This window comes from Streptomyces sp. F63, assembly GCF_018070345.1.
Lineage (GTDB): Bacteria > Actinomycetota > Actinomycetes > Streptomycetales > Streptomycetaceae > Streptomyces.
This window is the reverse complement of the sequence record NZ_JAGPXX010000006.1, coordinates 114,497-171,230: the sequence shown is the minus strand read 5'-3', so window position 1 is coordinate 171,230 and position 56,734 is coordinate 114,497. Positions and strand designations below refer to the sequence as shown.

The 56,734-nt window shown below is 71.9% G+C and carries 49 protein-coding genes and 1 pseudogene (2 of these 50 cut by a window edge); 12 read left to right on the top strand and 38 right to left on the bottom strand.

Annotation, left to right across the window (positions count from 1 at the left end; all coding sequences use genetic code 11):
- A protein-coding gene (locus tag KBZ10_RS09300) for a pyridoxal phosphate-dependent aminotransferase (protein WP_210987034.1) crosses the window boundary here: on the top strand, positions 1-1,039 show its 3' portion. It extends 197 nt beyond the left edge of the window; only the last 1,039 of its 1,236 coding nucleotides appear in the window; its start codon lies beyond the left edge, outside the window; the stop codon is at positions 1,037-1,039.
- Positions 1,040-1,383: 344 nt separating this feature from the next.
- On the opposite strand, the gene KBZ10_RS09295 is transcribed toward KBZ10_RS09300, so the two are convergent.
- Positions 1,384-2,103: a DUF4232 domain-containing protein gene (locus tag KBZ10_RS09295; protein ID WP_210987033.1), complete on the bottom strand. Its 720-nt coding sequence runs from the start codon at positions 2,101-2,103 to the stop codon at positions 1,384-1,386.
- A 193-nt stretch (positions 2,104-2,296) separates the two neighbouring features.
- On the opposite strand from KBZ10_RS09295, the gene KBZ10_RS09290 reads away from it, so the two are divergent.
- Positions 2,297-2,734: a hypothetical protein gene (locus KBZ10_RS09290; protein ID WP_210987032.1), complete on the top strand. Its 438-nt coding sequence runs from the start codon at positions 2,297-2,299 to the stop codon at positions 2,732-2,734.
- A 572-nt stretch (positions 2,735-3,306) separates the two neighbouring features.
- On the opposite strand, the gene KBZ10_RS09285 is transcribed toward KBZ10_RS09290, so the two are convergent.
- The 5 genes from KBZ10_RS09285 to KBZ10_RS09265 all read right to left on the bottom strand — a co-directional run bounded on the left by KBZ10_RS09285 (position 3,307) and on the right by KBZ10_RS09265 (position 8,971).
- The gene (locus KBZ10_RS09285; RefSeq protein ID WP_210987031.1) at positions 3,307-4,743 is read right to left on the bottom strand and encodes a gamma-aminobutyraldehyde dehydrogenase; all 1,437 of its coding nucleotides are present in this window, start codon (positions 4,741-4,743) and stop codon (positions 3,307-3,309) included.
- 52 nt (positions 4,744-4,795) lie between these two features.
- Positions 4,796-5,611, bottom strand: coding sequence for an ABC transporter permease (locus KBZ10_RS09280; protein ID WP_210987030.1), 816 nt, complete (start codon positions 5,609-5,611; stop codon positions 4,796-4,798).
- A 94-nt stretch (positions 5,612-5,705) separates the two neighbouring features.
- The gene (locus tag KBZ10_RS09275; protein WP_210987029.1) at positions 5,706-6,590 is read right to left on the bottom strand and encodes an ABC transporter permease; all 885 of its coding nucleotides are present in this window, start codon (positions 6,588-6,590) and stop codon (positions 5,706-5,708) included.
- A gap of 13 nt (positions 6,591-6,603) precedes the next feature.
- Positions 6,604-7,794, bottom strand: coding sequence for an ABC transporter substrate-binding protein (locus KBZ10_RS09270; RefSeq protein WP_210987133.1), 1,191 nt, complete (start codon positions 7,792-7,794; stop codon positions 6,604-6,606).
- 118 nt (positions 7,795-7,912) lie between these two features.
- Entirely contained in the window at positions 7,913-8,971 is a 1,059-nt protein-coding gene (locus KBZ10_RS09265; RefSeq protein WP_210987028.1) for an ABC transporter ATP-binding protein, read from the bottom strand.
- Positions 8,972-9,086: 115 nt separating this feature from the next.
- Between KBZ10_RS09265 and KBZ10_RS09260 the strand changes: the two genes are divergently transcribed.
- From KBZ10_RS09260 to KBZ10_RS09245, 4 genes are all read left to right on the top strand, one after another.
- Complete coding sequence (locus KBZ10_RS09260) at positions 9,087-9,905, top strand: FadR/GntR family transcriptional regulator (RefSeq protein WP_210987027.1); 819 nt, start codon at positions 9,087-9,089, stop codon at positions 9,903-9,905.
- Positions 9,859-10,659 (top strand): cache domain-containing protein, encoded by an 801-nt coding sequence (locus tag KBZ10_RS09255; protein WP_210987026.1) that lies wholly within the window; start codon positions 9,859-9,861, stop codon positions 10,657-10,659. The genes KBZ10_RS09260 and KBZ10_RS09255 overlap by 47 nt, the downstream gene beginning before the upstream one ends.
- A gap of 383 nt (positions 10,660-11,042) precedes the next feature.
- Positions 11,043-11,621: a TetR/AcrR family transcriptional regulator gene (locus tag KBZ10_RS09250; RefSeq protein WP_210987025.1), complete on the top strand. Its 579-nt coding sequence runs from the start codon at positions 11,043-11,045 to the stop codon at positions 11,619-11,621.
- On the top strand, positions 11,618-13,042 hold the full coding sequence (locus tag KBZ10_RS09245) for an MFS transporter (protein WP_210987024.1): 1,425 nt from the start codon (positions 11,618-11,620) through the stop codon (positions 13,040-13,042). Before KBZ10_RS09250 ends, KBZ10_RS09245 begins: the two co-directional genes overlap by 4 nt.
- A gap of 291 nt (positions 13,043-13,333) precedes the next feature.
- Here KBZ10_RS09245 and KBZ10_RS09240 read toward each other — a convergent pair whose 3' ends face one another.
- From KBZ10_RS09240 to KBZ10_RS09220, 5 genes are all read right to left on the bottom strand, one after another.
- Complete coding sequence (locus KBZ10_RS09240; protein WP_307847305.1) at positions 13,334-14,620, bottom strand: sugar ABC transporter permease; 1,287 nt, start codon at positions 14,618-14,620, stop codon at positions 13,334-13,336.
- Positions 14,617-15,390 (bottom strand): ATP-binding cassette domain-containing protein, encoded by a 774-nt coding sequence (locus KBZ10_RS09235; protein WP_210987023.1) that lies wholly within the window; start codon positions 15,388-15,390, stop codon positions 14,617-14,619. The genes KBZ10_RS09240 and KBZ10_RS09235 overlap by 4 nt, the downstream gene beginning before the upstream one ends.
- Before the next feature lie 45 nt (positions 15,391-15,435).
- Positions 15,436-16,347: a substrate-binding domain-containing protein gene (locus KBZ10_RS09230; RefSeq protein WP_307847315.1), complete on the bottom strand. Its 912-nt coding sequence runs from the start codon at positions 16,345-16,347 to the stop codon at positions 15,436-15,438.
- Positions 16,348-16,614: 267 nt separating this feature from the next.
- On the bottom strand, positions 16,615-19,095 hold the full coding sequence (locus KBZ10_RS09225) for a SpoIIE family protein phosphatase (RefSeq protein WP_210987022.1): 2,481 nt from the start codon (positions 19,093-19,095) through the stop codon (positions 16,615-16,617).
- Between the two features lie 283 nt (positions 19,096-19,378).
- Complete coding sequence (locus KBZ10_RS09220; protein WP_210987021.1) at positions 19,379-22,225, bottom strand: TIR domain-containing protein; 2,847 nt, start codon at positions 22,223-22,225, stop codon at positions 19,379-19,381.
- A 278-nt stretch (positions 22,226-22,503) separates the two neighbouring features.
- Here KBZ10_RS09220 and KBZ10_RS09215 point away from each other — a divergent pair, with 278 nt between their 5' ends.
- Positions 22,504-24,477, top strand: a complete 1,974-nt coding sequence (locus KBZ10_RS09215) for a hypothetical protein (RefSeq protein ID WP_210987020.1) — start codon at positions 22,504-22,506, stop codon at positions 24,475-24,477.
- Positions 24,464-25,831: a hypothetical protein gene (locus tag KBZ10_RS09210; protein ID WP_210987019.1), complete on the top strand. Its 1,368-nt coding sequence runs from the start codon at positions 24,464-24,466 to the stop codon at positions 25,829-25,831. The genes KBZ10_RS09215 and KBZ10_RS09210 overlap by 14 nt, the downstream gene beginning before the upstream one ends.
- A 51-nt stretch (positions 25,832-25,882) precedes the next feature.
- Here KBZ10_RS09210 and trpS read toward each other — a convergent pair whose 3' ends face one another.
- The 3 genes and pseudogenes from trpS to KBZ10_RS09195 all read right to left on the bottom strand — a co-directional run bounded on the left by trpS (position 25,883) and on the right by KBZ10_RS09195 (position 29,890).
- Positions 25,883-26,848: a tryptophan--tRNA ligase gene (gene trpS, locus KBZ10_RS09205; RefSeq protein WP_210987018.1), complete on the bottom strand. Its 966-nt coding sequence runs from the start codon at positions 26,846-26,848 to the stop codon at positions 25,883-25,885.
- Positions 26,849-27,459: 611 nt separating this feature from the next.
- Positions 27,460-27,690, bottom strand: a pseudogene (locus KBZ10_RS09200) (hypothetical protein); the annotation flags it as partial.
- 598 nt (positions 27,691-28,288) lie between these two features.
- Positions 28,289-29,890 carry an FAD-binding oxidoreductase gene (locus tag KBZ10_RS09195; protein ID WP_210987017.1) on the bottom strand — a complete coding sequence of 534 codons (1,602 nt, stop codon included), beginning with the start codon at positions 29,888-29,890 and terminating at the stop codon, positions 28,289-28,291.
- Positions 29,891-29,957: 67 nt separating this feature from the next.
- Between KBZ10_RS09195 and KBZ10_RS09190 the strand changes: the two genes are divergently transcribed.
- On the top strand, positions 29,958-30,596 hold the full coding sequence (locus tag KBZ10_RS09190; RefSeq protein ID WP_210987016.1) for a TetR/AcrR family transcriptional regulator: 639 nt from the start codon (positions 29,958-29,960) through the stop codon (positions 30,594-30,596).
- A gap of 53 nt (positions 30,597-30,649) precedes the next feature.
- Here KBZ10_RS09190 and KBZ10_RS09185 read toward each other — a convergent pair whose 3' ends face one another.
- A complete protein-coding gene (locus tag KBZ10_RS09185; protein ID WP_210987015.1) occupies positions 30,650-31,009 on the bottom strand; it encodes a metalloregulator ArsR/SmtB family transcription factor in 360 nt (119 codons plus the stop codon).
- Positions 31,010-31,125: 116 nt separating this feature from the next.
- Here KBZ10_RS09185 and KBZ10_RS09180 point away from each other — a divergent pair, with 116 nt between their 5' ends.
- Entirely contained in the window at positions 31,126-32,457 is a 1,332-nt protein-coding gene (locus tag KBZ10_RS09180) for an MFS transporter (protein ID WP_210987130.1), read from the top strand.
- 35 nt (positions 32,458-32,492) lie between these two features.
- On the opposite strand, the gene KBZ10_RS09175 is transcribed toward KBZ10_RS09180, so the two are convergent.
- The 5 genes from KBZ10_RS09175 to KBZ10_RS09155 form a co-directional block, all read right to left on the bottom strand.
- Entirely contained in the window at positions 32,493-33,752 is a 1,260-nt protein-coding gene (locus tag KBZ10_RS09175) for an MFS transporter (RefSeq protein WP_210987014.1), read from the bottom strand.
- Positions 33,749-34,879, bottom strand: coding sequence for a PLP-dependent cysteine synthase family protein (locus KBZ10_RS09170; protein WP_210987013.1), 1,131 nt, complete (start codon positions 34,877-34,879; stop codon positions 33,749-33,751). The genes KBZ10_RS09175 and KBZ10_RS09170 overlap by 4 nt, the downstream gene beginning before the upstream one ends.
- A 167-nt stretch (positions 34,880-35,046) precedes the next feature.
- Positions 35,047-35,508, bottom strand: a complete 462-nt coding sequence (locus KBZ10_RS09165; protein ID WP_210987012.1) for a hypothetical protein — start codon at positions 35,506-35,508, stop codon at positions 35,047-35,049.
- Between the two features lie 299 nt (positions 35,509-35,807).
- The gene (locus KBZ10_RS09160) at positions 35,808-36,125 is read right to left on the bottom strand and encodes a hypothetical protein (protein ID WP_307847304.1); all 318 of its coding nucleotides are present in this window, start codon (positions 36,123-36,125) and stop codon (positions 35,808-35,810) included.
- A gap of 810 nt (positions 36,126-36,935) precedes the next feature.
- Positions 36,936-37,448, bottom strand: a complete 513-nt coding sequence (locus KBZ10_RS09155) for a PadR family transcriptional regulator (RefSeq protein WP_210987011.1) — start codon at positions 37,446-37,448, stop codon at positions 36,936-36,938.
- A 55-nt stretch (positions 37,449-37,503) separates the two neighbouring features.
- On the opposite strand from KBZ10_RS09155, the gene KBZ10_RS09150 reads away from it, so the two are divergent.
- Complete coding sequence (locus KBZ10_RS09150) at positions 37,504-38,196, top strand: cysteine hydrolase family protein (RefSeq protein WP_210987010.1); 693 nt, start codon at positions 37,504-37,506, stop codon at positions 38,194-38,196.
- Positions 38,197-38,757: 561 nt separating this feature from the next.
- Here KBZ10_RS09150 and KBZ10_RS09145 read toward each other — a convergent pair.
- The 12 genes from KBZ10_RS09145 to KBZ10_RS09090 form a co-directional block, all read right to left on the bottom strand.
- Positions 38,758-39,354, bottom strand: coding sequence for a biotin transporter BioY (locus KBZ10_RS09145; protein ID WP_210987009.1), 597 nt, complete (start codon positions 39,352-39,354; stop codon positions 38,758-38,760).
- Between the two features lie 60 nt (positions 39,355-39,414).
- On the bottom strand, positions 39,415-40,392 hold the full coding sequence (locus tag KBZ10_RS09140; RefSeq protein WP_210987008.1) for a biotin-dependent carboxyltransferase family protein: 978 nt from the start codon (positions 40,390-40,392) through the stop codon (positions 39,415-39,417).
- Complete coding sequence (locus KBZ10_RS09135; protein ID WP_210987007.1) at positions 40,382-41,269, bottom strand: allophanate hydrolase subunit 1; 888 nt, start codon at positions 41,267-41,269, stop codon at positions 40,382-40,384. Before KBZ10_RS09135 ends, KBZ10_RS09140 begins: the two co-directional genes overlap by 11 nt.
- Positions 41,266-42,642, bottom strand: coding sequence for an acetyl/propionyl/methylcrotonyl-CoA carboxylase subunit alpha (locus KBZ10_RS09130; protein ID WP_210987006.1), 1,377 nt, complete (start codon positions 42,640-42,642; stop codon positions 41,266-41,268). The genes KBZ10_RS09135 and KBZ10_RS09130 overlap by 4 nt, the downstream gene beginning before the upstream one ends.
- A gap of 6 nt (positions 42,643-42,648) precedes the next feature.
- Positions 42,649-42,894, bottom strand: coding sequence for an acetyl-CoA carboxylase (locus tag KBZ10_RS09125; protein ID WP_307847303.1), 246 nt, complete (start codon positions 42,892-42,894; stop codon positions 42,649-42,651).
- A gap of 29 nt (positions 42,895-42,923) precedes the next feature.
- Positions 42,924-43,643, bottom strand: coding sequence for a 5-oxoprolinase subunit PxpA (gene pxpA, locus KBZ10_RS09120; RefSeq protein ID WP_210987005.1), 720 nt, complete (start codon positions 43,641-43,643; stop codon positions 42,924-42,926).
- Positions 43,644-43,675: 32 nt separating this feature from the next.
- On the bottom strand, positions 43,676-43,999 hold the full coding sequence (locus tag KBZ10_RS09115) for a hypothetical protein (RefSeq protein WP_210987004.1): 324 nt from the start codon (positions 43,997-43,999) through the stop codon (positions 43,676-43,678).
- A gap of 9 nt (positions 44,000-44,008) precedes the next feature.
- Positions 44,009-44,755: an SDR family NAD(P)-dependent oxidoreductase gene (locus KBZ10_RS09110; protein WP_210987003.1), complete on the bottom strand. Its 747-nt coding sequence runs from the start codon at positions 44,753-44,755 to the stop codon at positions 44,009-44,011.
- Positions 44,752-45,540 (bottom strand): SDR family NAD(P)-dependent oxidoreductase, encoded by a 789-nt coding sequence (locus tag KBZ10_RS09105; protein ID WP_210987002.1) that lies wholly within the window; start codon positions 45,538-45,540, stop codon positions 44,752-44,754. Before KBZ10_RS09105 ends, KBZ10_RS09110 begins: the two co-directional genes overlap by 4 nt.
- Positions 45,541-45,633: 93 nt before the next feature.
- The gene (locus KBZ10_RS09100) at positions 45,634-47,013 is read right to left on the bottom strand and encodes an MFS transporter (RefSeq protein ID WP_210987001.1); all 1,380 of its coding nucleotides are present in this window, start codon (positions 47,011-47,013) and stop codon (positions 45,634-45,636) included.
- Positions 47,010-47,900, bottom strand: coding sequence for a polysaccharide deacetylase (locus tag KBZ10_RS09095; protein WP_210987000.1), 891 nt, complete (start codon positions 47,898-47,900; stop codon positions 47,010-47,012). The genes KBZ10_RS09100 and KBZ10_RS09095 overlap by 4 nt, the downstream gene beginning before the upstream one ends.
- 63 nt (positions 47,901-47,963) lie before the next feature.
- Complete coding sequence (locus KBZ10_RS09090) at positions 47,964-48,950, bottom strand: asparaginase (RefSeq protein WP_210986999.1); 987 nt, start codon at positions 48,948-48,950, stop codon at positions 47,964-47,966.
- A gap of 140 nt (positions 48,951-49,090) precedes the next feature.
- Here KBZ10_RS09090 and KBZ10_RS09085 point away from each other — a divergent pair, with 140 nt between their 5' ends.
- Positions 49,091-50,155 (top strand): LacI family DNA-binding transcriptional regulator, encoded by a 1,065-nt coding sequence (locus tag KBZ10_RS09085; RefSeq protein ID WP_247702063.1) that lies wholly within the window; start codon positions 49,091-49,093, stop codon positions 50,153-50,155.
- A gap of 587 nt (positions 50,156-50,742) precedes the next feature.
- Here KBZ10_RS09085 and KBZ10_RS09080 read toward each other — a convergent pair.
- The 6 genes from KBZ10_RS09080 to KBZ10_RS09055 all read right to left on the bottom strand — a co-directional run.
- Entirely contained in the window at positions 50,743-51,981 is a 1,239-nt protein-coding gene (locus tag KBZ10_RS09080) for a S1 family peptidase (RefSeq protein WP_282107793.1), read from the bottom strand.
- Between the two features lie 508 nt (positions 51,982-52,489).
- The gene (locus KBZ10_RS30500; protein ID WP_210986998.1) at positions 52,490-53,020 is read right to left on the bottom strand and encodes an ATP-binding protein; all 531 of its coding nucleotides are present in this window, start codon (positions 53,018-53,020) and stop codon (positions 52,490-52,492) included.
- Positions 52,990-54,033, bottom strand: coding sequence for an ABC transporter ATP-binding protein (locus KBZ10_RS09070; protein WP_210986997.1), 1,044 nt, complete (start codon positions 54,031-54,033; stop codon positions 52,990-52,992). The genes KBZ10_RS30500 and KBZ10_RS09070 overlap by 31 nt, the downstream gene beginning before the upstream one ends.
- Positions 54,020-55,120, bottom strand: coding sequence for an ABC transporter ATP-binding protein (locus KBZ10_RS09065; protein ID WP_210986996.1), 1,101 nt, complete (start codon positions 55,118-55,120; stop codon positions 54,020-54,022). Before KBZ10_RS09065 ends, KBZ10_RS09070 begins: the two co-directional genes overlap by 14 nt.
- A gap of 2 nt (positions 55,121-55,122) precedes the next feature.
- Positions 55,123-56,109 carry an ABC transporter permease gene (locus KBZ10_RS09060; RefSeq protein WP_210986995.1) on the bottom strand — a complete coding sequence of 329 codons (987 nt, stop codon included), beginning with the start codon at positions 56,107-56,109 and terminating at the stop codon, positions 55,123-55,125.
- Positions 56,106-56,734 carry the 3' portion of an ABC transporter permease gene (locus KBZ10_RS09055; protein WP_210986994.1) on the bottom strand. 373 nt of this gene lie beyond the right edge of the window, so 629 of the gene's 1,002 nt are visible here — the last part of the coding sequence; its start codon lies beyond the right edge, outside the window; its stop codon occupies positions 56,106-56,108. Before KBZ10_RS09055 ends, KBZ10_RS09060 begins: the two co-directional genes overlap by 4 nt.

Sequence of the window (56,734 nt, the reverse complement as noted above, 5' to 3'; positions counted from 1 at the left end):
GGCGTGCCGGGACACCGCCAACCACCGTTACACGCCCGCCGCCGGCCTGCCCGCGCTCAAGGCCGCGATCGTGGCCAAGACCCGGCGCGACTCGGGCTATGAGGCGGAGCCGGCCCAGGTGCTGGTGACCAACGGCGGCAAGCAGGCCATCTACGGCGGGTTCGCGGCCATCCTCGACCCGGGCGACGAGGTCATCGTCCCGGCGCCCTACTGGACGACGTATCCGGAGTCCATCCGGCTCGCGGGCGGTGTACCGGTCGACGTGGTGGCCGACGAGACCACCGGCTACAAGGTCACGGTGGAGCAGCTGGAGGCGGCACGCACCGAGCGCACCCGCGCGGTGGTCTTCGTCTCCCCCTCCAACCCCACCGGCGCGGTCCACTCCCGCGCCGAGGTCGAGGCCGTCGGCCGCTGGGCCGTCGAGCACGGCCTGTGGGTCATGACGGACGAGATCTACGAGCACCTGGTCTACGGCGACGCCGAGTTCCACTCGCTGCCGGTGGTGGTCCCCGAGGTGCGCGACCGCTGCCTGGTGGTCAACGGCCTCGCCAAGACCTACGCCATGACCGGCTGGCGCGTGGGCTGGCTGATCGGCCCGCGGGACGTGGTGAAGGCCGCCGCCAACCACCAGTCCCACGCGACGTCGAACGTCAACAACGTCGCCCAGGCCGCCGCGGTCACCGCGCTGGAGGGTGACCTGTCCGCGGTCGCCGCGATGCGCGAGGCGTTCGACCGCCGCCGCCGGACCATCGTGGCGATGCTCAACGACATCGACGGTGTCGTCTGCCCCGAACCCGAGGGCGCCTTCTACGCCTACCCCTCGGTCAAGGGCCTGCTCGGCAAGGAGATCCGCGGCAGGCGCCCGGCCACCAGCGCCGAGCTCGCCGGACTCGTGCTGGACGAGGCCGAGGTCGCGGTCGTCCCCGGCGAAGCCTTCGGAACCCCCGGGTACCTCCGCCTGTCCTACGCCCTCGGCGACGAGGACCTGGCCGAGGGGGTCTCCCGTCTCCAGAAGCTCTTCGCGGAGGCGCGCGACTGAGCGTCCCCCGCGGCCGGGGCCCGGCAGCGCGCGGGACCGGGCCGGCCTGCCCAGGGAACTGGTCTTCGACCGGCTCGGCTTCCATGTGATGGGCGAGCACGGCGCCCGCACGGAGACACGGCTCGCACGCCGTTTCTGAGAGCCTTGGCGGCTCCCGGCATTGCGCGTCGCGCTTCGGTGTCCGCATCGGCCGGCGGGCTCCTTGGTGTCGAGGTGGTACCGCACAGGTCCAGGGCGTGCCCGCCCCGGCCGCGACGGGGCGCCCGGCACCCCGCGCAGCCCGTCCCGCGCGGCCACCCGGGCCGGGCGTCAGCGATGTGGCGCCCGGCCCGGACCGAGGTCCGTCACTTCGACATGATGAAGTCCAGAGCGAAGCCGGAGGCCGTCGTCCAGTAGGTGACGAGTTGACCGTCGTCCGCGTACAGCTTGCCGACGGGCAGCGGAACGTCGACCGGCCCGCCCGCCTTGCTGCCGGGCTTGCTGCCGTGGAGGGTGAGGGTGATGGCGGTCGCCTCGTACTCGTCCATGCCGCCGCCGGCGACGAGCAGAGCGGCATGCGCCTCCTCACCCGGAGCGATGGTCACGGGCTTCCCCGGGTCCGGGTTGCTGTCCTCGATCACGGAGGTCGTGCGCTGGGCGTCGCCGATCATCACGTGGGGATAGTTGTAGACGTTGCACTTCTTGTCGCCGGCGTTCTGGACGGTGATGAGGAGGTGCCTGGCGTCCTTGCTGTTCGCGGGCTCCTTCGTGGCGGAGACCGCGAGATCGTCCGTGGTGCAGGCGGCGACGGTGCCGCTGCCGCCGTTCGCGCCCTTGCCGCCGTCGTTGTCGTCGCTTCCGCCGGTGTCGCCCGAACCACCGCCCGTCTTCGCGGGACTCGACGCGTCCGGCTTCGCCGAAGCCGCCGCGCTCGGCTCGTCCGAGGGCTTGGCGTCATCCGACGCCTTGGGTGCGCCGGCCTGGCATCCCGTGGACGCGAGCAGCGCGGCGACCGCCGCGGCCCCGAGGAGGCAGGGCTTCCAGCCTCCAGGGCTCTTGCGGTTCTTGCGGGCAGCACTATTCATGGTGTTCCCCCGTGTGGTCTGGCATACGTCTGCGCTCGACTCTCGATCGCGGGTCGATTCTGCACCGGAAAACGTCCTCAACAGGGAGCGCGCGTAAGGTTGTTACTGGTCAGACACAAAGAAAGGACGGTTCCGGCACAAGATCGCGGAGGTACCCGGCCGAACTGTCCGATGATCAGCCGGAGTTCCCGGTGTGCCACGTGGGTGGGGGTTGTCCGCACCGGTCAGGGGTGAATTCTCCCTGTCGACCACGGATGCGGTCTACCAGCCCACGGGCTGGCTGTTCCTCGCCCTGGAGCGGCCGCCGCTGCTGGAAGCGCTGCAGGAGGCCGCGCTCGCCGCGCTGGAGCGGCACCTCGACCGCGCCTCCTTCGACCGCGACAAGGACATCTCCCGGTTCACCGACGACGAGCGGGCGAGCTACGAGCGCTACGGCTACCGGTACACCGGCGCCGCCTACGCCCCGCATGTGACGCTGGGCCGCACGGAGGAGAACACCGCCCTGGAACTGGCCGGCAGCGCGCGGGACCGGGCCGGTCTGCCCAGGGAACTGGTCTTCGACCGGCTCAGCTTCTATGTGATGGGCGAGCACGGCGCCCACGCGGAGACTCTGCTGGAGCACCGTTTCTGAGAGCCTTGCGGGCTCTCGGCCTTCCGGGTGTTTCAACCCGGCAGGCCCGTGGCGGTGTCACCAGAGGCGCGCGTTGCGCTTCGGTGTCCGCATCGGCCGATGCGCTTGCGTGTGTTCGCCGGGTGACCCGGCCCGGCCGCCCGTGCGTCCACCGTCGTGGTCGTCGCCCGGGCGCTGAATGAACACACGTACGGTTACGGCGCCTTGACGGGGTGCGGGGGCGAACGGCGGCCCATATGCCCGAGTTGCCAGCGGATACGCACCATTCACCAGCGCCGGTCGACGTACTGAGCGTCAGCGTACGCACACAGGAGGTGGCCGATGAGGGCCGAGGTGGCCTACGAGAGCAGGGACGACGACGCCGGGGAAGCGGCAGCCGGGGAAGCGAGCACGGCGGTGTGTGCCGAGCCGGGACCGTCGGACAGCATGCGCACGTTCGGGGCGGTCGTCCAGGCCCTGCGGGAGCACGCCCGCCTGAGCCGCGCGGGGCTGACCTCTCACGCGAACGGCGGCCGCCCGGTGCCGGACGGGTCCGGCACCGGGCGGGCGCGGTGCACCGGGCGGGCGCGGTGTCAGCCGTCGAGCGAGGTCATCACGTGCTTGATGCGCGTGTAGTCCTCGAAGCCGTACGCCGACAGGTCCTTGCCGTAGCCGGACTTCTTGTAGCCGCCGTGCGGCATCTCGGCGACCAGCGGGATGTGCGTGTTGATCCAGACGGTGCCGAAGTCGAGGTTCTTCGACATCCGCATGGCCCGCCCGTGGTCCTTCGTCCACACCGAGGAGGCCAGCGCGTACTCGACACCGTTCGCGTACTCCAGCGCCTGCGCCTCGTCGGTGAACGACTGGACGGTGATGACCGGGCCGAAGACCTCGTTCTGGATGATCTCGTCGTCCTGCTTCAGGCCGGAGACGACGGTCGGGGCGTAGAAGAAGCCCTTCTCCCCGACCCGGTGGCCGCCCGTCTCGATGGTGGCGTGCGCGGGGAGGCGCTCGATGAAACCGGTCACCTGCTGCAGCTGGTTGGGGTTGTTCAGCGGCCCGTAGAGCACGTCCTCGTCGTCCGGGGCGCCGGTCCTGGTGTCCGCGGCGGCCCGGGCGAGGGCGGCGACGAACGCGTCGTGGACGCCCTCCTGTACGAGCACGCGGGTGGCGGCGGTGCAGTCCTGCCCGGCGTTGAAGAAGCCCGCCGCCGCGATGCCCTCGACCGCCTGGGCGATGTCGGCGTCCTCGAAGACCACGACCGGGGCCTTGCCGCCGAGTTCCAGGTGCACGCGCTTGACGTCCCTGGACGCCGACTCGGCGACCGACATCCCCGCGCGGACCGAACCGGTGATGGAGACCATCGCCGGGACGGGGTGCTCGACCATCGCCCGGCCGGTGTCGCGGTCGCCGCAGATGACGTTGAAGACGCCCGCGGGCAGGATCCCGCCGAGGATCTCCGCGATCAGGACGGTGGAGGCGGGCGTGGTGTCGGAGGGCTTCAGCACGACCGTGTTGCCCGCGGCGAGCGCGGGGGCGAACTTCCACACGGCCATCATCATCGGGTAGTTCCACGGCGCGACCTGCGCGCAGACGCCGACCGGCTCGCGGCGGATCATCGAGGTCATGCCCTCCATGTACTCGCCGGCCGACCGGCCTTCGAGCATGCGCGCCGCGCCCGCGAAGAAGCGGATCTGGTCGACCATCGGGGGGATTTCCTCGGACCGTGTCAGGCCGGCCGGCTTGCCGGTGTTCTCCACCTCCGCGGCGATCAGTTCCTCGGCCCGCTCCTCGAACGCGTCCGCGATCCTCAGGAGGTACCGCTGCCGCTCGGCGGGGGTGCGGTCGCGCCAGGCCGGGAAGGCCGCCGCGGCAGCGGCCATCGCCGCGTCGACGTCCGCCGGCCCGGACAGCGGCGCGGTGGCGTACGCCTCGCCGGTCACGGGGTTGACCACCGGGGTGGTCCGTCCGTCGGCGGCATCCCGGTACTCATTGCCGATGTGGTTGCGCAGGGTGCGGAGGGTGGTCATCGTGTGTCTCCTCGGGGGTTCTGCCGGGCGGGCTTCGCGTCGCGGGCGGGGGTCAGAGTCTGCTGCCGGATGCCGTGTCGGACGACAGCCGCTGGGCGAGGTAGATCGGGATCACGGAGAGCAGGACGAGGACGGCGGCGACGACGTTGACCACCGGTGCCTGCTGGGGGCGGGCCATGTTGGAGAAGATCCAGACGGGGAGGGTCTGGACGCCTGGGCCCGCGGTGAAGGTGGTCACCACGATCTCGTCGAAGGACAGCGCGAAGGCCAGCAGCCCGCCCGCGACCAGCGCGGAGCGCACCAGCGGGAAGGTGACGTCGACGAAGGCGCGGAAGCTGTGGGCCCCGAGGTCCATGGCCGCTTCCTCGTACGAGCCGGGCATCCGCCTCAACCGGGCGATGACGTTGTTGAAGACCACCACGATGCAGAAGGTGGCGTGGCCGACGACGACGGTGAACATGCCGAGCCCGACACCGAGCGGTTCGAGGACCGTGCGGAAGGCGGTGTTGAGCGCGACGCCGGTGACGATGCCGGGCAGGGCGATCGGCAGGACGACGAGGAAGGAGAGCGTCTCGCGGCCGAAGAACCGGTGGCGGTGGATGGCGAAGGCGATGAGGGTGCCCAGGACCAGGGCGATGGCGGTGGCGCCGAGCCCGGCCTTGACGGAGACCCACACGGCGTCGCGGGCGCCGGCGCTCTCCCAGGCGGCGGACCACCAGTGGAAGGTGAGGCCGGGGGGCGGCCAGCCGGAACTGCGGTCGGGGTTGAGGGAGTTGACCAGGACCAGCAGCAGCGGGATGTAGATGACCGCGAAGCCGAGCCCGGCGGCGATGCGCAGGACTATGCGCGCGGGGCGGGAGAGATTCATCGTGGGGCCTTCGCTGTGCGTCGTACGGTCGGAGGGTGGGGGGACCTGGCGCCCGGGGGTGCCGGCAGCCCGGGGACTGAGGCAGCCCGGCGTCTCAGAGGCTGCTGAGTGCTCCGGTGCGGCGCACCGCCAGCAGGTAGAGCACGATGATCGCCACGGGTACGGTGCCGAGGGCCGCGGCCAGCGGCAGGTTCAGGCTGATGTTGGAGTAGATGAGATTGCCGATGAGCTGGGTCTTTCCGCCGACGATCTGCACGGCGATGTAGTCGCCGAGGCTGAGCGAGAAGGTGAAGACCGAGCCGGCCGCGACGGACGGCAGGAGCATCGGCAGTACCACGGAGCGGAAGGTGCGGGCGGTGCGGGCGCCGAGGTCGGCGGAGGCGTCCAGCAGGTTGGCGGGGAGCTGTTCGAGTGCGGCGTGGATCGGCAGGATCATGTACGGCAGCCACAGGTAGGTCAGCACCAGGACGGTCGCGGTCAGTCCGTAGCCGGGGCCTTCGAGGCCGAACGGGGCCAGGGCCCAGTCCAGCAGTCCGCCGTCGGCGAGGATGAGGCGCCAGGCGTACGCCTTGACGAGATAGCTGGCCCAGAGCGGGGTGAGGATCGCCACGACCAGCAGCGGCCGCCACCGGGGCTTGGCGACGCGGGCCGTGTAGAAGGCGACGGGGAAGGCGATCAGGACGCACAGGGCGGTGACCGCGAGGGCGACGCCGACGCTGCGCAGGGCGACCTGGCGGTAGGCCTCGGTGGTGAACAGGGCGGTGAAGTTGTCCGTGTTCCAGATCTTCACCACGTTCGAGGTGAAGCTGTCCGTGGTCCAGAACGCGGACAGGAACAGCGCGGCGAGCGAGCCCAGGTAGGCCAGGACCAGCCAGGTCAGCGGCGCGGAGAGGAGCAGGGACAGCCGCAGCCGGGGGCGGCGGTGCAGGGTCCCGGCGAGCCGCCGGGCGAACCCGGCGGCAGGCACGGTGTTCGTCATCGGTTCCCGGTCCTCAGCCCTTGATCCCGGTCCAGGCCTGGACCCACTTGGCGTACGGCACGCACTCCGCGTCCGTCCGGCCGTCGATGCACTCGGCGACGGGCGTGGTCCAGTAGTGGACGTTCTTCCAGTACGCCTCGTCCGCCGCGTGGTACGTGGCGCAGTGATCCTTGTCGGCGGTGAGTTCGCAGGACTTCGCGTTGGACGGGGCCTCGCCGAAGTACTCGGCGACCTGGGCGTTCACCTCGGGCGAGATGATCCAGTCCATCCACTTGTAGGCACAGTTGGGGTGCTCGGCCTTGGCGGAGAGCATCCAGGTGTCGGACCAGCCGGTGGCCCCCTCCTTGGGGAGGACCGCCTCGACGGGGGCCTTCTCGGCCTTGGCCGCGTTGACGATGACCTGCCAGGTGGTGCCGACGACGGAGTCGCCGCTCTTGAAGGCGGAGATCTCCTTGAGGTAGTCGCTCCAGTACTCGCCGATGTTGGCGTTCTGCTCCTTCAGCAGGGCGACGGAGGCGTCGAACTGCTTCTGGTCCAGCGCGTACGGGTTCTTGATGCCCAGGTCGGGCTGGGTCGCCATCAGGTAGAGGGCGGCGTCCGCGATGTAGATCGGGGAGTCGTAGGCGGTGACCTTGCCCTTGTACTCGGAGCCCTTGTCGAAGACCGCGGACCAGGAGGTGGGGGCGGGCTTGACCTTCTCCGTGTTGTACATGAGGAGATTGGCGCCGCGGCCGTGCGGGACGCCGTACGGGACGTCCTTGACGGTGTTCCAGTCCTTGTTCTTCAGCCCCTCGAAGACATCGGCGTAGTTGGGGATCAGATCGGTGTTGACGGGTGCCGCGTCCCCGGAGGCTATGAGCCGCAGCGAGGCGTCGCCAGAGGCGGAGACGGCGTCGTACTGGCCGGTCTTCATCAGGCTGACCATCTCGTCGGAGGAGGCCGCGGTCTTGGTGTTGACCTGGCAGCCGGTCTCCTTCTCGAAGCCGGAGACCCAGTCGACGTCCGGGTCGTTGGTGCCGTCCTCGACATAGCCGGCCCAGGCGATGAGGTTGACCTCACCCTCGGTCTTGCCGAGCTTCTCCTGGGCCTTGAGGTCCGGCGGGTTCAGTCCGGAGGCGGCGGAGCCGGAGCCGTTGGACGAGCCGCAGGCGGTGGCGAGCAGCAGCACACCGGCCGCGGTGGCTGCCTTGAGCGAAGGGGACATGCGCACGGGGATCTCCAGGGGGATGGGGTGGTGGGGACGGCACGGGCCGACCGGGCGGGCGCGGGGCGGCGCGGGTGCGGCGCGGCGCGGTGTGCTTCCGGATACGGAGGGGTGGCCGTCAAGCGGCCGGGACCGCTTCGCCGGGTGTTTCCGGAACGCGGAAGTTGTGGCGGTGGTGCCATTGGAGCCTGACCCGGGAGCCGCGGTAGGCGGCGACGTCCTCGGACGAGGTCTCCAGGTTCTGCTGGAGCGCGGTGAGCCGTCCCCCGGCGTCGAGGTCGACCAGGAAACGGGTGGCGTCCCCCAGGTAGACGACCTCGGCGACCGTACCGACGGCGGTGGAGCAGTCGGGCTCGGCGGCCGTCCCGGAGTCCTTCACCACCCGGATCTTCTCCGGACGGACGCTGTAGGTGCCGGCCGTGCCCACCACCCGCTCGGCGGCCTCGCCGGTGAGCAGGTTGGAGGTGCCGACGAAGCCCGCGACGAAGGGGGTGGCGGGCCGTTCGTAAATGTCGGCCGGGGTGCCGGTCTGTTCGATGCGGCCGTGGTTGAACACCGCGATCCGGTCGCTCATCGTCAGCGCTTCCTCCTGGTCGTGCGTGACGAAGACGAAGGTGATGCCGACCTCGCGCTGGATCTCCTTCAGCTCGATCTGCATCTGCTCGCGCAGCTTCAGGTCGAGGGCGCCGAGCGGCTCGTCGAGCAGCAGCACCTTCGGCCGGCCGACCAGGGCGCGGGCGAGTGCCACGCGCTGCCGCTGCCCGCCGGAGAGCTGGGACGGGCGGCGTGTGCCGAGGTTGTCGAGGCGTACGCTCGCCAGCGCCTCCCGGGCCTGCGCCAGCCGCTGGGCCCGGGGCACCTTGCGGACCTTGAGGCCGTAGGCGACGTTCTGTTCCAGGGTCATGTGCGGGAAGAGCGCGTAGTCCTGGAACACGGTGTGCACATCGCGTTCGAAGGGTGCCAGGCGGGTGACGTCGGAGCCCCCGAGCTCGATGGTGCCGCTCGTGGGGGCCTCGAAGCCGGCGATCATCCGGAGCACCGTGGTCTTGCCCGAGCCGGAGGGACCCAGCATCGAGAAGAACTCGCCGTCCGCTATCTCCAGATCGACTCCTGCCACGGCCTCCGTCCGGCCGAACGCCTTGCGCAGGCCCTGGAGCCGGATCGCCATTCCCTCCATGGGCGGGAACCTTTCTGATGCCGTCGGACGTTGGAGCGTAAACATATGAAGTCATAGTTCTAATTTCAAGACCCCAGTAAGGTAACGACTGAGCCAAACAAGCAAGGTGGTGGCCATGAACCGCGACAAACCGGGCATCCAGCGGGCCGTCTTCACCCCCGTCGACACCCTGGCCCGGGTGGACGCCGTCGTGCGCAGGCTCGGCGACGCCATAGACCTCGGGCTGCTGGCCGACGGCGAGCAGCTGCCCGGCGAGTCGGAACTCGCCGCCCAGCTCGGCGTCTCCACCGTGACCTTGCGCGAGGCCCTGATGTCCCTGCGTCAGCAGGGGCTGGTCACCACCCGCAGGGGCCGTGGCGGAGGCACCTTCGTCACCGTGCCCGACGGACCCGCCGAGGACCGGCTGCGCGCCCGCCTCTCCGACTGGAGCACCGAGGAACTCCGCGACCTGTCCGACCACTGGGCGGCCGTCTCGGGAGCCGCCGCCCGGCTCGCCGCCCAGCGCACCGAACCGGAGGACCTCCAGCAGCTGAACAGGTCCCTGGAAGAGCTGACACGCGCGGAGAACAGCGCGGCACGCAGCCGGATCTACGGGCGCTTCCACGTCGAACTGGCAGCGGCCGCCCAGTCCGCCCGGCTCACCAAGGCCGAGGTCACCCTCCAGACCGAGGTGGGAGCGCTGATGCGGCTCGTACTCGGCGGGGACGAGTACCTCGGGGACGTCCTGGATCGTCACCGCGCTGTGATCTCAGCAGTGCATGATGGCAAGGAGAATCGCGCCAGGGACCTCGCCGAACAGTGCGTGCAGACCTCCATGACGCGCCTGATCGGACTCCGCCTCGGTTCTGCCCGTGGAGAGCGCGGTCCCCGTCCGAAGGAGGACCCCCATGGGCAGCGGTCGCCGTCCCGTACACGCCTCGGCGGCGGTTCTTGAGGAGTGCACGGCCGCCGACGCGGCCGCCCGGGTCCGTGACGCGCTCGAAGGAGTCTTCGACGCCGTGAGCCGGACCGGTGCGGACGCCGAAGCGGTGCTCACCGCGGCCGCCGCGGACGGCCGCCGCCCCGTCTCGGCCGATCTCGCGGCGCTCCGCCCCGGCCTGCACGCCCGCCTCAGCCAGTACGGCCTGGTCTCGGGCGTGGGCTTCGTGGCGGCGCACGGAGTGCTCGGCGACGTACCGGCATGCCTGGAGTGGTGGCAGACCGCCGCGGACGGGTCCCTCCGGCCGCTGCTGCTGGACCTGGACCCGGAGCACTCGGCGTACTACGACTACACCCACTGGGACTGGTTCACGCTCCCCCGCGACACCGGCCAGCGGGCGGTCGCGGGGCCCTACGTCGACTATCTCTGCTCGGACGAGTACAGCCTCACCCTCTCCGCACCGGTGACGGTCGGCGGCCGCTTCATGGGGGTGGCCGCGGCCGACGTCTATCTGCGGCATTTCGAGGCGGGCGTCGTGCCGGTACTCCAATGCCTGCCGGGCCCCGCCCACCTGGTCAACGCGCGCGGCCGCGTCGCCGCCTCCACCGACCCCCACCACCTGGCCGGATCGCTCGCCAAGGGCCCGGACTACGCGGCGGTGCTGGCCGGGCCCGCGGACGGCGCCGAACACGGCGGACTGCGGTTGCGCCCCTGCGACGGCGTCCCCCTGATCCTGGTGACGGCGGCCGGCCAGGCGGAAGGCCCGTAACCAGGACGCGACGCCCGCACCGCTCCCCCCGCCCCGGGGGGCGCCCGGCCCCGCCGGGCTCCGGTTTCGGCAGTCCGGCCGAGGCTCGCTCGACGACGGCGGCGGGCGCGCCCCCGGCACGGGCCGCGGCCCCGTCACGCCCCGTGCCGTGGGCCGCCCAGAGCCAGCCACCAGGGCGACCGCGCCCACACTCCAGCCTCCCGAGGCGTAGTGGCACCGGGCCAGTTGACGGCAGGCCCAGACGGCCTCCGCCGGGGCGACCCAGTGAACCAACGGAAGCCACCGGCGTGGTGGCCGTAAGCGAGGGCGGCGGACAACTACCCCCGGGGGACTGCTAAGTTACAGGTGACTTACCAGTATCTACGGGTGGGGTGGCCGGGAGCATGAAGCAAACCGGGCGGCTGACGGGTGTGGACCGCCGCGAGCAAGTGCTGAAGATCGCCGCGGAGGAGTTCGCGGCGCACGGGCTGCACGGGGTGTCGGCCGAGGCGATCGCCCGGAAGGCGGGCATCACACACGCCTACGTCTTCCGTCTCTTCGGTACGAAGAAACAGTTGTTCATCGAAGTCGTCCGCCGCGCCTTCGAGAGCATGGCCCGTGATCTCGCCGAGGCCGCCGGCCCGGCCAAGGGTTTGGAAGCGCTTGCGGCGATGGGGCGGCGCTACGACGCCGGCCTGTCCGACCGAACCCTGCTCCTGCTGCAACTGCAGGCGTTCGCCGCGTGCGGCGACGCCGAGCTGCGGGCGGCGGTCCGGGAGAGCTTCGGCGCACTGTGGCGGACGGTCAGCGGCATCACGGGCCTTGACGCCGTGCAGGTCAAGACCTTCATGGCCTACGCGATGCTGCTCAACACCAGTGCCGCGCTGGAGCTGGCGGACCTCGACGCGGACTGGGCCGCCCAGGCCGTCACCCGCATTCATGCCGGGCTGTTCGAGCACCTGACGACCGAGGTGAACGAATGACCGGCACCGCGGACGCATCCGCCCGGGCCGGGTCCGCCGGCCGGGCGCTGGTCCCCGCGCTGGTGTTCATCGCCCTGGTCGTCGCGGTGGTGGGCAGCCTCGGGGCACCGTTGATCACCCCCGTGGCGGGTGAGTTCGGTGTCTCGCTGGCCGCCGCGCAGTGGACGCTCACCGCCCCGCTGCTGGTGGGCGCGATCACCACCCCCGTCCTCGGGCGCCTCGGGACCGGCCCGCGCCGGCGCCGGGTCGTCCTCGCCACCCTCGCCACGGTGGCGACCGGCAGCCTGCTGACGGTGGTACCGCCGTCGTTCGCCTGGTTGCTGGCCGGGCGGGTGGCCCAGGGCGCCGGTCTGGGCCTGACCGCGCTGATGATCGGCGTCGCCCGGGACCACCTGCCGGAGCCGCGCTCCGGGGCGGTGATCGCGCTGCTGTCGGTGGCCTCCACCATCGGGGTCGGCGTCGGTTACCCGCTGGCCGCGCTGCTCACCGAGATTTCCGGCCTGCGGGCGGCCTACGGGCTCGGGCTGCTGATCGCCGTGGTCGCGCTGGCAGCGGCCTGGTGGACGGTGCCGCAGCCGCCACCGGGCCGGTCGGCGGCCGTCGACGTGCCCGGGGCAGCGCTGCTGGGCGGTGGTCTGCTGGCCCTGCTGCTGGCGATCAGCCAGACCACCCTGTGGACCGAGCACCCGGTGCCCGCCCTCGCCCTGCCGGTCGCCGCCGCCGCGCTGCTGGCGGTGTGGGTGCGCCGTGAAGGCAGGTCCGGCGCCCCGCTGGTGCGTCTCGCGCTGCTGCGGCGCCCCGCGGTGGCCGGCGCCAACGCGACCATGCTCCTCGGCGGTATCGGGATGTATCTGCTGCTGACACTGGTCACCCGCTACGTGCAGACTCCCGCGGAGGCCGGTTACGGCTTCGGCGTGGACATCTTCGTCGCGGGCCTGGTGCTCGTGCCGTTCTCGGTGCTGGGCTTCGCGGGCGGCAGGCTGGTACCGCCGCTCCGCAAGCGGCTCGCGGCCGCGACAGTGCTGGCCGTCGGGGGCGCCGTGGTGCTGGCGGCGCTGGTGGTCTTCGCGCTGGTGCGCGACTGGCTGTGGCAGGCGTTCGCCGTGATGGGGCTGCTCGGGCTGGGCGTCGGCATCTTCTCCGCCGCCATGCCGAGCGCGATTCTCGCCGTCACACCGCGGGAGGAGACCTCCAGCGCGATGAGCTTCAACCAGGTCGTACGGAGCGTGGGCTTCTCCATCGGCAGCGCGCTCGGCGGCCTGGTACTCGCCGCCCGCACCGGCCCGGGGACGGCTTTTCCCGCCGAGTCCGGATACACCTGGGCCGCCTGGGCCGGGGCGGTCCCGACGGCCGTGACGATCGCCGTCAGCCTGGCGCTGCGGCGCACCGCCACGGCGCGGCATCGTCCGGCGGATCAGTGAGGTCTTCGGGGCGACCTCGGCGACCTCCGGGTGTTGAGCCGCTCGGCCGGCAACGCCGGCGTCGTCCCGGAGCCGTCCGCGAGCTCCCGCGGTGCGCGTCCCCGTCGCGGTGCGCGTCCCCGCCGCGGTGCGCGTCCCCGCCGCGGTGCGCGTCCCCGCCGCGGTGCGCGTCCCCGCCGTCGTGGGGCGAGCCCCCGCCCGCGACGGCGAGGACCGTGCCGGCACCGCCGGAAACCGCGGACCCCGCGAAGCCACAGCCCCGGTTCAGCGGAAACAGGACCGGCCCGGTGCTCAGGCCCAGCCGTGGGCCTGCTGGGTGCGGCGCGCGAGGGTGTCGACGACGACCGCGCCGAGCAGCACCACACCGGTGATCATGAACTGGACGGCTGCCGGGATGCCCAGCAGCGCCATCCCCGAGGCGACCGACTGGATCACCAGAATGCCCAGGAGCGCCGACCAGGTGCGGCCCCGGCCGCCGAAGAGGCTGGTGCCGCCGATGACGGCCGCGGCGATGGCCTCGATCAGCAGGTTGCCGGAACCCGCCGTCGCACTGGCCGAGCTGACCCGGGAGGCCAGGAGCAGGCCCCCGATCGCGGCCATCGTGCTGGAGATCACGAAGACGGACACGCGCACCGACGTCACGGCGATACCGGCGCGCCGGGCCGGCTCGATGTTGCCGCCGAGGGCGACGATCCGGCGGCCGTAGGGAGTACGGCGCAACAGCACGTCGAGGCAGACCAGGAAGACCAGGAAGACCAGCAGGGCGAGGGGCAGGCCCCGGAACTGGTTGAGTGTCCAGCCGGCGGTGAAGGAGACGGCGGCGAGGGCCAGCGTGCGCAGCACGATCTCGGGCAGGCCCCGGACGGGCAGGGCGCCGGCGGCTCTGCGGCGCCGCGTGGTCCGGTAGGAGAGCAGGAAGTAGGCGAGGGTGCCCAGGGCCGCCAGGCCGTAGGCGACGGCGACCTCGTGGAAGTAGGAGTGGGTGAGCCGGACGACCGGCCCGTTCTCGTCCAGGAGGATGGTGCCCTGCCCGGCGAAGATGTAGAGCGTCAGGCCGTTCCAGCCCAGCAGTCCCGCGAGCGTGACGACGAAGGACGGGACGCCGACTCTGGCGACGAAGAACCCGTGGACGGCGCCGACCGCCGCGCCGACGGCGAGCGCGAGGAGGACCGCGACCGCCTCCGGGACGCCGTGCCGCACGTTGACCGCGGCGAACAGGGCCGCGGACAGGGCACCCACCGAGGCGACCGAGAGGTCGATCTCGGCCAGGAGCAGCACGAACACCACGCCGACGGCCACGAGGCCGGCGCCGACGATGTCGATGCTGAGGTTGGAGAGGTTGCGCGGGCTGAGGAAGTCGGGGTCCAGGATGCCGAAGACGGCCCAGATCACGGCGAGGGCGGCGATGACGGGGGCGGAGCCGAGCTGTCCCTCGCGCATCCGTCGCCGTGTGACGTCCAGGTGGCTCTTCAGCCGGCGCCGCGCCTCCCGGCCGCGCGAGCCGGGGGGCCCGGGCGGCTGCCCGGGCGGCTCGGGCGGCTCGGGCGGGCCGGCCGGGTGCGGTTGCGTGGACGTCACCGTTGCCACTCCGGTGTCGCACGGTCGACGACGGCGTTGTCCGTGGCGCCGGTGATGGAGGAGACGATCTGCTCCTGGGAGGTGGTCGGGACGTCGAAGAAGCCGTTGTTGTGTCCCAGCCGCAGCACCGCCGCACGGTCCGCGACGGCCTTGACGTCGCCGAGGTTGTGGCTGATGAGCAGGACGCCGAGCCCGCGCTCGCGCAGGCGCTCGATGAGATCGAGGACCCGCACGGACTGGTGGACGCTCATGGCCGCGGTGGGCTCGTCCAGCAGGAGCAGGCGGGGATCGCCGAGGAGGCAGCGGCAGATGGCGATTCCCCTCCGCTGCCCGGCGGACAGCGAGGCGACGGGTACGCGCAGGTCGGGGATGCGGAGGGACAAGGTGCCGAGCAGTTCCCGGGCGCGCTGCTCCATCGCCACCTCGTCCAGGAACCCCAGCCGGCTGATCTCCCGCCCGAGGAAGAGGTTCCCGGTCACGTCGATGTTCTCGCACAGGGCGAGGTCCTGGTAGGCGGCGGCGATGCCCAGTGCGCGGGCGTCCCGGGGCCGGGAGATCCGGACGGTGCGGCCCTGCCACGCGATGGCGCCCTTGTCGGCCGGCGCGGCGCCGCTGATCACGTTGAGGAGTGTGGACTTGCCCGCGCCGTTGTCCCCGACCAGGGCGACGACCTCTCCGGCGTGGATCTCGAGGCCGACGTCGAGCAGGGCCTGCACGGCGCCGAAACGTTTGGAGATGCCGCGCAGCGTCAGCACGGGAGGGGTCGGCACGTGAGGTCTTCCCTTGCCTTGAGCGCCTGCTCCCCGGCCCCGGTCCTAGCCAAGGAGACCGGCCTCCTCGCAGGCGGAGCGGATGTCCGGGGTGCAGATCTGGTCGGTGGTGTACTTGCCGCGTCTGATCACGGTGCCGACGGTGCCGGCGGTCAGCGAGATGGGCTCCAGCACGACGGCGGGGATGGCCCGGCGGGAACCGTTGCTGACCGTCCCGGTGGCGATGGCGTCGACGCTCTCCCCCCGTCCCAGGGCGACAGCCATCTCGGCGGCGGCACGGGCTTCGGGGGCGAAGGGTTTGTAGACGGTCATGAGCTGCTCGCCGGTGATGATGCGCTGCACGGCCGCGAGGTCCGCGTCCTGGCCGGTGATGGGGGGCAGGGGGCGGACGCCGGCCGATCGCAGGGCGGCGATGGCTCCCGAGGCGATGCCGTCGTTGGCGGCGTAGACCCCGTGGATCCGCTCGGGGCCGAGGTCGGCGATGGCGGCGGTCATATCGGCGTAGGCGTTCGCGGGGTCCCAGTTGAGCACTTCGTACCGTTTGGCGATCTGCACCCGGCCCTTGAGGACGGAGAGGGCTCCCTTCTTGAGGTCGGCCGCGTTCGGGTCGGTCGGCGAGCCGTTCAGCATGACGATGCGGATCCGGGACGCGTTGGAACCCAGGGCCCTCAGCAGCGCCGTGGCCTGCAGCCTGCCGATCTCCTTGCCGTTGTAGGAGACGTAGCCGGAGATGGGGCCCCTGGCCAGTTGGTCGTAGGCGACGACCGGCACCCCGGCCGCTGCCGCACCGCGCACCGTGGGGCGGGCCGCCCTGGAGTCGACGGAGCCCAGGATCAGCACGTCGATCCCGCTCGTCAGCAGTGCCCGGAGCTGTTGCTGCTGAGCGGCGGCGTCCGGCCCGCTCGGGGAGTAGCGCACCGTGCAGGTGGGGCACAGCTCGCGGACCCGGCTCTCGATCAGCGGCCGGTCGAACCGCTGCCAGCGGTCCGCCTGGTTGGCCGGGAGGAGGAGTCCGATGGTGAAACCCCGTGCGGGGCGTGGCGGTGCCCCCGTCCGGCTGCCGTCCGGACTGGGCGGCCTGCCCGCAGGCCGCGGTGACGAGCACGAGTGCCGCGGCGGCCAGTGCGGCCCCGGCCCGGCCCCGGTGTGGCTTCATCCCCGGCACCTCCCGGGCCGCCCGGCCCACCTCGATTCAGCGACGGGACGATATTTTCCTATTGTGTCCTATTTGACACCCGGAGTGTCTCCTCGGCCGGTCCGGTTCCCCTGAGTGGGCCCCTCCTCCGGGCCGGGCGGTTCCGGATCCCGCGGCGGCAGGGCGATCTCGCTCCACACCTGCTTGCCACCGCTGAGCGGCACCGACCCCCAGGACTCCGACACCGCTTCCACCATGAGGATGCCCCTGCCGCCGGTCGCCTCCCAGTCCATGCTGGCCGCCTTGACCGGCGTACGCGGTGAGGAGTCGCTGACCGCGACGCGCAGCCGGTTTCCGGTCAGCGCGAGGTCCAGCCGGACCTCTCCCGCGGTGTGCACCAGGGCGTTGGTCACCAGCTCGCTGACCACCAGGAGAACGGTGTCGGCCTCCTCCACCGCGTCCCACGCGCGCAGCGTCCGGATGGTGAAGCGGCGGGCGTGCGCGGCCGCGTCGGGCAGCCGCCAGACCGCCCAGCCCGCCCGGCGCGGCCGGACCGCCATCCCGTCGTAGCGCAGCAGGAGCAGCGCCAGGTCGTCGTCGCGGCGCGCGCCACCGCCCAGCAGGGCCGCCGCCATGCCCTCGGGGTCGGCGGGGTCGGCGGCCGCCAGGGAGTCACGGATCCGGCGCATCCCCTCCTCCGCACCGGTCTCCGGCGGCTCCACCAGGCCGTCCGTCATCAGGGCCAGGACGGAGCCGGGCGCGATGGGGGCGGTGGTCATCGGGAACGCCGCCTGAGCGTCCGCGCCCAGCGGCGGGCCGCCTTCGACCTGCAGCTCCCTCGTTCCGCCCGCCGGATCGCGCAGCACGGGCGGCAGGTGCCCGGCCCGCACGAACCAGGCGTTGCCCTCCTCCATGTCCAGGGCGACATAGCAGACGGTGGCGAACAGGTCGGTCTCCATCCCGGTCAGCAGCCGGTTGGCGTGCGAGACGACCACGTCGGGGGTGTGGCCCTCCACGGCGTAGGCCCTGATCGCCGTCCGCATCTGGCCCATGACGGTGGCGGCCGCGGCGCTGTGTCCCTCCACGTCCCCGATGACGAACGCCACCTGCCGGTCCGACAGCGGGATCACGTCGTACCAGTCGCCTCCCACCTCCAGCCCCGCGGCGGCGGGGAGGTAGCGGGCGACGGCCACGCCTCCGCGCAGGGCGGGCAGCGTGCGGGGCAGCAGACTGCGCTGCAGCATGGTGACCAGCTCGCGCTCGGCGTCCAGCGCGCGGGCCCGCATCAGGGCCTGCCCCGCCAGGGACGCGGCGGCCGTCAGCAGGGAACGCTCCTGCGGGCCGAACTCCTGCGCCTCGCTCCAGCCGATCACGCAGGTGCCGAGCGTCCGGCCCTCGGCGGGCAGCGGCAGCAGCGCCACTCCTCCGGGGCCCAGCCCCGCCAGATCCGGCGGGACGGCCGTGCCCGGCGGCCACAGGTGTACGTTTCCCCCGCGCAGGGTGCCCTCCACCGTCGGGAGGGAGCCGGACGGGGCGTCGCGCCCTTCCGCGCGCCAGGCCGACCGCCACACCTGCGGCCATGCGTCCGGATCCCGGGGGGCGAGGACGGTGACCACCAGCCGGTCGCTCGTGAGTTCGGTGAGCGCCACCCGGCCGGCGCCCAGCGCATCGAGCAGGGCACCGGCGACGTCGCGGGGGTTCGTGGTGCCGGCGAGAGCGGTGGCCAGCCGCTGGACCATGGAGACCTCGTGGGCCCGGGGCCGCAGACGGGAGGCCTCGGCGACGACGCCCAGCAGCCGGTCCGGCCGCCCCGCGGGGTCGAGACGCAGCCGGCAGCCGAGGGAGAGCCAGCGCAGTTCCCCGGTGCTCAGCCGGACCCGGAACTCCACGTCGCGGAGGCCGGTGGCGCGCTCGTCCGGCTCGATGAGGGACATCAGGGCCGGCAGGTCGTCGGGGACGGCACGCCAGAGCAGGGTCTCGACGCGTCCGTCGAAGCCCTCCGGCGCGATGCCGAACAGCTCGGGCAGCCGGCTGTCCGCCTCGATCCGGCCGGTGTCCAGGGCCAGAGTGCAGGCACCCGGGCGGATCCGGCGCAGGACCGAGCCGGCGGTGGCCTCCTGCCGCACGCTGTCGGGGACGGGCGTGGTGCGGGACCAGCCGTCCGCCTCCAGCCGGGTCGTGAGCCGGCCGGCGAACATCTCCAGCAGAAGGCGGCGCGTGGTGTCGAAGCCGTACGGGCCGTCGTCGACGACGAGCAGGCAGCCCAGCCGCCCGCCCTCCGCGACCAGCGGCAGGGCCCCCGCCGAGACGGCGGCCGCCCCGGCGGCGGGGGCCGCCCCGCCCGGGACCGCCTCGGCCGGAGCCGGCCACACGGGGCGGCCGGTGCGGTAGGCGTCCGTCACCGGGGAGCGGTCGTCCGGTGACAGCGTCTCGGGCAACGCGTACGGCGTACGGGTCCGGCCGAGGGTATCGATCAGCCGCAGCCCGCCTGTGTTCTCCGGGTCGCGCACGTAGACGGCCGCCATCGCCACCCCCGCGAACCCGAACGCCGTCCCCGCGTTCTCCTTCATCTCGTCGCCTCCGAACCGGCCGGGTGCGGCCGCCTCCAGAGTAGGAAGAAACCGCCGCCCGCACCCTGCCGGGAGGCTCCCGGGGGAGCAGATCCGCTGCTCCCCCGGGACTGGGACCGGTGAACAGCCGAGAGCCGGCGGGCCGGTCCCCGGCCGGCCCGGCACGGCAAGGGCCCGGCACGGCAAGGGCCCGGCACGGCAAGGGCCCGGCACGGCAAGGGCCCGGCACGGCAAGGGCCCGGCACGGGCGGGTGACCGGGGGTCCGGCCCCCGCACTGCCTCCTCAGGGCGTGCCGGAGGTCCGGTCCGGGTACGCGCCGCACGCGGTGTGGCCACGGGAAACCGCGGTCAGGTAGCGAGCGCGTTCCGCCTCCGTGAGGCGCCGCCCCACGCGATCGCACAATTGTCTGATCCACGTGGTGACCGAGGTGTCCCAGGACAGCACTTCGCCTCCCTCGGTGATCGACCACAGCCGTTTCCCGTCGGGGGCGAAGACGAGGTTGCTCTGCGCGCCGTGCCCCTCGGCCCCGCCATACGAACGGGGCACCGGTAGAGCGGTGCTGACGAGTCGGTCACCGCTCTCGGCGTCCCACAGCCATACGGTGCCGTCCCCGGCCAGCGTTGCCGCCCACCGGCCGCCGGGGTCCGCCGCGACGACCACCGGTCCCGCGCCGTCCGACCGCCACCTCAGCCTGCCCGTCGACACGTCCCAGCGCTGCAGCAGGCGCCCGTCGGTGACGGCGAACAGGGAGTCGGTCCGCTCCGACAGCGCCAGGGCGTCGAGCGAGCCGCCGCCGAGGTCCAGCCGGTGCACCCGCCGGCCGGACGGCAGTTCGTACACGTCCACCCGGCCGTCCGTGGTCGCCACGGCGGCGAGAGCGCCCTTCTCGCTGACGGCCGTCCGGTACTCGGTCAGGCCGGTGGTCCTGCGGTCCCTCTCGGTCGGACGGGGTGCCGGGCGCTCGACCGCTGTCGAGAGCTCTCCCGTCCCGGAGTCGTGGAGGAGGACGGAGCCGTCGGAGACCACGACCACGACACCGCCGTCCGGCCGGGTGGCGATGCGGGGCGGCACGGAGATCGTGTCCGTGCCGGCGGGCAGGGCGAAGACCCGCTCCCCCTGCAGGGATCCCTCTCTCCACGTCCATGCCTCCACCGCGTTCCGCGAGGCGGCGTACAGCGTGTCGCCGCTCTGCGCGAAAGCGAGCCCCTCGTAGAACGTCCGCCCTCCCGCGCTCATGTCCTTGCCCTTCGGGGGCCGCAGGTCCAGCGTGGACGGGACACCGGCGTCCCACTCGTGGCTCCAGGCGATGTGCCCGTCCGGTGTCATGGCGAGCGGAAGCCGGGACGGGACCGTCGCGCCGTCGGGCACCCGGACGCCGAGCCGGTGCATGGTGGGTGCCGTCTTCCCCGCCAGGTTCCACAGGGCGACGGTGCTGCCGCCGGCCGAGGCCAGGCGGTCGCCCGCTCCCGGCGAGAAGGCGAGCACCGACGGGGTCTCGACTCCGGGGAGCGTGTCGATGACCGGCCGCTCCGGATCGCCCTGAGCCGTGGCCAGGAAGAGGCCCTGGCTCGTGCCCACCGCCACCCGGTCGCCGTCGGAGACGGCCAGACTTGACGACTGCTTGCCGGGAAGGACGGGCTGGGCTCCGCAGCCGTCTTCTCCGGAGGTGTCCCCCGGAGACCGTCCCCGGAGCAGTTGCGCGACCGACTCCAGCTGCACGGCCCCGAATCGGGAATAGCCGAAGCAGTTCCCGCTCGGCGAGGCGGCGGAGACGTAGCCGTTGTGGGGATACAGGGTGTCGTCGGACGACCTGGTCCTGCGGAGGCTGTCGTCGTACACGCGCCAGCCCAGGGCGGTGACCACGGCCAGTTCCCGCCCCTTGTCCCGGAAGGCGAGGTTCAGTACGCCGGCCCGCAGGCCGGTGACGACCTGTGCGTGCGGTTCGCCGTCCCCGGCCCGGTAGAGCCTGAGCGTTCCGCCGCCGTTGGCCGCCAGGTCGTGGCTGGACGGGCGGAACGCCACCGCGTCCACCGGCCCCTTCCCGGCGGACAGCCGACGCGTATCACCGGCGCGGAGATCGTGCACGGCAGTCTCGCCCGAGCCGGTGCCGATGGCCAGCAGCTGATCGTCCTCGCTGAACTCCAGCGCGCTGACCTCGCCCTTGACGGAGATGCGCTCCACGGTGCGCCTGCCGTCGGACGTCCAGACGGTGACCACACCCCGGTCGGTGCCGGCGGCGACGTAGCGGGCCGAGGTGGTGAGAGCCAGTGCGGTCACGGTTCCCTCACCCCGCACGAAGCGGACCAGGCGGGGACTGTGGACCGTCAGCTGGGACAGCGCCGACAGGGTCTCCGGGGTCTCCTGCACCTGGTATGCCTGGAGGGCCAGGAGGGAGGCCACCTCCAGATCGTCATCTCTCAGGTTCATCGCGGTGGCCGCCAGTTCGCGTGCGGTCGCGAGACGGGCCTGGGCCTGCGCGGTGTTCCGCTGCACGAGGGCGATCACCGTCGCGGCGACGAGCGCCAGGCCCAGGGTGATCGCCAGCCCCTGCATGATCCAGCGGAAGTTCCGCAACTTGCGGCGCTGGGTCACGTCCTCGCCGATCAGCTCGTCCTTGGGACGGTCGTGCAGGGTCGCCGCGAGGTCGGCCACGCAGTCCTGGAACCGCGGGTCGCGCGGGTCATCCGGCTGGTCCTCGCCCATCCAGCGCAGATCCAGCCAGCGCGGTTCCTCGGAGAAGTGAGCCCGGAGAGCCCGGGGCAGACAGGTCGTCCGGTTCCAGTCGAAGTCCCCCGCCGCACGGTCCCAGTGGAGCTCGCCTCCGGTGACGACGAGCAGAAGGTTGCTCTTCCGGGGCCCCTGCCGCCACCAGGAGACCTCCTGGTTCACCCAGTGAGACCGCGCCGACTCCGGTGACGCCAGCAGAATGAAGTACTCGGACGCGCCGAGCGCCTGCTCCAGCCTGCTCCAAAGACGCGGATCGGCCGACAGAGCGGCATGGTCGAGAAAGACCCGCAGGGCCCGTACCCGCTTCCAGGGCCTGGCGAAGCGGTGCAGGGCGTGCCGCAGTTGCCGGGCCCGGTGACGGTCGGCCGAGCTGCTGTACGAGATGAACGCCGCGTAGCCCATCGGGAGTCCCCCCGCCCTTCCGCACGGATCGCCGGACGCCGTCCGGCCATTGTCGCCGAGCGGATACCGGCCGGGCACAGCATTGGCGTATTCCGCATCCTCGGGACGGGAGCCGGCTGCCGACCGGGAGGGACGAGCCGGCGCGCCGCCGGCGCGCGCCGACCCGAACGCGGTGTCCCCACCGCCCAGTAGAGTTCCTCCCGGTGCCGTCGGTCCGAGGGGGACGCATGTGCGGTTGGATACGCCGGCGGTGTGCCGTGCGGGATGCATCCGCAGTCTTGACTCTGCTCGTGCTGTGCGCGGTCCTCACCCCGCTCACCGGCTGGGCCGCTCCGGCCGCCGCCGCGCAGCCGCACGACGCCCAGGCCCGCTACTTCGCCGAGCAGTTGCGCAGATCCCCCGTCCACATCTCCGACCAGGTGCCCCGCACCGTCCCGCGCTCCGCCCGCCCCGCCTTCGCCGCCCAGGCCGAGCGCACCGGCGTGCCCACCTACGTCCTGGTCCTGCCCTTCTCCGTCGCGATCGACGGCAAGGACCTGCTGTCGGCCGTGCACGACCGCCTCGGGCGGAAGGGCCTCTATGTGCTGCTCGAAGCCGACGGGGGCGGCGGCTGGGGCGACATCGAGGTCATGACGTACGCGGTCCGCGTTCCCGCCGACCGCGCGGCCGGCACCGCGAAGGACTGGCTGCCGGACGACGCCACGGCCCTGGACCTGTTCACCCGTTTCGTCGACGGACTGCGCAACGGCGGGGACGCGAGCGGCGGCGGATGGAAGCCGGGCAGCCTCTACACCTCGCCCGGGGCGCGTGAGGTACAGAGCGCGGTCACCGGCGCGCTGACCGTCGTGATCCCGTTCCTCGTCCTCCTCCTCGGCGTCAGATCCTGCCCGCGTCACCGCGGATCCCGCGGATGGCTGTGGCTTCCCCTGCTGGCTGCGGCCGCGCTCGCGCTGATCGTCCCGCTCGGTGCCCGTGCGGTCTTCGGCGACACCCGGTCCACCGGGGACCCCGCCCCCACGGCACGGGACATGCGGCTGCGCATCGAGCGTGTGGCGACCGGGTTGCGCGAGAGCCCCGTGTACGTCGACGCCGAGTCCGTACCGGCGCTCTCGCCCGCGCAGCGGCGGTCCCTCGCCGAACGTCTCCACGCGCTCGACGTACCCGTCCGCGTCGTGGTCCTTCCGCTGCACTACGGCGACGAGTCGTACGGAAGGGCGGAGGCGTTCGCCGAGCGGCTGCACGAGACGCTGGGGCAGGACGGTGTGTACGTCGTCGCCCACCTCGGCACCTTCGACAGGATCACCGTGCGCTTGGCCAACCACGGTGCGAAGCTGGCCGACACGGAGCTGCACGACCTCGACGCGTGGGTCCGGTTCGGTCCCGAGGCCCCGGACGAGGGTCCTGCTCTCCACCGTCGCCTGATGGCCCTGGCCGATCACATCGCGGACACCCCGCAGGGCCCGCCCGGCCGGCCGGACGCCGCCCGCGGCCTCCCGGACCCGGTCGCCGACGACACCGTCCCGCCGCTCCTCTCCGGCCCTTTCCGGTCGGTTGTGCGGGCCGGCGCCGCGGGCGCGGGTGCGCTGTGCGCCGCATGGGGAGCGGTCCTGGGCGTACGCCGGGCACGCCGTGGTGGCCGCGCCCGTGCCCATGCCCGCGCCGATGCGCCGACCGCGCCCCACACGGCCTGGCTGCGCAGGACGGCGCGCCGCGAACTCGCCCTGCTCCACGAGGATTTCGTCCGTCTCGGCGGCACGGGCGGCGACCGGGTCCACGGCCATGTGTGGGACTGCCTGGACGCGGCGACACTGCTGCTCGACCAGCGGGGCGACCAGCGCGTCGACGCCGATGCCCGGGACTGTGATCTCGCCACGGCACTGGTGCTGATCAGGGCGGGGCAGGCGGTCGTGAGGTCGGCGGAGCAGCCCCGCGTGCTGCAGCGCACCGCACGGGTGTGCACGCTCAACCCGCTGCACGGGCCGGCCGGGGAGAGCCGGAGACTCACACCCTCCGCCGGCGCCCGGGACCGCCGGCAGCCGGTGTGCACCGCTTGCGCCGCGGCTCTTCCGGGCAGAGCACCGGACGGGCGGCGGGACACGGAACGAGAGGTGCGGCTACGGCTGCCCGGCCCGGACGGAACCGTCGCCTACACCGAACTTCCCGGGCCACTGGGCACCGCGGGATCCGCAGGGGAGATCGTCGTACGCGACCTCATCAGGGACGTGAAGGAGCAGCTCGGTGTCCACGGCTAGCCTCCGCCTCCTCCTGGGCACGCTGACGGCCGCCCTGCTGTACTGGCTCTGCGGTCCCGTCCCGGCGCGGGCGGCGGACCCGGTCGCGGCCCCGGGGTCTTCCGCCGAGATCGCCGCCGCTCTCGCTGAGTCGCCGGTGTACGTCGCGGGCCGGTACCGCTCGGCGGTACCGGCCGGGGAACAGCGGGCCCTGGAACGGCAGATCGAGAGGACGGGACTGCCCGTCAAGGTCGTCCTCCTGCCCTTCGAGCACGACGACCGGTGGAGCGGCGACTCGGACCAACTCGCCGGCGCGCTGCGCGAGCGGCTGACGTCCTCGGGCCGGGAACAGCTCGTCCTGATCACCGTCCGCGGCTGGACGGACGACGGGCTGGCCGGCTACGAGTGGCCCGACGACTCCCGCTACGACGCCTTCCACGCCGCCCTCGCGGTCAACACACAGCAGGACCTGCAGGACGAGCCGCTGGGCACACGGGTGGCCCGTGCCATCGACATCGTGGAGGCGGGCACCGGCCTGCGGGAGTACGAGAAGGCCAAGGCGGCGGCCGACGCCCGGGAGGCCGACGAGAAGGACCGGGCGGACGGGACGGACGGGGCGGAGGGGACGGAGGGGACGGACGGACGACCCGGGGCCTCGCTCCTTCTGCCGGCGGCAGGCGCGGCCGCGGTCCTCGTACTCGCCGCCGGAGTGGTGCGGTGGCTCCGGGCGCGGCGCCGGGCGGCGCTGCCGTACCCCGTGCCCGGTCCGGTGTTCGCGGCCGCGCGGGAGGCGGATGAACAGGCCGTCAGGCGGCGGGCGCAGGAGGAAGTGCTGCGCCTGGGCGAGGAACTGGGAGAACTCGAATCGGGCACCTCGCCGTCGGACGCGGAGGCACTGCGGCGCGCGCTGGACGCGTACGCGGCGGCCGGAACCGTGCTGGACGGTGCGCGGGGGCTGCCCGATCTGGCCGGCGTCCTGGCCCTGGTGGCGGAGGGCCGCGACGCGCTGGGGACGATGCCTGCGGGGAAGCGCAGGGCCGGCAAGGGAACTCCCGGCCTGCCGCTGTGTTTCTTCCACCCGCTGCACGGCCGCGCGGTCCGGCGCATCACCTGGCGGCCGCTCGGCCGCCGGGAGTCACTGCAGGCCGCGGCATGCGCCGAGTGCACCCGGGCGGTGCGCGCCCGCCGCGCGCCGGAAACGCTCATGCACCGGCACGAGGGCCGGGAGGTCCCGTACTTCGACGTCCCGGCGCACCAGAGCCTGTGGGCCGCCACCGGCTACGGCTCCCTGGGAACCGAGCCGCTGACCGCCCGCGTGCAGCGAGGCGACTTCACCCGCGCCGCCCGGGCCCGCGAGCGCGAGGCGAAGCCGTGAGGAATGAGCGGGATCTGCTCGCTCCGCTGCGCGGGCCCGGCCGGCGGTCCGCTACTTCAGACCGGCCAGGCTGAGCGCACGATCCAAGCGGTCTCGTGACCGCCTCCGAGCACGCTCCGCACCCTCAGCCCGGATCTTCTGCAGCTCCGATCGCTCTTCGAGGAGCTGCAGTACCCGCTCACGCACCGGTGCGATCAGGGAGATCACTGCCTCTGCGGTTGCCTCCTTGAGGTCACGGTAGGAGTCGATGCCCTTCGCCGCGTCGTCCGGGAGCGTGTCGGTGCAGGCAGCCATGATCTCCAGGAGGTTGGCAACGCCCGGCTGTTCGTCCGGCGCGTAGCGGACGGTGTTCTCGCCGTCTGTCACTGCGCGCCGGAATTTGCGGCGCACGGCCTCAGGACTGTCCAGGACGTAGACGATGCCGCTGCCGTCCGAGGACGACTTCGACATCTTCCGCGTGGGGACGGCGAGGTCACGTACCCGGGCTCCGGCTACGGGCAGGACGGCTTGCGGAACCGTGAACACGTCGCCGTAGTCCGTGTTGAACCGCCGCGCCAGGGTCCGGGCCAGCTCCACATGCTGGTTCTGATCGTGGCCGACGGGCACCTCTGAGGCGCCGTGAAGCAGGATGTCCGCCGCCATGAGGACGGGGTAGGTGAGCAGACCGAGGCGTACGGAGCTGCTCCCCTGGGACTTCTCCTTGAACTGCACCATCCTTCGAGCCTCCCCGAAGGTGCAGGTGCACTCCAGGAGCCACGTCAACGCCATGTGCTCATGGATGAGGTCCGACTGCACGAAGAGACGTTCCCGGGGTACACCTGCCGCGATGAGCAGGGCGAGTTGGTGATCGGTCAGTACCCGCAGGCGCCCGGGGTCGTGCCTGGTCGTCATGGCATGCAGATTGCTGACGAAGTACAGGTCTTCGGGACCCGGCTCCGCTGCCCAGCGACGCACTGCCCCGAGATAGTTCCCCAGGTGCGCCTCGCCTGAAGGCGTGATCCCGGAAAGACTGAACATTGGCCCTGGTCCTCTCGTCCTGACCGCACCGACGAGGCGGGCCGACCAAGTTCAGCAGCCCGTCCCTCGGGGCGGCTGGCCGGCTCGGTCGAGCGCAGGTTCTTGGGGCCGCCCTAGGCGGCCCACCAACGAAGATTCCTGCGCAACATGGTCGCGAACGTACCACAGCCGGCAGGGGGCAATTGCGTGATTCCTGACAGCCCTTGCTCTCATCAGGCCTGAGCGGTTCCGGTGGGCCGGGGTTCTCCGAAAAGCGCCCTGACGGCTGGATCCTGGGCCGCGGCCCGAGCGCAACTGACGGCGAGGCGTATCAGTTCGGAGTTGGAACCCTCACGCCAGGCCAGGGACAACCGGGCGTCGGGTACATCCGTCACAGGTATGAAGACGACGTCCTGACGGTGCTGGACTGCCATGACGGAGACGGGGACGAGTGCGGCTGCGTTCTCGAGGGCTACGAGGTCGATGGCCTCGTCGAGGCGCGTCGCCGTGGGAAGTTCCTTCCAGACGGGCTTCCCGGGGCGTGCCTTGCCACCCCAGAAGTCGGACCACTCGGGCGGCCCTCCGGCGGGGCGGTGATCGGAACCTCGCTCAGTTCGTCGATCGACACGCAGTCACGTCCGGGCCAGGTCGTGGGCGGAGGGCAGACAGACGACCCGGGGCAGGAGGGCCACGGTGACCTTCTCGAGGCCCGCGTAGTCCGCGGGCTCAAGGACGAAGGACACGTCGGCGTCCCCCACCCCCAGGCATCCTGTCTGGTCGGTCCACGGCACGTACCGGGGCACCACCTGGCATTCGGGGTGTCTTTCGCGGATCAGCTCAATGGTCCGGTGTGCCAGAAGGCGGCTGACGGCAGGGGGCTGACGGCTGGGGACTGACGATCAATAACTCCTTGATTTCGTTGGGATGTTCAAGGCGAAGGTGGATGCTGTCCCGCGATGGCTGCGAGCTGGTCGTGGGAGGTCACCTTGATCGCTCCGGCGGTGATGGTGTGGCCGAGTGCGTCGAGGTCGGGGGTGGTTTCGCGGACGGCCCTGCCGATCCTCGCCTTGGAGACGCCGAACAGGGTGGCCAGGGTGACCTGTTGGAGGGACCAGCGCTAGACGAGTCATTCCGATGTGATCAGTGGTCGTAGGCGACCAGGGATCGCATGACCGGCTGTCCGGTGAATCCACCGGCCACGGCGGCGCTGCCGTTCGCCATGGTGCCCGCACCCGGTTACGACAGCTTTTCAGGCCCTCGGAAAGTCACCTGTCCGGCACCACGTCCGTCCGATGCCGGCCCTTGAGACCTCCCGCGGCTGCTGATGGGAAGAAGCTCACCAATGCACGTTCTGCGGCCTGAACGGATCGAATATCGACTTCCGGAGCAAGGCCCCTGAGCGCATCGCCCAGAAAATCCGGGATCTGGCCGAGCGGCACCAGATCCTCGACCTGGTCACTGTCAGTCGAGCAGGACGCCGGGGTTGAGGATGTGGTGGGGGTCCAGGGCGTTCTTGGCGGCGCGCAGGGCCAGCGCGAAGGGTTCCGGGCGCTGGAGGTCGTAGCCGGGGCGGTGGTCGCGGCCGACGGCGTGGTGGTGGGTGATGGTGGCGTGGTGGCGGTGCAGGACGTCGGTCGCGGCGGCTTTGATGTCGTCCCAGATCTCGACCTCGCTGCCGGGGCGGCCGGCGAGGGCCACGGTGAAGTAGGGGGCGGCCCCGTCGGGGTAGACGTGGGTGAGGCGGCAGTTGATGGTGGCCGGGTGTCCGGTGGCCTTCGATGCGGCGGCGCCGACCTCGGTGCGGACGGCGTCGATCAGGCGGGGGATCTTCTCCCAGGTGGCGGCGGTCTCGAAGGTTTCGACGACCGCGCCCATGCGGGCCAGGCCGTCGCGCAGGTAGGGCATGCGCAGGAACGCCGAGCGCCAGGCGCCCACGGCCGCGTCGGCCGGGGCGTCGCGGTCTGCCGCGGGTGTCTCGCCGCGGCCGCCGTGGGCGCGTGCCAGGTCCACGGCGGCCGTCAGGCGGTGGCCGACCGGGGTGGTGGCGGACTCGAAGCCGAGGACGAGGACGGTGGAGCCGTCGTGGGAGGCGCCGGACAGCAGGGCCTCGCCGGGGTCGAGCAGGCGGCAGTTGGCCGGGGCGAGGTCGGACTGGGCGATGGCCCGTACGGCGTCCAGCGCCTGGTGGAAGTCGGCGAAGGTCACGGAGGCGGAGGCCTTGTGACGGGGGCGTTCCTGCAGGCGCATCCAGGCCTCGGTGATGACGCCGAGCGTGCCCTCGGAGCCGAGGAAGAACCGGTCGGGTGAGGGTCCGGCGCCGGATGCGGGCAGCCGCCAGGAGGTGTTGGCGCCGGCGGGTGTGATCACGCGCAGGGACTGGACGAAGTCGTCGATGTGGGTGTGGACGGTGGCGTAGTGGCCGCCGGCCCGGGTCGCGAGCCACCCGCCGAGGGTGGAGAACTCGAAGCTCTGCGGGAAGTGGCGCAAGGTCAGCCCGTGAGGGCGCAACTGGTCTTCCAGTACGGGGCCGAGGGCTCCGGCCTGGATGCGGGCCGAGCGGCTGGTGGGGTCGATCTCCAGGACGCGGTCCATCCCGGTCAGGTCGAGCGAGAGCACCGCGTGGTGGGTGTCGCCGCGGTACTCCACGCCGCCGGCCACGGAGGAGCCGCCGCCGAAGGGGATGACGGCCACGCCGTGCTCACCGGCCCAGTCCAGCAGGTCGGCCACGTCCTGGTCGCCGGCCGGGTGGGCGACGAGGTCGGGGATCCGGCCGGGCCGGCCGCGCAGGGCCCGGATGACGTCGCGGTACGCCTTGCCCATGGCGTGGGCGGCACGCGCCCGCGGGTCGGCGGTGACCAGGTGCGCGAGGGAGGGCGGGGGTGTCGCGACGGGGCGGCCCATGGGCAGGTCGGCGATCCGGGGTATCGGCAGCGGGCGGGCCAGGGTGCCCGGCAGCAGGGCGCCCAGCGCGACGCATTCGGCGTCGTCGGCGTGGGCGTCGGCGTAGCCCCAGCCCCACCAGGAGCGGGCGCGGGAGGTACGGGGGTCGGTCGCGGCAGGCATGGGTGCGCTCCAGCGGGGTCCAAGGAATTAACCCGATGGTAAATTACCCTAGGGTAAGATCTGGTTCATGACAACGCCCCCCTCCAAGGCCGGCACCAAGGGCGTACCGAGGGCCGCACGCGAACAACAGGTCCTGGCCGCGGCCACCCGGGAGTTCGGCCGCCACGGCTACGAGGCCACCACCATGGCCGCCATCGCCGCCCGCGTCGGGGTCACCAAACCACTCCTGCACCACTACTTCGGCAGCAAGCAGGAGCTCTACCTCGCCTGCCTCACCCCCGTCGGCGACCGGCTGCTGGCCGCCATCCGCGCCGCCATGGCCGACCACGCCACCGGCGCACCGCCCACACCCCTGCGCGTGCTACAGGCCCTGTTCACCGCCCTCGACGGCCGGCGCGAGGCATGGTTCGTCCTCTACGACCCCACGCTTCCGCCCGGCAGCGAGGCCGCCCGCCGCGCGGCCCACTACCGCGACGCCATCGACGACCTCGCCGCGACCGGCAGCGCCGACCTCCTGCACACCACCGCAGCCGGCGACCCGCTCGACGCCGACGCCCTCAAGTACGCATGGCGCGGCCTGTGCACCGCCCTGGTCCGCTGGTGGATCAACCACCCCGACCAGACACCCGACGCCATGACCCGGCGCTGCGCGCGTCTCTTCGGGGCCGGCGGGGCCGTCCTCGCCGCCGGTGACGACACCGCGTGAGCTCACCCATGGCCGGCGCCCCACCGTCCCGGGCACCGGGGTGGACCACCGGGTCAGTCGTGCGGGGCCTGCCCGCTCACCCGGTGGTCCGCGTGACTGAGCGCTTCCACGACGAGGCGCCGCAGATGCCCGTCGCTGAGGCGGTAGTGGATGTGCCGGCCTTCCCTGCGGGTGTCCACGAGCCCGGCAAGCCGCAGCTTGGCCAGGTGCTGGCTGACCGCCGTGCGCGACGCGGCGCAGCGTTCGGCGAGTGAGCCGACGTCCGCCTCCCCCTGCGCGAGCAGCCACAGCAGGTGCAGGCGGGTGGCGTCCGAGAGCATCGCGAACACCCCGGTCGCCTCGGCGAGCCGCGCACTGTCGGGGGCCCGCAGATGCGCGTCGGCCGCAGGTGACATGGCTTGGCGCTCGGACATGTGGCCAGCCTAGAGCCATCGGCCGGGGAGAACACCTCATCATGTGCACAGGTGCGCACATGATGGCTATGCTCTCGGCACCGCCGTACCCGCCGACCGCCCGGGGAGCCGCCCCCATGCTCGCCGTCCTCCGCGACCGCACCTACCACCGTCTCTTCACTGCCCAGATCGTCGCTCTGACCGGCACCGGGCTGGCCACCGTCGCGCTCGCTCTGCTGGCCTACGACCTCGCCGGTGCCGAGGCCGGCTCCGTGCTCGGCACCGCGCTCGCCCTCAAGATGACGGCGTATGTGGCGATCGCCCCGGCCGCCGGCGCCATGGCCGGCCGGCTGCCGCGCCGGGCGCTCATGGTGACCGCGGATCTCGTCCGTGCCGGGGTGGCGCTGTTCCTGCCGTTCGTCGACCAGGTGTGGCAGGTGTACGCCCTGGTCTTCCTGCTCCAGTCCGCCTCCGCCGTGTTCACGCCGGTGTTCCAGGCCGTCATCCCCGACGTGCTGCCCGAGGAGCGCGACTACACGCGGGCCCTGTCCCTGTCGCGGCTGGCGTACGACCTGGAGAGCCTGGTCTCTCCCGCACTGGCGGCCGCGCTGCTGTCGGTGATGACGTACAACTGGCTGTTCACCGGCACCATGCTGGGCTTCCTCGCCTCGGCCGCGCTGGTGCTCTCCGCGGCCCTCCCCGTGCCGGCCGCCCACCCGGCGCCGCGCCGCACGGGCAGCACCTTCTCCCGGGCGACCGCGGGCACCCGCCTCTTCCTCACCGTCCCGCGGCTGCGGGCGCTGCTCGCCCTGAACCTGGCGGTCGCGGCGGCCGGTGCGATGGTGACGGTCAACACCGTCGTCTACGTCCGTGACCATCTGGGACTGCCGGAGAGTGCCGTACCGCTCGCGCTGGGCGCGTACGGAGCCGGGTCGATGGCCGTGGCCCTGGTCCTGCCCCGGGTTCTGGACAGGTTGCCGGACCGGGCCGTGGCGCTGCCCGGCGCGCTGGCACTTGCCGTGATCTTCGCCGGGCTCTGGGCCGTCACCACCGCCCAGAGCGGAAGCTGGCGCCGGACCGCGCTGCTCGCCCTGTGGGCGGCGTTCGGCGCGGCCTGCTCGCTGGTGCTCACTCCGGCCGGGCGGCTCATCCGCCGCTCGGCACCACCGGAGGAGCGTACGGCGGCGTTCGCCGCGCAGTTCTCCCTCTCCCACAGTTGCTGGCTGGTGACGTATCCGCTGGCGGGATGGCTGGGGGCGGCGGCCGGGCTCCCGTCGGCGGTCGCGGCCCTCGGCGGCATCGCGCTGGCCGCCTCGCTGCTGGCGGTGCGGCTCTGGCCGTCGCGCCCCGTACATGTCCACACCGGCCTGCCCGCCGGGCACCCCCACCTGGTGGGTGCCCGGCGAGTGCGGGCGGGCCGGCGGCACCGCCACGGCGGCTTCGACGACGGCCTGCACAGCCACCCGTAGGGCCCGGCGCCACGCCGGCCGCCGGCCCCCGGCGGTCAGGCGGCTTCCGTGGCCACGGGGTGCGGGGCCCCGAGATGCCCCGCCCGGTGCAGCCGCAGGACCAGGCCCGCGCACAGGAACCCGGTCGCCGCCAGCACCGACCAGGGCAGCCACCCCACTCCCGCGTCGAAGAGCGCCCCCACGGCCAGGTTGCCCACCGAGACCGCGATGCCGGAAGCGGTGTTGTAGGCGCCGTAGTACGTCGCGACGAGCCGCTCCCCGGAGAGCCGGACGACCGTGTCCATCTCGAAGGGATAGAGCAGCGCCCCGCCCCAGGCCAGCAGAGCGGCGCAGGCGGCGAGGGAGAGAAGGCCCGTCGCACGGCCCGGGCCGCCGGGGGGCGCGCCCGGCATCAGCGGCACGAAGGCCGCGCCCATCACCGCCAGGCCGCAGGCGACGGCCCGCGGTCCCGAGAGGTGCCGCCTCGCCCACGCGGTCAGCCGGAGCTGCCCGGACAGCGCGGCCAGGGCGGAGACGGCGAAGACCGCTCCCGTCACCAGTCCGGCCCGCTCGCCGAAGAGCTCGCGGGCCCGGAGCGGGAGGGCCAGGTAGACCTGGAAAGCGAGGACGTAGGAGCCGGTCATCGCGGCGGCGAAGAGGAGGAAGGGCCGGTTGGCGGCGACGGCCCGCCAGTCGGAGGCGACGGCCCGCCAGGCCGGCTCGGCGCCGCGCTCGCGTGAAGGGCGGGCCGGAAGCGCACGCCACTGCAGAAGGGCGAGGATCCCGAAGACGAGAGCGGCGACCGCGCAGACCACCCGGAAGTCCCAGGCCAGCAGGGACAGTCCGGCGAGCGGGCCGACGAGGATGCCGGCCTGGTAGAAGACGTTGAAGGCGGCGAACGCCTCCACCCTCCGCTCCTCGCCCGCCGCCTCGGCGAGGTAGGCGCGCACGGCCGGGTTGAAGAGCGCGCCCGCCAGGCCGGTCGCCGCCGAGGCCGCGACGAGGGCGGGCAGCGAGTCCACCAGCCCCAGCAGGCCGAAGGCCACCGTCCGCAGCGCGCACCCGGCCAGGATCAGCGGCTTGCAGCCGTAGCGGTCGGCGAGGGTGCCGCCGACGAGGAACATGCCCTGCTGGGAGAGGTTGCGCACGCCCAGGACCAGCCCGACCGTCCAGGCCGCAAGGCCGAGGCCGTGGGAGAGGTGGTCGGCCAGGTAGGGCATCAGCATGTAGAAGCCGAGGTTGATGCCGAACTGGTTGACCATCAGCAGCCGGACGGGCGCGTCGAAGGAGGCCACCTGGGCCCGCAGGCGCCTCATCGGGCGTCCGCCGTCTCGAGGTCGCGGCCCAGCGGGTCGCGGACCCGGCCGCAACGGGTCCAGCCGGTCACCACGCGCTCCCCCGGGTCGCCGATCTCGTCGGGCTCCTCCGGCCGCCCCCGGCCGAGGAGGCGGTGCTCCTCGCACCAGGCGTCGTTGTAGACGGTCTCCAGATAGCGGTGCGGGCCGTCGGGAAAGACCGCGGCGATCCGGGTGCCGGGCGGGAAGGTGCGGGCCGCCCAGCCGGCCACCAGGGCGACCGCGCCCACGCTCCAGCCACCGGAGGCGTAGTGGTGCCGGGCCAGTTGGCGGCAGGCCCAGACGGCTTCCGCCGGGGCGACCCAGTGGACCTCGTCGAAGGCCGGGTAGTCGACGTTGGCGGGGTGGATGCTGGAGCCCAGGCCACGCATCAGGCGTGGTCCGGCGGGCTGGCCGAAGATCGTGGAGCCCACGGAGTCGACGCCGATGAGCCTGAGGCCGGGGACGTACTCGCGCAGCACCCGGGCGGTGCCGGACGAGTGGCCGCCGGTGCCGACCGCCACCACCAGCACGTCCACCCGGCCGAGTTGGGCGATCAGCTCGGTGGCCAGGGGCCGGTAGGCGGCCACGTTGTCGGGATTGTGGTACTGGTCCGGGCAGTACCCGCCCGGGGTGCGGGCGAGCAGTTCGGCGACGCGCTCACGCCGGGCCTCCTGCCAGCCGCCCACCGGGTGCGGAGCGGCGACCTGCTCGACGCGCGCCCCGAAGGCCGTGAGCAACCGGACCACGGCCGGTTCCATGCCGCGGTCCGAGACGACGGTGACGGGGTGCCCGTAGGTCAGCCCGGCCAGCGCCAGGCCCAGGCCGAGCGTGCCGCTGGAGGACTCGACGATCGGCGCGCCCGGAGCGAGATCGCCCCGCCTGCGGGCCTCACGGACCATGTGGAGGCCGGGGCGGTCCTTGATGCCGCCGGGGTTGGCGCTCTCCAGCTTCGCGTGGAAACCGAGCCCGGGCGGCGCGAACGGCTCACCGACCCACAGGACGGGTGTGCCGCCGACCAGTTGCGCGGGGTGACGGGCGGTCCGGGGCGCGGGGGCGAGCGCCCCGGGCGAGGTCAGGGGGAAGGGTTCGGACAGGGAGAGATCCATGGTGCGTACAGCTCCTTCGCGCCCCGGCGCCCGTGAGGGCCGGACTGCGCTGGCGTTGGTACTGGCGTTGGTGCCGGTGCTCAGGGATGCAGCGGCGCGCGGGCACCCGGCCACGGCCCGCCACCGTCCTGGACGGAGCGGGATGTGAGCAGGGGTGCGGGCTGCGGCTACTGACGCCAGACGCAGTGGAGCGCGAGAGCGGACCGGCCGTCCGGGGCGCGGGCACCGCCCCGCGCCCCCTCGAAGACCATGCCGGTGACGGCGGACCGCTGGGGGTCCGCGGCTGAGAGCCAGGACAAGGACGAGGACAGCCCGGACGTGTCGGGGCCGTACGCGGTCACGGCATACGGCCGGACCACAGCGCGCGGACGGTCGACCGCATGGTCCACGTGCTCGTCCGCGTGGGGGTGCTCGTGCTCATGCCCGGGCCCGTGCTCGGGGGACGGGACGATGTCCCGGGCGGTGGGATGGGCGGAGGACGATGCGCCGGCCGGGGCGTGCGGCCCGGTGAAGGCCGGGCCGTGGACATGTCCCGCGAGGTGGGCGGCGATCAGCACAACCAGGCCGAGCAGCAGGCCGATCCGGCCCCTTCGCCCGGCGGCCGGTGGGCCGATACGCAGTCCGATCACACACAGACGGTAGGCGACCGGATGCCCGTTGTTACGGACGCGGCTCGTGGGGTGTCGCCGCGCGGGAACCGCCGCAGGCGCCCAGCGGCCCCGGGGCACCGCTTCCCGGACGGATCTCCGCCCACGGATCCGGCGACCGGCCCCGGCCGGGGCTCAAGCACGGCAGCAGCCGCCTGCCACGGAACGGCCGGGGCCCGGCCGGGAGGCGCCCAGCGGTTCGGCCGGGCCGGCCGGGTGGGCGGGGCCTCACCCGGGGCAGGCACGGCCGCTACGACCTGCTCGGGGCAGGCGTATGGCCGCTACGACCTGCTCGGGGCAGGGGCCGGGTCCCTGCCCCGCAACTGCTGGATGGTTCCGCCGAGCCGGGTGCGGAACTCCTCCAGCATCTCCGGCTCCTTCGCACTGACGATCCAGCGCGAGCCGACCAGGTACTTGCCCCCGTAGATGGCGGCGGAGTCCAGCCAGGCCTGCTGGTACTCCTCCTTCGGGAAGGTGGTGATGAGGTAATCGACCTCCGGCGTGTGGCACACACCCTGACGCAGTTCGTCGGCCTCCAGGCGGATCTTGGCCTCGCACCCGGTCAGACCGGCGATCACCTCGACCTTCGCCGGTGCCACGAACACGGCCTCCGGGGCACTGGAAGTCTTCGCCGAACCACTGTTCACCGCGGCGCCGCCAGCACCGGCCCCGCATGCTGTGACCAGGGGTACGAGGGCCAGGCCCGCGGCGAGCACGGTGCCACCGGCCGGGCGGACGGTGGGCCGTGGCCGGCGGGTGGGTCCGCGCCGGGGCCGCTGTGACTGCTCGGGGTGGTGTCGCACGTGCCTCTCCCTCTCCGGGGCGTTCCCGCCCGCGCCGGCGGCCCGGCATACGACAAGGAGTACGGGCGAACACCCGTGACCGTTCACCCACATGGGCGCGTGAGCCCGTGGCGCGCCGGACCCCGCCCCGCGGCCCCGGACCTGCGCCCCTGCGCTGCGGGCCCGGCCGAACCCTCCGCCGTACACCGGCGGCGACCACGCCGTCGGCCTCCTGCCGACGCGACGTGCGAACTCGGCGGTGACGAGGGCCGGCGTCCGGTAGCCGCACCGAGCCTCCTCGATCGGCGGGCCTCTCCCCCCGCCCGGCATCAGTGAGCGGAGCCACCGCCGATGGGCGATCACGGGACCGCCGTCCGTGATGCGGAGGACAATGCGCCCGCACCGGGCGGCGTGGGGAGGCGCTGGACGGGGATCGACGCTCGCCGCTCGGACGGGCGGCCACCTCGGTCACCCGGGGGCTCCGGGGAGCTGGTCAGCAGCTCGCTGAGGGCGGCGGTCCTCGGCGGGTTCCGCCTCGTCGGCGCGCAGACTCACGGCAGACCGTCGTGCTGCGATTTGACCAGACGGAGCGTCCAGGGTGCAGACCGGCCGGGCCTGCCGGTGTCGTCAGCCCAGCACCTCCCGTAGCCAGGACCGTTCCGCGTGGCTGGTGGCGCGGGCGATGGTGAGCATGCCGCGACGGTAGGGGTCGTCGGTGTCCTCAGCGCGCAGTGGGCGCTCGCCGTCGTGGAAGAAACTCGCGGGCTCTTGCAGGAATTCCAGGCGCCGGCGCAGTACCGCGTGCTGGTCGGCGGTGTCGGGCAGCTGGGAGAGGAAGGCCAGGACGCTGAAGTACCGGGTGCTGTCGCTGATGTCCAGGCCGTCGGCGTTCCGCAGCCGGCGCAAGAGCTCGGTACGGCCGGCGGCGGTCAGGCTCAGGGTGTACCGCTGGGCGGCCGAGGCGCCCGGCTCGGCTCTGCGGTCCAGTAGCCCGGCGTTGACCAGTCGGTTGATTGCCGGATAGAGGCTGCCGTCGCTGACCGGTCGGGCGTGGCCGGACAAGTGCGCTATCCGGCGGCGCAGTTGGTAGCCGTGCAACGGGCCTTCGGCCAGGAATCCCAGGATCGCGAGTTCCAGCATGCTGCTACTCTCGCACATCGAAACGAGGTACCTCGAATCGAGATAAGGGGCGGGGATGTCGTACACCGAGGAATGGGTGACCGCGCGGGCGCGTGCTGCCTACGAGGACGGCCGGGCATCGTTCGACGTACGGCCGGAGCGGACGGCGTTGCTGGTCATCGACATGCAGGATGAATTCGTCCGGCCGGGCTGGAGCCCCTACTGGGTGCCGGCGGCGACCCGGATGGCGCCGGCACTGCACCGGCTGGTCGAGGGATGCCGGTCCGCCTCGGTCCCGGTGATCTGGACCATCTTCGACGACACGCATCTCGGCCTGGACCGGCCGAAGGCCCTGCGCTACCTTCCGCACGCCGACACCGACTGGCGTCCGCCGGGCCCGGCCGAGGTGTGGGACCGGATGGGCCACCGCCCCGACGAGGCCCTGATCCGCAAGCCCTCGTACGGCGCGTTCTACGACACCCCGCTCGACACAATGCTCCGCAACCTCGGCCGCGACACGGTCATCGTCACGGGAACGCTCACCAACTACTGCTGCGGCACCACGGCCCGGCAGGCATACGAGCGCGGCTACAAGGTCGTGTTCGGGGCAGATGTCACGGCCACCGACGACGAGTCCCGGCAGGAACCAGAACTTGCCGTCCTGCGCAAGGGCTTCGCGCTCGTCTTGACCGCCGAGGAGATCGCGAGCCGGCTGACCACGACCGACGCCCACCGACGAGAGGTCGCCGTCGGGGAGAACGCCGGCTGACGCGGCATTGGAATGCCCGCCCCGGGCTGCCGCCCCGGGCACAAGAGGAGCTCCGGCCGAGCGGGGCGGCCACGGCTTCCCTGCGGTCGGATGTCCCGCGCCGGCGACCGGCGGCTCAACTCGGCCTTGCCTGCCATCGCGGCCCTCCGGATCCGGATGCCGGGAAGCCCCACGGGCCTGCTGCGACCGGGAGATCGCCGAAGGCAGGACCGCCGGGGAGGCCAAGCGGTGCCTCAAGCGCCGCTTGACAGATACGGAGGCATCCCGGGATCGGTCGCCGGCCCGCCTGCCACGGGAAGCGCACGACTCCCCGTCCTCCCGCCCGTGGCCGCCCGCCCGGCGGTCGCCCTCCTCTCCCAGCCGTGCCCCCGAGACCGCTGCGTCGTGTCACACCGCCCGGGGCCGGTCCCGGCCGGGGCGCACGCCTCGCGGGCGGACGCGCGGTCCGGTCCTGTGCCCGGACCGCGGAGCGCAACCAGGCGGCCATGCGACCGCCCCCGGAAGCGACCGCGGCTCGCGGCAGTCGCGAGCCGCGGTCCGGAGCCGGGTGGACCCGTTCCGTCAGCGCCTGCGGCCCATCGCCCGCCAGGCCGCGGGCAGAGCCGCGCTCGCGGCGACCGCCTTGAGCACGTCGCCGACGAGGAACGGCACCAGGCCGTGGAGCACTGCCCACGCCAGCGACTGGTGCGTGACGGCGGCGAGCACGGGAACACCCAGCGCGTAGATGGCTGCCGAGCCGGCGAGGTAGGCCAGCAGCGTGCCGGCGACGCGCCGGTCGGCGCCCCGCTGGGCGAGCGCTCCGACGAGGTAGCCGGCGACGACGAACCCGAGCAGGTAGCCGCCGGTCGCGCCGAGGACGGTGGACAGGCCGCCCGTCGCCCCGGAGAAGACCGGCAAGCCCGCGGCGCCGATGGCGAGGTAGAGGAGTTGGCCCAGCGCGCCGCGGGTGGCACCCAGCGCGGCAGCGGTGACCAGGACGGCGAACGTCTGCAGCGTGACGGGGACCGGCGAGCCCGGTACGGGCACCGATATCTGCGCGGCCAGCGCGGTGAGCCCGGCGGCCCCGAGGACGAGCACGGCGTCACGGACGCGGCTGCGAGCCCAGACGGAGTCGGCGAGTGCGCCCCGCCGGGGGATGGCGTGTGCGACGGAACTCATGACTGAGGTGGATCCTTTCGAACGGTGGTGGCGGCGGCAAAGGCTGCGCGTCGCGGGCGGTCAGGACAGCGCCGTGCGCAGTCGCCGGACGCGGGCGGCGGCTGCCGCCCGGGCCTGGAGCGCTTGCTCCATGGACACCGGGCGGAAGCGCGTCCGGGTCCCGGGCGCGGACTGGCCCACGGCGTCGAGGTCGGCGCTGATCACCGTGGCGACCATGGCGTAGCCGCCGCCGGAGACGGCGTCGCGGTGCAGGATGATGGGCTCCACCCCGCCGGGCACCTGGATGGAACCGAGTGGGTATCCGGCGTCCACGATGTTCGACGGGTCGGAACCGGCGCCGAACGGCTGCACGCGTTCCTTCCATTCCAGTGTTCCGCCGCTGTACCGGAAGCCGACCCTGTCCGCCACGGGCGTCAGCGTCCACGTGGTGTCCAGCAGTGCCGTGAGGCCGGCCGGGGTGAGCCGGTAGTCGTACAGGCCGAGCATGACGCGCAGTTCGAGTTCGCGAGACGGCTCGGGGCGGAGCTTCTCGGGTACGGCTCGTCCCGGGCGCCCGGATCGGGTGCCGGTACCGGTACCGGTGGCCAGTACGTCCCCGGCCTTGAGCGTGCGGCCGCCGAATCCGCCGAACGCGCCGAGGGCGTACGTCGACCGGCTGCCCAGCACGAGCGGCACGTCGATGCCCCCGGACACGGCGATGTAGATCCGTGCGCCGTGTTCCAGGAAGCCGAAGGAGAGGGTGTCCCCCGCGGCGACCTCGAAGGATTCCCACTGCGGCGCGGACCGGCCGTTGACCTTCACCGGCATCCGGGCGCCTGTGACGGCCACTACCGCCGGTGTGGTGAACCGCAGCTCGGGTCCCATGTAGGCGGCTTCGATCAGCGCCGCCCCGTCGTCGTTGCCGACCAGCAGATTCGCGGCCAGGGCCGAGTACAGGTCGACCGCGCCCGATGGCGGGATGCCGACCTCGTAGTAGCCGGGGCGGCCCCGGTCCTGGATGCTCGAGGCAAGGCCGGGGTTGAGGATCTCAATGGCCATGCAGGGCCTCCAGCAGTGTGGCGTTGTAGGCGTCGGGGTCTGCCAGGAAGTCGTGCAGGCTGAAGCTGACCGGGCTCTGGCGGTAGCGGAAGGTTCCTGCCTCCACTTCCTGTGTGATGCGCTCGTACTCGGACCCGTCGATCGGGCGGAATTTGACGATGTCGCCGGGCCGGAAGAAGACCATGAAGTCCGCGAAGTCGGGGAGTTCGCGGGCCGGGTCGAAGATCGGCACCGGGGTGACGCCGAACATCTGGTAGCCGCCGGCGCCGCGCACCGAGTAGATGCAGGAGAAGCAGCCGCCGTACCCGACGGTCCGGGCCGGTGTGTCGGTGCGGGGGCGCAGGTACTTGGGGACTTCGAGCTGTCGCTCCTGCGGCACCATCTGGAAGAGGAAGGGAAGTCCGGCGACGAAGCCGACCATCGAGGTGATCCACGGCGAACCGGAGTGGCGGTCGATGAACGCCTGCACCGAGGGCAGCCCGTTCTCGATCGCGGCGAACTCCAGGTCGTTTCCCTCCGGCCGCTGGTGCCGGTCGCGGAAACGGGCCCCGGTCTCGTTGGTGAACGGGTCGTCATACCAGACGGGTACCTCGACGATGCGGGTCCGGAGCGTCAGGGACGGCGCGTCGCCGACCTCCCGCTCAACGTGCCGCACCGCGTCCTCCAGTGCCGCCGGGGCCAGCACGTCCGGGTCGAAGCGCACCATGAGAGAGGCGTTCGCGGGACAGATGTCGGTCACGCCCGGCAGCTTCCGGCTCTGCAGGAGCCTGGCCATGGCCATCGCCGCGAAGTTGACTTCGAGGCTCATGGCCTCGTCGAGCTGGACGACGAGGTGTTCGTCTCCACCCCACGAGTAGCGGCTGCTGAACCGATTCATGCGGCCCTCCCTGCGTCATCGCGGTCGAAGGCCCGGCCGGCCATCCAACTCTCCAGGAACGTGGTGTGGTAGTTCGCCTCGGTGAACTCCGGCAGGTCGACCAGGGAACGCAGGAACGGGGCCGTGGTGGCCACTCCGCGCACCTCGACCTCGTCCAGCGCCCGGCGGGCGCGCGCCAGGGCGGCCTCGCGGGTGTCACCCCAGACGATGAGCTTGGCGATGAGCGAGTCGTAGAACGGGCTGACCTGGCCGCCCTGTTCGCAGCCGGAGTCGACGCGTACGAACGGCCCTCCGGGCATCCGCATCACGGTGATCGCCCCGGGGCTGGGCATGAACCCCGCGCCGGGGTCCTCGGCGTTGAGCCGGAACTCCAGTGCATGGCCGCGGAGTTCGACTTGCTCCTGGGTGAAGGACAGGGGGGCGCCCGCGGCGACCGTGAGCTGCTCGCGCACCAGGTCCCTGCCGGTGACCATCTCGGTGACGGGGTGCTCGACCTGGATGCGGGTGTTCATCTCGATGAAGAAGAACTCCTGCCGCGCGGAGTCGTAGAGGAATTCCACCGTCCCGGCGCCGGAGTAGGACACCGCGGCGGCCAGGCTCACCGCCGCGTCGGTCATCTCCCGGCGCACCCGTGCGGGGAGGTTGGGCGCGCAGGCCTCCTCGACCACCTTCTGCCGGCGCCGTTGCAGGGAGCAGTCGCGCTCTCCCAGGTGCACAAAGCGTTCGCCGTCGCCGAAGACCTGCACTTCGATGTGGCGGGCGTCGTGCACGAACCGTTCGAGGTAGACCTCGCCGTTGCCGAACGCCGCCTTGGCCTCGGCCTGGGCGAGGGGGAGCGCCTCGCGCAGTTCGGCCGGGGATCGCGCGATGCGTATGCCGCGGCCCCCGCCGCCGGCCGCCGCCTTCACCGCGATCGGGTAGCCGACGTGTCCGGCGGTTTCCAGGGCGCTGTCCAGACCGGTCACCGGTCCGTCGGAGCCGGGCACGGTGGGCACTCCGGCGCGGGCGGCGGTGGAGCGGGCCAGCGCCTTGTCGCCCATCAGGTGGATGGCGTCGGGGGACGGCCCGACGAATGTCATTCCCGCGTCGATGACCTGCCGGGCGAACGCGGCGTGCTCGGAGAGGAACCCGTAGCCGGGATGCACCGCGTCGGCCCGCAGGCGGACTGCGGCGGCCACCACGGCATCGGCGTCCAGATAACTGCGGGCCGCGGGTGCGGGCCCGATCACGACGTGCTCGTCGGCCATGCGCACGTGCAGGGCCTCGGCGTCGGCCTCGCTGCAGACCGCGACGGTCCGGACGCCGAGTTCGCGGGCCGCACGTATGACCCGTACGGCGATCTCGCCGCGGTTGGCAACCAGAAGTTTGCGCATGTTCGGTCAGCTCGTCTCAATGGTCGCCACGGGATCTCCCGGGCCCAGCAGTGCCTCGTTCTCGGCGGCGAAGGCGGTCACCCGGCCTCCGGCTCCGGCTTTCACCTCCGCGAACTGCTTCATGATTTCGATGATTCCGATGGTCTGCTCCTCGGTGACGGTCGCGCCGATCTCCGCGAACGGCGGCTTGTCCGGTGCGGGGCGCCGGTAGAAGACTCCGGGCATGGGGGCTCGCACGGTGTGCTCGGGCACGGGGGGTCCTTTCGCTGTCGGGAAGGGGTTCAGGCCGAGTTGATGACCTGGCGCACGGCGGTGGCCACGTCAACGGCGTTGGGGGTGTCGGAGTGCACGCAGATGCTGTCGAACCGGACGGGAAGGCGCCGGCCGGAGTCCGTCTCGACGAGACCGTCGGCGAGCGCGAGCCGGGCGCGGTCGGCGGCGAGGGAGGGAGGGGTGGCGTGGGGCCGGCGGGCGATGATGAGGCTGCCGTCGGCGCGGTAGCCGAGGTCGACGTAGAACTCGGCGACGAAGCCGACGCCGCGCTCGGCGGCGACGTGCTCGTGCGCGGTCCCGGCCATGCCGTAGACCGGGACGCCGTACTGCACCGCCACGTCGCAGACCGCGTCCATGAGGTCGCTGTCGCGGGCCACCATGCCGTAGAGCGAGCCGTGCGGCTTGATGTGGCGCAGCGGCACCCCCTCGGCATCCAGGTATCCCTTGAGCGCCGCGACCTGGTAGAGGACCAGGTCCCGTACTTCCTCGGGGGACAGCTTCATCTCCCGGCGGCCGAAGCCCACCGCGTCGGGCAGGCCGGGGTGCGCACCGACAGCCACCCCGGCGGCGGCGGCCTTGGCCACGGTCTGGTGGATGCCGACGGGGTCGCCGGCGTGGAAGCCGCAGGCGACGTTGGCGGCATCGACCAGCGGCAGCAGAGCGTCGTCATGGCCGAACGAGTGGATACCGAACGACTCACCCATGTCGGAGTTGAGGCTGACGGGCATGGTTACCCCTTCTTGTGTGCCGTGGGTATCGATCAGGTCGCCGTTTCCGCCGAGGCGATGACGGCGGCGAGTACGGGGGTTGGTGGCCGGCCGCTGAGCGCCGCGGCCACGTCGAGCCGCGGGCCCGGCAGGGACCGGAGCACTCGCCAGATTCCGCTGGCGGTGTCCACCAGGACGCTTCGCCCGGTCCCCGAGTGGACGACCCATGCCGCGGCCGAGCAGGTCACCCGTGCGGGATGGCCTGCCCCGCTCAGGGCGTCGTTGATGATCCGGGCGGCCTCCCAGCGGGCGCGCCTGGTGAGGAAGGTGCCGGACCAGGCATCGGTTGCGGAGGTTCTGCCGCAGGCGCCGCACATGGTCCCCTCCTACGGCATGACGTCGCCGGAGTTGGGCCCCAGCGTCTGGCCGACGAACAGGTCACCGCTCGGGGAGCCGGCCAGCAGCACTGCGGTCGGGGCGATCTCCTCGGGCCTGCCGAACCGTCCGAGGGGCAGTTCCGCACGCTTGGCCTGCTTCCACTCCTCGGAGATCCCGTCGATCAGGGGCGTCTCGATGGGGCCGGGAGCGATGGCGTTGACCAGCACTCCGTCTCGGGCCACCTCCAGAGCCAGCGCCTTCGTCAGGCCCAGGACGCCGGCTTTGGCGGCGCTGTAGTGCGTCAGCGACGTTCCTCCCTTGATGGCCAGCTGTGAGGCGATGTTGATGACCCGGCCGTACCCGCGGGACACCATGCCCGGGACCACGTACCGGCACATGAGGAACACCCCGGTCAGGTCCACGTCGATGGTCTGCTGCCACTGCCGCAGTGACATCTCCACCAGCGGTGCCTGGGTGAGAATGCCCGCGGAGTTGACCAGGATGTCGATCCGGCCCAGCAGGAGTTCCGTCTCGGCGACGGCCCGCCGGACGAGTTCTTCGTCGGCGATGTCGGCGCCCACACCGCCGGCCGCGCCGATGGACCGCGCGGTCCGTTCGGCCGCGGTCGCGTCGTGGTCGAGCACGACCACGCGCGCCCCGGCGGCGGCGAGCGCCTCGGCGATCGCCCGTCCGATGCCGCTGGCGCCACCGGTGACCAGAGCCGTCCGGCCGGTCAGGTCCGCGATCGGGTTCATGCGCGCATCCTCACGGTCAGGCCACCGTCGACGACGAGTTGCTGGCCGGTCACGTACCGGGCCTGCGGCGAGTTGAGGAAGCGGATGACGTCGGCGACCTCCTCGGGCCGCCCCACCCTGCCGAAGGGGATGTCGCCGCCCGCGCGGGCCAGTCCCTCCGGGCCGAGCGAGTTCACGGGGTCGGAGGACTGGGGCGTCTCGATGAGGCCGGGGATGACGGCGTTGACGCGAATGCCGCGGGGTGCCAGCTCCACCGCCAGGCTGCGGCACAGTCCGAGCACCCCGGCCTTGGCGGCGGCGTAGTGCGCGTGGTCCTCCCAGCCGTAGACACCGCCGGCGATCGACGAGACGGCGACCATCGCCGAGCCCTCCGCCAGATGAGGCGCGCACGACCGGAAGGTGCGCAATACCCCGGTCAGGTCGACGGAGAGCATGTCGTCCCAGGCCTCGTCCGTGAGTTCGGTCAGCGGAGCCCGCCGGAGAACGCCGGCGTTGGCCACCACATAGTCGATCCGCCCGAACGCCGCGTACGCGCTGCGGGCCAGTTCGTCGACCTGACGGCTGTCGCGAACGTCGACCTCGACGATCAGTCCCCTGCTTCCCGCGGCCTCCACCAGCCGGAGCGTCTCGCGGGGATCGTGCGGGTCACCGGGGAACGTGCCGATCACCACGTGCACGCCCTCCTGTGCGTAGCCGACCGCGACGGCCCGGCCTATCCCGCTGGCCGCTCCGGTGACGACCGCGACGGCGGGCCCGGCACCATCGGGCTGGGCGTGTGCTGCCATGACGTGAACCTTTCTGTTCCGGGCGGTGCCGGTGGGGGGATGGTGGCCGCCCCACCGGCACCGCGAGATAGGGGATACGTGCCGCTCGGGCGGTCAGTTCTCCAGCCGGGCGACCGGCTTGGCCGCCAGCATCAGCGCACCGGAGAGGAAGGTGCCGACCGCGCCGACCCAGAGCGCTGCGGCGCCGGTGCCCCAGGCTGCCGCCGCTCCGGTGAACAGGAACCCGCCGATGATCGTGCCCGGCTGGCTCATGGCGCCGATGATCACCGTGCCGGTGCCGCGGCAGTCCGTGGGGTAGCACTCCCCCATGTAGAACATGATCGCCGCGTAGGGGCCCACCAGGAAGAACAGCCCCAGCGCGTAGGTGGTGACGATGAGCGCGGTGCTGGTGACCAGCGGGGAGAGCATGACGGCGAAGGCCACCCCGGAGATCATCCATCCGATGACGATGGTGCGCTTGCGTCCGATGCGGTCGCCGAGCCAGCCGTGGAAGACGTAACCGAAGTACGCGCCCAGGTTGATGACGATGAGCATCCAGAACGCGGTGCTGAGCTGCACGCCCTTGGCGTTGGCCAGGATGGAGCTGCCCAGCACGCTGAAGATGTTGATGCCGAAGAAGTTCACGATCCACGCCAGCGACAGCACGATGGTGTTCCTGCGCAGCCCGGGCTGGAAGATCCGCGCGATCGGGGCGCTGTCGGTGTGCTCCACGCCGTATTCGGCGGCCAGCGCCTCGGCCTCGCGGGACTTCCCCGCGGCCTTGAGCTTGCGCAGACGCTGGTGCAGTTCGAACTGTGGGGTTTCGCGCAGCTTCTTGCCGATCACGATGATCAGCGCGACGGCGGGGAGGCTCGCGACGAGATACATCGCGCGCCAGCCCAGCGAGTCGAGCAGGACGAGCGCGAGGGCGCTGGAGAGCAGGAAGCCGAGCGGCCAGCCGCCCTGGACGATCCCGTACCAGAATCCGCGGCGTTCGCGCTTCTTCTCGTCCTCGGTGATCGAGAACACTTCGTTGAGGTAGGTGGCGTTCACCGACTGCTCGGAGAAGCCCAGGCCGCCCAGTGACCGGACGCCGACCATGGTGCTCATGCTCAGCGCGCCCATCTTCGCGGGGATCAGGGCGGTCAGGACGGAGGCGACGGCGGTGCCGCCGATGGTGACCATCATGCCGCGGCGGCGTCCAAGGCGGTCGATGACCGGCCCGACTCCGAAGGCGATGACCGCGGTGCCGATGGCGATGAGCGTGTTGACCAGGTATGCGGTCGAGGCACTCCAGCCGAAGTCCTCCTGCATGACGGGGAGCAGGGTGCCGAAGAGCCCGTAGTCGAAGACCGCGACGGTCCAGGCGAGCAGGGCAAGGACTATGGCGGTGTTGGTCTGCTTCCGTGTGAACGCCGGGAACTGCCGCCGCTGGGGTTCCGTCGCCGGCGTCTCGGGCGCGCCGCCCTCCGGCAGAGTCGTTTCGCTGGTCACTTGGCCTGTCCCTTCCACGGGTGCCGGGCGGCGTAGTCGTCAGCGATCTGGTCGAACGTGACCCATCGGACGCCGTCGTGGCTGTTGATGTGCTCGATGAGCCGCTCAAGCATGAGCAGCACCTGGGGGCGCCCGGAGACGTCCGGGTGGATGGTGAAGGTGACGGCCGCGTAGTCCATCTCCCGGTGGACCCAGTCGAACTGGTCCCGCCACATCTGCTCGATGTCGCGCGGGTTGACGAAGCCGTGGCTGTTCGGGCTGGCCTTGATGAACATCATCGGAGGCAGGTCGTCGAGGTACCAGTTCGCCGGGATCTCGATGAGCTCGGTCTCCGCGCCGCGGACCAGCGGCTTCATCCAGTCCTCGGCCCGGGCGGAGTAGTCGATCTTGGTCCACTTGTCACCGACGCGCACGCGGTAGGGCGTGAAGTCGTTGTGCATCAGCGAGTGGTCGTACTTGATGCCCCGTTCGAGCAGCAGCTCGTTGGTCACCGGGGAGAACTCCCACCACGGTGCGACATAACCGGTGGGGCGCCGGTTCGTGACCTTCTCGATGAGATCGATGCTCCGGTCGAGGACCGCGGCCTCCTGGCTGCGGGTCATCGCGATCGGGTTCTCGTGGCTGTAACCGTGCACGCCGACTTCGTGTCCGGCGTCAACGATCCGGCGGAACTGGTCCGGGAAGGTCTCGATGGAGTGGCCCGGTACGAACCAGGTGGTCTGCAGGCCGTACTTGGTGAAGAGGTTCAGCAGACGCGGCGTGCCGACCTCACCGGCGAACATGCCCCGGGAGATGTCGTCCGGGGAGTCCTCGCCCCCGTACGATCCCAGCCAGCCGGCGACGGCGTCGACATCGACGCCGAATGCGCACAGGATTTCCTTAGGCAAGGCCAACTCCTTCTTGTAGCCCCGGCCACCACGGCCGGGAGTCGGTGTGTCCAGCGGCTGGGATCAGCCGAGGGTGTGGGCGGCCAGCGCTTCTCGCGCGGCACGCGGATCGGTGTGCACTCCGAGCAGCGCCGCCAGGACCACCCGGGCCTGGGACGGGCGCAGCAGCCCGGTGGGAACGGCGCCGGCGGCTATGAGGTCGGCGCCGCCGCCGTCGCCGTAGACCGCGGCGACCGGCCCGGCCGTGACCCGGGTGGATGTGGCCACCACGACGCCGGAGGCGGTGAGCTCGGCCACCGCCTCGCAGATCGCGGTATTGGCGTTGCCTGCGCCGGTGGCCTCCAGAACGATGCCGCGCGCACCGGCCGCGGCGAAGGCGTGCAGGGCCGTCGCATCCGCGCCGGGGTAGCAGGCGGCGATGTCCACGCGAGCACGGGAGAGGTCCACGGCCGACAGGTCCAGTCGCGGTCGCGGACGGCGGGCTCCGGCGATGTGGACGGCACCGCCACGGACCCAGCCGAGAACTCCGCCGTCGGGGGAGGCGAAGGTGCTCGAAGCGAGCGTGTGGCTCTTGCGGGTGCCCTCCGCCGTGAACACCGAACCGTCGAAGACGATCAGTGCTCCCAGTCCCCGGCTCGCCGGGTCCGCGGCCACCGCGATCGCGTCGGAGAGGTTGCGCGGGCCGTCGCTGTCCGGTGCGTCCGCGGGCCGCTGCGCGCCCGTGAGGACGACAGGGCGCTCCTCGTCCCGGAAGAGGTCCAGGAAGAGCGCCGTCTCCTCCATCGTGTCGGTGCCGTGCGTGATCACCAGCCCGGTGACGTCGTCCTCCCGCAGGTACCGCTGGGCCCGGGTGGCAAGCTCCCGCATCCGTTCCAGGGTCATCAGATAGCTGCCGACCCGGAACACGTCGTGGACCTTGACGCGGACGCCATCGGCCACGGCGGACCGCTCCACCAGCTCGGCGCCGCCGGCGCGGGCGACGGCTCTGCCTGTGGTGTCGCTCCGGGTGGCGATCGTCCCGCCCGTCGCGAGCACCATGACACTACGCACAGATATCTCCTGATTTGTCCCTGCCCGATATGTTCGCGCTAACGTTCGCGCCAAACGATTGCGCATATAGAATGTGCCCCGCGGGGTACGCGTCAAGAGGCCGGGGGCAAAATGTTGACCGACCGAGGGAAGGGCGGAGAATGACCGAGGGGCCTGCGGGGGAACCGCTGCCACACATGGACGCGGCGGGGCGGGCCACGCTGCGCACCGTCGCGGAACTCGCCGGGGTCCACGTCTCGACGGCCTCGCGCGTGCTGAACGGCACGGTCGGCACCGGCATGCGCACAGCCGGCCAGGAGACCTCCGAACGGATCCGCCGAATAGCCGAGCAGGTCGGTTACACGCCCAACCCCCATGCGTCGAGCCTCCGCACCCAGCGCAGCAACCTGGTCGGAGTGCTCGTCCCGCGACTGGTCGACATCGTGCTCGCCACCGTCTACGAGGGCATCGAGCAGGAGTGTGCGGCGTCCGGCTTCTCCGCCTTCGTGGCCAACACCGGTGACGACCCGGTGGCGCAGCGCCAGCGCACCGAGATGGTGCTCGCCCGCCACGTCGACGGCATCATCTTCGGTGATGCCCACCTGGACGGGCGCTTCCTCGACAAGGTCGTCGAACGCGGCGTCCCGTTCGTGCTCGTCTCGCGACGCGCCGACTCCCACCCTTCGGTGACCTGTGACGACTACCGGGGCGGCCAGCTGGCGGCCGAACACCTGCTGCAGCTGGGTCACCGCAAGGTCGCGGTCATCGCCGGCGAGCCCTACGCCAGCACCGGCGTCGACCGCACCGCCGGATTCCGGGACACCTACGCCGCCGCGGGCATCAAGGTGCCTGCCTCCCGGGTCGTGCATTCCCGCTTCGACACCGGCGGCGGACGCAAGGCCATGGAGCGGCTCCTCGCGGGGCGGACCAGACCGACCGCGGTGTTCGCCGTCAACGACTTCGCCGCGATCGGAGCCATGGGAGCGTCACGCGACGCGGGGCTGCAGGTCGGAACCGACATCGCGGTCATCGGGTTCAACGACGTACCGCTCGCCGGGTCCCTGCCGGTGGGGCTCTCGACCGTCCACTCCCCGATGCACGACATGGGAGTGCGGGCGGTCCGGCTGCTCATGAAGCGGCTGGCAGGCGCAGAGGTCGACTCCGAGCGGCTTTCCCCCACCCTGGTGGCCCGTGCCTCGACCTTGGGCGGTGGAAGTTCCGGCTGACCGCACTGTTGCGGCTGGGCGGTCACACGTGCCTGTCGCCGTCTCGTGACGCGAACGCGCCTGGACCATCAGCGGGTTACCGGCCTTGAGCGCGTGATGTCATCCTGGCGACCGGCTCCGGAGGCCGGTTGGGGTGAGCGGTTGCCGCGGGCATCCGGGCGGTACCGGAACCGGCGCAGGCTTACCGGCCTGCCGCAGGGCCCGCCAGGCGTTCACGGTGCCCATCCGCCGGCCGGCCGCTTCCGGGGCCAGGGCCGGCGTTATGTCAGCAGCCGCGTCTTTCACTGCGCATCCTCTTCTCCCGCACGCGAGGGCAGAGCCCCGGCCTGGGGTGTAGCCGAGGAAGGGGGACGCCGGTACGGAGGGTCCGGCGCAACGGCAGGGATGCAGTTCCCCGGACCGAGCCGTCGTAGCCCGGGTCAATGGCGAAAGAATCAGCGCCATGTCCGCATGCACTCAGTTGCTTGCTCCCTCACAGGAGAGATGAGCCACCGTGTGATCGCCGCGGCAGAGGTCCGGCGATCACACGGTGGCGTCTGCAGCGCGCTGAGCGGACCGCGGCGGGCGCGACCATCAGCGCCCGCCCGTCAGCCGGAGAGCAGGGTGACTCCCAGCTGCGAGAGGGCCCGGCTGACCGGCTCATGGATCATGCCGCAGCCGCTGGAGGGGCCGCCGCTGAGAATGCCGTAGGCGGTGGAACCGTAGTAGACCCCACTCCCGCTGTCCCCGGCGGCCACGCACGCCGTGCTCCACGTCATCCCGGTGAGCGTCCGGTTCGGGTAGGAGACGGTGGCGTGGGTGTCGGTGACCTGCCCGCAGGTGTAGCCGGTCGTCGACCCCTGCTTGCACACGTACTGGCCGACGTAGTCGTAGCCCCAGTCGCGGATTGACGTCGAGGGGTAGACCCAGCCACGCGGCTGCCAGAAGCCCGCGTCGTCAACCCGCACGATGGCGGAGTCGCCGTAGTACCCGAAGGTGTAGTCGACGGCACTGCCCACGCCCTGGTAGCCGTAACTGTAAGTCGGGATCTGCCAGTACGAACTGCCCTCGGCGCAGTGCCCCGCGGTCAGCATGTAGTAGGCGTAGCTGTCGTAGACCGAGAAGGCGCTGGTGCAGCGGATGTTGCTGCCGTAGATGGCCACGCCCGAACGCAGCGGGGGATCACACGAATACTGGCCTCCGCAGTACAGCGGTTCGGAGGCGTGTGCGTAGGTGTCCACGCGCAGGGAGCCGCCGAACCTCTGCTTGGCCCACTTCACGACCTTGTGCTGATCGGCTGTGAGCTTCTTGCCGCGCGGCACGTCGAGACGCAGCGCGTTGTCCTCTGTGACGACCGCGGCCTGCAGCCCGTTCGCGGCGCCCTTGTTCGCCTTGGCGATCCGACGGGCGAGCACGTCGGACATCTGCGTGAGTTCACGCAGACTGTGCCTGACGACGACCGTTCTCGTCTCCCGTGCCCCGGCCTTGGACGCGGTGGCGTGAACCTTGGACGTGGTGGCCCGCTGCGTCACGGCAACGGTGAGGCGGCCACCGTTGTCGTGGTCGATCCACGCACCGCCGAATCGTGACCCCAGGGCCTTGCGCACATCGGTCGCCAGGTCGGTCAGGCGGTCCTGGCGCTGTATGCGGCGCTGGGCCTCTTGGGCTGAGACCCCGTAGTCCTTGGCCAGTTGAGCGGCTGCCGCCTTCTGCTGGTTTCCGAGTTTCGGGTCGGCCTGCCCGGGGGCCCCGGCGGACGCCGGTCCCGTGAGGGTGAACGCTGCGGCAAGCGCGGCGACGGCCGGCCAGGTGATGCGGGACCAGGTCCGTAACGAGCTGACTTTCATCGAGCACCTCCGGTGGGAGCGGACGGCTGACGTGCAGATCGGTCTGGTGCCTCTGAGATGAGTGCCGTAAGGGCCAAGAGCAATATGGCGTATGACATTTCACATTGCAACCCCTCTCGCTGGAGTGCTTCCGCTGCCCAGCGGGAGGACGCTCAGGGCGCTGGTGCGGCCTGCCCGTGTCGCGCCGAGTCGTCACGGGACAACACCGTGGAGGCAGCGGCTCCGTACCGCCGCGCCAGCCCCTTCGGGGAGGCCCGACCACGCACCGGTCACACCGCGGCAGCCCTCGAAGCCATGCGGCGCGCCCCGCACCACGTGGGCAAGCCCTTCAGCCTCGCCGGCCCGGCGTGCCAACCGCAGCGTGCCGACGGGCGCGTAGGCCTCACCGCCGCACGGATACCGCGGTCGCCCAGGGCACCGCTACGGGTGGCAGGCGCCGAGGGGATACGCGGAGCGTGCCTGTGAGAATGACCGGCTGCGACGCCGGGCGGTGCTCGTCCTCCTCCGCTCACCGGGCACCGTCGCCCCCAGGAGCCTCCACCTCCGCCCACCGGGCCATACCGTCGGCGACCGCCCGACTTCCCTGCCTGACGGACAACGCGGCGATGAGCTCCTTGCCGCGCCCGCTCTCTTCCGGACGGGGACCTGCGCTGTCCGTGCGGGTTCCCCACTCGGGCCCGGCATCGGTGACTTCGATGCGTAACACGGGTCCCCGGGGACGATTCCGGACCCAGGACAACCGCAGCGTGACGGGTGGGCGGGCATGTCGCACGGCGTTGGTGACGAGTTCCGAGACAACCAGGAGCGCACTGTCCAGGCATTCGGAGCCGGCATCGGCTCCCTCCAGAGCCGACCGTACCCGCCATCGCGCCAGCCCAGGGGCTTCGGGCGAATGCGGCAAGAGATGAGCGGAGTCGAGGAGATCGGTTCTCAGGACCTGTTCCTTTTCGCTGAGTTCACGAGCGGGGCATCTCCGGACGGGCGCGGAGGACGCATCCCGAGATCCGGTCAGGCGCTTTCCGTCTCCGGGAAGTGGCACGCCACCTCCCGTTCCCCCGGGCCCGTGATCCTCAACAGCGGCTGGTCGGTGCGGCAGATCTCCTGAGCTTTGCTGCAACGCGGATGGAACGTACATCCGCTCGGCGGCTCGGCGGGGCTGGGGGGATCCCCCTGCAGGACGATGCGTTCCCGGGTCCGTTCCACGACGGGGTCGGGCACGGGAACCGCCGACAGCAGGGCCCGGGTGTAGGGGTGAGCGGGCGCGGTGTAAACCTCGTCACGGTCGCCGATCTCGACGATGCGCCCCAGGTACATCACCGCGACCCGGTCGCACACGCGTTTCACCACGGACAGATCGTGCGCGATGAAGACGTAGGCGAGTCCCATCTCCTGCTGTAGACGCTCCAACAGGTTGACGATCTGCGCCTGAACGGAGACGTCGAGAGCGGATACCGGCTCGTCGGCGACGATCAGTCGTGGTTGTGTCGCCAAGGCCCGCGCGATACCGATGCGCTGGGCCTGGCCGCCGGAGAATTCATGCGGGTAACGGTCGAGGTGCTCGGGGATGAGTCCGACCTGTTCCATGAGTTCGGCAGCACGCCGGCGGGCGGCACCTGCGTCGATGCCCTGTACCAGCATGGGGTCGGCGATGATCCGGGAGATCCTCTGCCGCGGGTTGAGGGAGGAGTGCGGATCCTGGAAGACCATCTGAAGAGAACGGCGCAACGGCCGCATCGCGCGCTGGCCGAGGTGGCTGATGTCCACCCCGTCGAAAGCAACCGATCCACCGGTGGGCTCCAGCAAGCGCACCAGCATGCGGCCTGTTGTGGACTTTCCGCAGCCGGACTCACCGACCAGTCCCAGGGTTTCGCCTGCCCGCACGTCGAAGCCGACTCCGTCCACCGCGCGCACCGGCGGGGTCGCCCGGCCGGTCCGGGTGCGCCGTCCGGGGAATGTCTTGACCAGCTGCCGTACGGACAGGAGAGCGGCTGCCCTGTCCGCCGTCTCGGCGCGGACACGATCGGCGGTGGTCCGGCTGTCAGCAGGAGTCATGGGATTCTCTCTCCCAGGACGACGCTTGCGGGCCGTCCGGATGGTCGGGGCCGTGCCCGGGGCCGACGCGCTCGCCGGCCACGAGCGGGAGATGGCAGGCGACGAGATGCCCGTCCCGCAGCGGAGCGAAATCCGGCCGGCCGCTCGTGCACAGCTGCCGGACCCGCGGGGCCGCGCCGGCGGCGCGGGAGCAGCGGGGCTCGAAGGCGCATCCAGCTGCCGGTTCGAGCAGGGAGGGCGGGCTTCCCGGGATGGCGCGCAGCGGCGCGTCATCGGCGTCATCGAGGCGGGGCAGCGAGTTGAGCAGGCCGCGCGTGTAGGGGTGGGCCGGTTCGGCGAAGAGGACGTCCGCGCTCGCCTGCTCGGCCCCTCGACCGGCGTACATGACCAGCACTTCGTGGGCCACCCGCGCGACGACTCCGAGGTCATGGGTGATCAGCACGACCCCGAGGCCGCGTTCGGCCTGGATCCGCGCGATGAGTTCGAGGATCTGCGCCTGGACGGTGACGTCCAGGGCCGTGGTGGGCTCGTCCGCGATGAGCAGTTCGGGTTCGCAGGCGAGCGCCATGGCGATCATGACGCGCTGGCGCATCCCGCCCGAGAACTGGTGGGGGTAGTCGGACACGCGCTGGCTGGGACGCGGTATGCCCACCTCGCCCAGCATCTCCACGGCACGGCGGTGTGCGACGCGCCGACTTGCCTTGAAGTGCACCCGGTAGGCCTCGGCGATCTGCTCGCCGACGGTGTAGTAGGGGTGGAGGCTCGACAGCGGGTCCTGGAAGATCATCGCCATCCGACGGCCGCGCAGCTTGGCGAGTTCGCGGTCGGGGAGGGTGGTCAGCTCACTTCCGGACAGGCTGATGGAGCCGCTGACTTCCGCGGTGCGGTGCAGGCCCATGACGGCGAGGGATGTGACGGACTTCCCCGAACCGGATTCGCCGACGATGCCGAGCGTGCGGCCGGCCTCGACCGTGAAGTCGATGCCGGTAACGGCCCTGACGTGCCTGCCGGAAACGGGGAAGGTGACGTGCAGGTCGCGGACTCGCAGCAGTGGCCCGCCCGAGCCGGCCGGAGGACGGGTGCCCATGATCAGTACCTCACCCTGGGGTCGATGAACGCGTAGAGGATGTCGACGATGAGGTTCGCGGCCACGATGAAGAAGGCGGCGAGCAGCGTGACACCGAGGATGACCGGCTGGTCGGATCGCTGGAGTGCGTCGAAGAAGAGTCTGCCGACGCCGGGTATGCCGAAGATGCTCTCGGTGATGACGGCACCGGCGAGCAGGCCGCCCAGATCCATGCCGAAGATCGTGAGCACCGGCGTCAGCCCGGCGCGCAGTCCGTGCTTGACGATGACGGTCGGTTCGGGCATTCCCTTGGCGCGGGCGGTGCGGATGTAGGGCTGCGCCATGGCTTCGATCATGGAGCTGCGGCTCTGCCTGGCGTACATCGCCGCGTAGAGGATTGCGAGTGCGCTCCAGGGCAGCAGCAGGTTGGTGGCCCAGGCAGCCGGTTCCGCGGTGAGCGGCACGTATTCGGGGTAGGGCAACAGGCCCGCGACGCGCACCACTCCGTAGAGGAGCATGACCGCGGTGAAGTAGACCGGGAGGGAAGCGGTGGCCACGGCACCGATCATCAGGGTCCGGTCGGTCGTCGTCCCCTTGCGGAGGGCCGCGGTGATTCCGGCGCCCAGGCCGAGCACCAGCCACATCAGCGCGGCGCCGAAGGCCAGCGACGCGGAGACGGGCAGCCGGTCGGTGAGCAACTCCCACACGGGCAGGGAGTTCTCGTAGGAGTAGCCAAGGCAGGGGAAGCCGCAGCTCAGCGTGTGCGGCTCGGTGCCCAGCTCGCGTCCGGCGAAGATCCCGACCAGGTAGTCGGCGAACTGCCGCCAGACGGGCTGGTCCAGTCCCATGAAGTGGCGTACTTCGGCGAGGCGTTCGGGACTGCAGGTCTTGCCGCAGGCGGCAGCGGCGGGATCGGCAGGCAACAGGTAGAAGATGGTGAAGGTGATGGCGCAGATGGCCAGGAGAACCCCGGTGACGCCGGCCAGTCTGCGGGCGAGGTAGATGATCACGCACGGTCTCCGTGAGGATCGAGGATGTCCCGCAGCGTGTCACCGAGAATGGTGAACGCGAGCACGGCCAGGAAGAGGAAGGCGCTGGGGATGATGAAGTACATCGGATCGGTTTCGTAGAAGGCGACAGCCTCGGAGATCATCTGCCCCCAGGAGGCGGTCGGAGGCCGCACCCCGACGCCGAGGAAGCTGAGCGCCGCCTCAGTGCTGATCATGCCGGGGATGAGAAGCGTGGTGTAGGCGATGATGGGGCCCGAGACATTGGGCAGGATCTCCTGGGTGAGGATTCGCCAGGAACCCGATCCGCTCACACGGGCCGCCTCGACGTACTCGCGGTGCTTCAAGGACAGCGTCTCCCCGCGCACCACGCGGGCAATGCCCGGCCAGCCGAAGATCCCGATGACCACCGTCATGAGCAGGACACGGTTGACGTCCTGGGCCACCGACATCATCGCGATCATGAAAATGAGCGAGGGGAAGGACATGGTGAGGTCCATCAGCCGACTGAGCACCGTGTCCACCCGGCCCCCGAAGTAGCCGGCCGCAATGCCCGCCGCGGTACCGGCCACGACCACGATGGCGGTGGCGGTGAAGGCGATCAGCAGAGAGACCTGCGCGCCGTACA

What these genes read in the sequence shown, in the direction of transcription:
- KBZ10_RS09270 (WP_210987133.1), bottom strand. Translation starts at nt 7,794, where the DNA reads ATGTCCCCTTCGCTCAAGGCAGCCACCGCGGCCGGTGTGCTGCTGCTC.
- KBZ10_RS09295 (WP_210987033.1), bottom strand. Translation starts at nt 2,103, where the DNA reads ATGAATAGTGCTGCCCGCAAGAACCGCAAGAGCCCTGGAGGCTGGAAG.
- KBZ10_RS09285 (WP_210987031.1), bottom strand. Translation starts at nt 4,743, where the DNA reads ATGACCACCCTCCGCACCCTGCGCAACCACATCGGCAATGAGTACCGG.
- KBZ10_RS09070 (WP_210986997.1), bottom strand. Translation starts at nt 54,033, where the DNA reads ATGACTCCTGCTGACAGCCGGACCACCGCCGATCGTGTCCGCGCCGAG.
- KBZ10_RS09085 (WP_247702063.1), top strand. Translation starts at nt 49,091, where the DNA reads ATGACCGAGGGGCCTGCGGGGGAACCGCTGCCACACATGGACGCGGCG.
- KBZ10_RS09250 (WP_210987025.1), top strand. Translation starts at nt 11,043, where the DNA reads ATGAAGCAAACCGGGCGGCTGACGGGTGTGGACCGCCGCGAGCAAGTG.
- KBZ10_RS09145 (WP_210987009.1), bottom strand. Translation starts at nt 39,354, where the DNA reads ATGAGTTCCGTCGCACACGCCATCCCCCGGCGGGGCGCACTCGCCGAC.
- KBZ10_RS09265 (WP_210987028.1), bottom strand. Translation starts at nt 8,971, where the DNA reads ATGGAGGGAATGGCGATCCGGCTCCAGGGCCTGCGCAAGGCGTTCGGC.
- KBZ10_RS09155 (WP_210987011.1), bottom strand. Translation starts at nt 37,448, where the DNA reads ATGCTGGAACTCGCGATCCTGGGATTCCTGGCCGAAGGCCCGTTGCAC.
- KBZ10_RS09175 (WP_210987014.1), bottom strand. Translation starts at nt 33,752, where the DNA reads ATGAGGCGCCTGCGGGCCCAGGTGGCCTCCTTCGACGCGCCCGTCCGG.
- KBZ10_RS09185 (WP_210987015.1), bottom strand. Translation starts at nt 31,009, where the DNA reads ATGTCCGAGCGCCAAGCCATGTCACCTGCGGCCGACGCGCATCTGCGG.
- KBZ10_RS09065 (WP_210986996.1), bottom strand. Translation starts at nt 55,120, where the DNA reads ATGGGCACCCGTCCTCCGGCCGGCTCGGGCGGGCCACTGCTGCGAGTC.
- pxpA (WP_210987005.1), bottom strand. Translation starts at nt 43,643, where the DNA reads ATGCCCGTCAGCCTCAACTCCGACATGGGTGAGTCGTTCGGTATCCAC.
- KBZ10_RS09220 (WP_210987021.1), bottom strand. Translation starts at nt 22,225, where the DNA reads ATGGGCTACGCGGCGTTCATCTCGTACAGCAGCTCGGCCGACCGTCAC.
- KBZ10_RS09225 (WP_210987022.1), bottom strand. Translation starts at nt 19,095, where the DNA reads ATGAAGGAGAACGCGGGGACGGCGTTCGGGTTCGCGGGGGTGGCGATG.
- KBZ10_RS09195 (WP_210987017.1), bottom strand. Translation starts at nt 29,890, where the DNA reads ATGCCTGCCGCGACCGACCCCCGTACCTCCCGCGCCCGCTCCTGGTGG.
- KBZ10_RS09280 (WP_210987030.1), bottom strand. Translation starts at nt 5,611, where the DNA reads ATGAATCTCTCCCGCCCCGCGCGCATAGTCCTGCGCATCGCCGCCGGG.
- KBZ10_RS09150 (WP_210987010.1), top strand. Translation starts at nt 37,504, where the DNA reads ATGTCGTACACCGAGGAATGGGTGACCGCGCGGGCGCGTGCTGCCTAC.
- KBZ10_RS09130 (WP_210987006.1), bottom strand. Translation starts at nt 42,642, where the DNA reads ATGCGCAAACTTCTGGTTGCCAACCGCGGCGAGATCGCCGTACGGGTC.
- KBZ10_RS09245 (WP_210987024.1), top strand. Translation starts at nt 11,618, where the DNA reads ATGACCGGCACCGCGGACGCATCCGCCCGGGCCGGGTCCGCCGGCCGG.
- KBZ10_RS09275 (WP_210987029.1), bottom strand. Translation starts at nt 6,590, where the DNA reads ATGACGAACACCGTGCCTGCCGCCGGGTTCGCCCGGCGGCTCGCCGGG.
- KBZ10_RS09260 (WP_210987027.1), top strand. Translation starts at nt 9,087, where the DNA reads ATGAACCGCGACAAACCGGGCATCCAGCGGGCCGTCTTCACCCCCGTC.
- KBZ10_RS09115 (WP_210987004.1), bottom strand. Translation starts at nt 43,999, where the DNA reads ATGTGCGGCGCCTGCGGCAGAACCTCCGCAACCGATGCCTGGTCCGGC.
- KBZ10_RS09105 (WP_210987002.1), bottom strand. Translation starts at nt 45,540, where the DNA reads ATGGCAGCACACGCCCAGCCCGATGGTGCCGGGCCCGCCGTCGCGGTC.
- KBZ10_RS09170 (WP_210987013.1), bottom strand. Translation starts at nt 34,879, where the DNA reads ATGGATCTCTCCCTGTCCGAACCCTTCCCCCTGACCTCGCCCGGGGCG.
- trpS (WP_210987018.1), bottom strand. Translation starts at nt 26,848, where the DNA reads ATGTTCAGTCTTTCCGGGATCACGCCTTCAGGCGAGGCGCACCTGGGG.
- KBZ10_RS09110 (WP_210987003.1), bottom strand. Translation starts at nt 44,755, where the DNA reads ATGAACCCGATCGCGGACCTGACCGGCCGGACGGCTCTGGTCACCGGT.
- KBZ10_RS09135 (WP_210987007.1), bottom strand. Translation starts at nt 41,269, where the DNA reads ATGAATCGGTTCAGCAGCCGCTACTCGTGGGGTGGAGACGAACACCTC.
- KBZ10_RS09255 (WP_210987026.1), top strand. Translation starts at nt 9,859, where the DNA reads ATGGGCAGCGGTCGCCGTCCCGTACACGCCTCGGCGGCGGTTCTTGAG.
- KBZ10_RS09190 (WP_210987016.1), top strand. Translation starts at nt 29,958, where the DNA reads ATGACAACGCCCCCCTCCAAGGCCGGCACCAAGGGCGTACCGAGGGCC.
- KBZ10_RS09140 (WP_210987008.1), bottom strand. Translation starts at nt 40,392, where the DNA reads ATGGCCATTGAGATCCTCAACCCCGGCCTTGCCTCGAGCATCCAGGAC.
- KBZ10_RS09080 (WP_282107793.1), bottom strand. Translation starts at nt 51,981, where the DNA reads ATGAAAGTCAGCTCGTTACGGACCTGGTCCCGCATCACCTGGCCGGCC.
- KBZ10_RS09180 (WP_210987130.1), top strand. Translation starts at nt 31,126, where the DNA reads ATGCTCGCCGTCCTCCGCGACCGCACCTACCACCGTCTCTTCACTGCC.